At 63.1% G+C, this 57046-nt stretch carries 46 protein-coding genes (2 of these 46 only partly in view); 20 read left to right on the top strand and 26 right to left on the bottom strand.

Annotation, left to right across the window (positions count from 1 at the left end):
* Together PQT43_RS13330 and PQT43_RS13325 are read left to right on the top strand one after the other, a co-directional pair.
* Window positions 1–630: the 3' portion of a lactonase family protein gene (locus tag PQT43_RS13330; RefSeq protein ID WP_272754084.1), read on the top strand. The gene continues 546 nt to the left of window position 1, outside the view; 630 of the gene's 1176 nt are visible here — the last part of the coding sequence; the start codon falls outside the window, past its left edge; the stop codon is at window positions 628–630.
* A 155-nt stretch (window positions 631–785) separates the two neighbouring features.
* Window positions 786–965, top strand: coding sequence for a hypothetical protein (locus PQT43_RS13325; RefSeq protein WP_272754083.1), 180 nt, complete (start codon window positions 786–788; stop codon window positions 963–965).
* Between the two features lie 178 nt (window positions 966–1143).
* Here the strand turns inward: PQT43_RS13325 and PQT43_RS13320 are convergent, their stop codons facing one another.
* The 3 genes from PQT43_RS13320 to PQT43_RS13310 are packed head-to-tail and all read right to left on the bottom strand — an operon-like array spanning window position 1144 to window position 3605.
* On the bottom strand, window positions 1144–1623 hold the full coding sequence (locus PQT43_RS13320; RefSeq protein ID WP_080963096.1) for a YbaK/prolyl-tRNA synthetase associated domain-containing protein: 480 nt from the start codon (window positions 1621–1623) through the stop codon (window positions 1144–1146).
* A gap of 16 nt (window positions 1624–1639) precedes the next feature.
* Window positions 1640–2398 (bottom strand): sulfite exporter TauE/SafE family protein, encoded by a 759-nt coding sequence (locus tag PQT43_RS13315; protein ID WP_102865209.1) that lies wholly within the window; start codon window positions 2396–2398, stop codon window positions 1640–1642.
* 4 nt (window positions 2399–2402) lie between these two features.
* Window positions 2403–3605, bottom strand: coding sequence for a TauD/TfdA family dioxygenase (locus PQT43_RS13310; protein ID WP_249735879.1), 1203 nt, complete (start codon window positions 3603–3605; stop codon window positions 2403–2405).
* Here PQT43_RS13310 and PQT43_RS13305 point away from each other — a divergent pair.
* Together PQT43_RS13305 and PQT43_RS13300 are read left to right on the top strand one after the other, a co-directional pair.
* Entirely contained in the window at window positions 3599–4549 is a 951-nt protein-coding gene (locus tag PQT43_RS13305; RefSeq protein ID WP_102879613.1) for a LysR family transcriptional regulator, read from the top strand. The two genes, PQT43_RS13310 and PQT43_RS13305, sit on opposite strands and share 7 nt — an antisense overlap.
* 58 nt (window positions 4550–4607) lie before the next feature.
* A complete protein-coding gene (locus PQT43_RS13300) occupies window positions 4608–4733 on the top strand; it encodes a hypothetical protein (RefSeq protein ID WP_016965043.1) in 126 nt (41 codons plus the stop codon).
* 72 nt (window positions 4734–4805) lie between these two features.
* Here PQT43_RS13300 and PQT43_RS13295 read toward each other — a convergent pair whose 3' ends face one another.
* Complete coding sequence (locus tag PQT43_RS13295) at window positions 4806–7904, bottom strand: efflux RND transporter permease subunit (RefSeq protein WP_272754080.1); 3099 nt, start codon at window positions 7902–7904, stop codon at window positions 4806–4808.
* A 10-nt stretch (window positions 7905–7914) separates the two neighbouring features.
* The gene (locus PQT43_RS13290) at window positions 7915–9069 is read right to left on the bottom strand and encodes an efflux RND transporter periplasmic adaptor subunit (protein ID WP_272754079.1); all 1155 of its coding nucleotides are present in this window, start codon (window positions 9067–9069) and stop codon (window positions 7915–7917) included.
* Between the two features lie 202 nt (window positions 9070–9271).
* Between PQT43_RS13290 and PQT43_RS13285 the strand changes: the two genes are divergently transcribed.
* The 4 genes from PQT43_RS13285 to nudC all read left to right on the top strand — a co-directional run bounded on the left by PQT43_RS13285 (window position 9272) and on the right by nudC (window position 13197).
* The gene (locus PQT43_RS13285) at window positions 9272–9973 is read left to right on the top strand and encodes a response regulator transcription factor (protein ID WP_102879610.1); all 702 of its coding nucleotides are present in this window, start codon (window positions 9272–9274) and stop codon (window positions 9971–9973) included.
* Between the two features lie 4 nt (window positions 9974–9977).
* The gene (locus PQT43_RS13280) at window positions 9978–11282 is read left to right on the top strand and encodes an ATP-binding protein (protein ID WP_102879609.1); all 1305 of its coding nucleotides are present in this window, start codon (window positions 9978–9980) and stop codon (window positions 11280–11282) included.
* A gap of 265 nt (window positions 11283–11547) precedes the next feature.
* Entirely contained in the window at window positions 11548–12360 is an 813-nt protein-coding gene (locus PQT43_RS13275; RefSeq protein ID WP_272754078.1) for a crotonase/enoyl-CoA hydratase family protein, read from the top strand.
* A gap of 6 nt (window positions 12361–12366) precedes the next feature.
* On the top strand, window positions 12367–13197 hold the full coding sequence (gene nudC / locus PQT43_RS13270; protein WP_102865201.1) for an NAD(+) diphosphatase: 831 nt from the start codon (window positions 12367–12369) through the stop codon (window positions 13195–13197).
* Here nudC and PQT43_RS13265 read toward each other — a convergent pair.
* Entirely contained in the window at window positions 13165–13944 is a 780-nt protein-coding gene (locus PQT43_RS13265) for a TSUP family transporter (RefSeq protein ID WP_011061548.1), read from the bottom strand. The two genes, nudC and PQT43_RS13265, sit on opposite strands and share 33 nt — an antisense overlap.
* Before the next feature lie 320 nt (window positions 13945–14264).
* Window positions 14265–15500, bottom strand: a complete 1236-nt coding sequence (locus PQT43_RS13260) for an acyl-CoA dehydrogenase family protein (RefSeq protein WP_272754076.1) — start codon at window positions 15498–15500, stop codon at window positions 14265–14267.
* A gap of 376 nt (window positions 15501–15876) precedes the next feature.
* Between PQT43_RS13260 and sfnG the strand changes: the two genes are divergently transcribed.
* Window positions 15877–16971, top strand: a complete 1095-nt coding sequence (gene sfnG / locus PQT43_RS13255; protein ID WP_102865199.1) for a dimethylsulfone monooxygenase SfnG — start codon at window positions 15877–15879, stop codon at window positions 16969–16971.
* A 202-nt stretch (window positions 16972–17173) separates the two neighbouring features.
* On the opposite strand, the gene PQT43_RS13250 is transcribed toward sfnG, so the two are convergent.
* Both PQT43_RS13250 and PQT43_RS13245 read right to left on the bottom strand, forming a co-directional pair.
* On the bottom strand, window positions 17174–17653 hold the full coding sequence (locus PQT43_RS13250) for a nuclear transport factor 2 family protein (RefSeq protein WP_016965720.1): 480 nt from the start codon (window positions 17651–17653) through the stop codon (window positions 17174–17176).
* 58 nt (window positions 17654–17711) lie between these two features.
* Window positions 17712–18275, bottom strand: a complete 564-nt coding sequence (locus PQT43_RS13245) for a TetR/AcrR family transcriptional regulator (RefSeq protein WP_272754074.1) — start codon at window positions 18273–18275, stop codon at window positions 17712–17714.
* 235 nt (window positions 18276–18510) lie between these two features.
* On the opposite strand from PQT43_RS13245, the gene pssA reads away from it, so the two are divergent.
* Window positions 18511–19854 carry a CDP-diacylglycerol--serine O-phosphatidyltransferase gene (pssA, locus tag PQT43_RS13240; RefSeq protein WP_102865196.1) on the top strand — a complete coding sequence of 448 codons (1344 nt, stop codon included), beginning with the start codon at window positions 18511–18513 and terminating at the stop codon, window positions 19852–19854.
* Between the two features lie 106 nt (window positions 19855–19960).
* Here pssA and PQT43_RS13235 read toward each other — a convergent pair whose 3' ends face one another.
* The 8 genes from PQT43_RS13235 to PQT43_RS13200 all read right to left on the bottom strand — a co-directional run bounded on the left by PQT43_RS13235 (window position 19961) and on the right by PQT43_RS13200 (window position 28693).
* Window positions 19961–21160 (bottom strand): MFS transporter, encoded by a 1200-nt coding sequence (locus PQT43_RS13235; protein WP_110595577.1) that lies wholly within the window; start codon window positions 21158–21160, stop codon window positions 19961–19963.
* A 235-nt stretch (window positions 21161–21395) separates the two neighbouring features.
* Window positions 21396–22220, bottom strand: a complete 825-nt coding sequence (efeO, locus tag PQT43_RS13230) for an iron uptake system protein EfeO (RefSeq protein ID WP_110595578.1) — start codon at window positions 22218–22220, stop codon at window positions 21396–21398.
* Between the two features lie 35 nt (window positions 22221–22255).
* Window positions 22256–23569: an iron uptake transporter deferrochelatase/peroxidase subunit gene (gene efeB / locus PQT43_RS13225; RefSeq protein ID WP_272754073.1), complete on the bottom strand. Its 1314-nt coding sequence runs from the start codon at window positions 23567–23569 to the stop codon at window positions 22256–22258.
* 15 nt (window positions 23570–23584) lie between these two features.
* Window positions 23585–24784, bottom strand: a complete 1200-nt coding sequence (gene efeO / locus PQT43_RS13220; protein ID WP_272754072.1) for an iron uptake system protein EfeO — start codon at window positions 24782–24784, stop codon at window positions 23585–23587.
* A gap of 10 nt (window positions 24785–24794) precedes the next feature.
* Window positions 24795–25643, bottom strand: a complete 849-nt coding sequence (gene efeU, locus PQT43_RS13215) for an iron uptake transporter permease EfeU (RefSeq protein WP_272754071.1) — start codon at window positions 25641–25643, stop codon at window positions 24795–24797.
* 220 nt (window positions 25644–25863) lie between these two features.
* Window positions 25864–26769, bottom strand: a complete 906-nt coding sequence (locus PQT43_RS13210) for an AraC family transcriptional regulator (protein WP_102865190.1) — start codon at window positions 26767–26769, stop codon at window positions 25864–25866.
* 180 nt (window positions 26770–26949) lie between these two features.
* Entirely contained in the window at window positions 26950–28248 is a 1299-nt protein-coding gene (locus PQT43_RS13205; RefSeq protein WP_272754070.1) for a glycosyltransferase, read from the bottom strand.
* A gap of 85 nt (window positions 28249–28333) precedes the next feature.
* The gene (locus PQT43_RS13200; protein WP_272754069.1) at window positions 28334–28693 is read right to left on the bottom strand and encodes a response regulator; all 360 of its coding nucleotides are present in this window, start codon (window positions 28691–28693) and stop codon (window positions 28334–28336) included.
* Between the two features lie 253 nt (window positions 28694–28946).
* Between PQT43_RS13200 and PQT43_RS13195 the strand changes: the two genes are divergently transcribed.
* The 5 genes from PQT43_RS13195 (at window position 28947) to PQT43_RS13175 (ending at window position 35504) form a co-directional block, all read left to right on the top strand.
* On the top strand, window positions 28947–32441 hold the full coding sequence (locus PQT43_RS13195; protein WP_272754068.1) for a response regulator: 3495 nt from the start codon (window positions 28947–28949) through the stop codon (window positions 32439–32441).
* A complete protein-coding gene (locus tag PQT43_RS13190; protein WP_222933699.1) occupies window positions 32414–33256 on the top strand; it encodes a CheR family methyltransferase in 843 nt (280 codons plus the stop codon). Before PQT43_RS13195 ends, PQT43_RS13190 begins: the two co-directional genes overlap by 28 nt.
* Complete coding sequence (locus PQT43_RS13185; protein ID WP_102879597.1) at window positions 33253–33858, top strand: chemotaxis protein CheB; 606 nt, start codon at window positions 33253–33255, stop codon at window positions 33856–33858. The genes PQT43_RS13190 and PQT43_RS13185 overlap by 4 nt, the downstream gene beginning before the upstream one ends.
* Window positions 33852–35048: a hybrid sensor histidine kinase/response regulator gene (locus PQT43_RS13180; RefSeq protein WP_102879596.1), complete on the top strand. Its 1197-nt coding sequence runs from the start codon at window positions 33852–33854 to the stop codon at window positions 35046–35048. Before PQT43_RS13185 ends, PQT43_RS13180 begins: the two co-directional genes overlap by 7 nt.
* A 78-nt stretch (window positions 35049–35126) precedes the next feature.
* Complete coding sequence (locus tag PQT43_RS13175) at window positions 35127–35504, top strand: response regulator (protein ID WP_011061530.1); 378 nt, start codon at window positions 35127–35129, stop codon at window positions 35502–35504.
* Window positions 35505–35512: 8 nt separating this feature from the next.
* On the opposite strand, the gene PQT43_RS13170 is transcribed toward PQT43_RS13175, so the two are convergent.
* The 7 genes from PQT43_RS13170 to mexE form a co-directional block, all read right to left on the bottom strand.
* Window positions 35513–37183 carry a response regulator gene (locus PQT43_RS13170; protein ID WP_110595584.1) on the bottom strand — a complete coding sequence of 557 codons (1671 nt, stop codon included), beginning with the start codon at window positions 37181–37183 and terminating at the stop codon, window positions 35513–35515.
* On the bottom strand, window positions 37180–38682 hold the full coding sequence (locus tag PQT43_RS13165; RefSeq protein ID WP_102879594.1) for an ATPase domain-containing protein: 1503 nt from the start codon (window positions 38680–38682) through the stop codon (window positions 37180–37182). Before PQT43_RS13165 ends, PQT43_RS13170 begins: the two co-directional genes overlap by 4 nt.
* 256 nt (window positions 38683–38938) lie before the next feature.
* Entirely contained in the window at window positions 38939–39994 is a 1056-nt protein-coding gene (locus PQT43_RS13160; protein ID WP_102879593.1) for a HEAT repeat domain-containing protein, read from the bottom strand.
* Between the two features lie 74 nt (window positions 39995–40068).
* Window positions 40069–40968, bottom strand: coding sequence for a bestrophin family protein (locus PQT43_RS13155; RefSeq protein WP_102865180.1), 900 nt, complete (start codon window positions 40966–40968; stop codon window positions 40069–40071).
* A 361-nt stretch (window positions 40969–41329) separates the two neighbouring features.
* A complete protein-coding gene (locus PQT43_RS13150; RefSeq protein ID WP_272754062.1) occupies window positions 41330–42751 on the bottom strand; it encodes an efflux transporter outer membrane subunit in 1422 nt (473 codons plus the stop codon).
* Window positions 42748–45927, bottom strand: a complete 3180-nt coding sequence (locus PQT43_RS13145; protein WP_102879591.1) for an efflux RND transporter permease subunit — start codon at window positions 45925–45927, stop codon at window positions 42748–42750. Before PQT43_RS13145 ends, PQT43_RS13150 begins: the two co-directional genes overlap by 4 nt.
* Before the next feature lie 15 nt (window positions 45928–45942).
* On the bottom strand, window positions 45943–47190 hold the full coding sequence (mexE, locus tag PQT43_RS13140) for a multidrug efflux RND transporter periplasmic adaptor subunit MexE (protein WP_110595588.1): 1248 nt from the start codon (window positions 47188–47190) through the stop codon (window positions 45943–45945).
* Between the two features lie 428 nt (window positions 47191–47618).
* Here mexE and PQT43_RS13135 point away from each other — a divergent pair, with 428 nt between their 5' ends.
* The 4 genes from PQT43_RS13135 (at window position 47619) to PQT43_RS13120 (ending at window position 52079) form a co-directional block, all read left to right on the top strand.
* Window positions 47619–48908: an MFS transporter gene (locus tag PQT43_RS13135; protein ID WP_272754061.1), complete on the top strand. Its 1290-nt coding sequence runs from the start codon at window positions 47619–47621 to the stop codon at window positions 48906–48908.
* A gap of 13 nt (window positions 48909–48921) precedes the next feature.
* Complete coding sequence (locus PQT43_RS13130) at window positions 48922–50397, top strand: glycoside hydrolase family 32 protein (RefSeq protein ID WP_272754060.1); 1476 nt, start codon at window positions 48922–48924, stop codon at window positions 50395–50397.
* A gap of 101 nt (window positions 50398–50498) precedes the next feature.
* Window positions 50499–51497, top strand: coding sequence for a LacI family DNA-binding transcriptional regulator (locus PQT43_RS13125; protein WP_253084853.1), 999 nt, complete (start codon window positions 50499–50501; stop codon window positions 51495–51497).
* A gap of 210 nt (window positions 51498–51707) precedes the next feature.
* The gene (locus tag PQT43_RS13120) at window positions 51708–52079 is read left to right on the top strand and encodes a DUF4156 domain-containing protein (protein WP_102865173.1); all 372 of its coding nucleotides are present in this window, start codon (window positions 51708–51710) and stop codon (window positions 52077–52079) included.
* 210 nt (window positions 52080–52289) lie between these two features.
* On the opposite strand, the gene PQT43_RS13115 is transcribed toward PQT43_RS13120, so the two are convergent.
* Window positions 52290–53183, bottom strand: a complete 894-nt coding sequence (locus PQT43_RS13115; RefSeq protein WP_110651576.1) for a LysR substrate-binding domain-containing protein — start codon at window positions 53181–53183, stop codon at window positions 52290–52292.
* Window positions 53184–53342: 159 nt separating this feature from the next.
* On the opposite strand from PQT43_RS13115, the gene ydiJ reads away from it, so the two are divergent.
* Window positions 53343–56411 carry a D-2-hydroxyglutarate dehydrogenase YdiJ gene (ydiJ, locus tag PQT43_RS13110; protein WP_272754059.1) on the top strand — a complete coding sequence of 1023 codons (3069 nt, stop codon included), beginning with the start codon at window positions 53343–53345 and terminating at the stop codon, window positions 56409–56411.
* On the opposite strand, the gene PQT43_RS13105 is transcribed toward ydiJ, so the two are convergent.
* On the bottom strand, window positions 56399–57046 hold the 3' end of the coding sequence (locus tag PQT43_RS13105) for an amidohydrolase family protein (protein ID WP_213666296.1). 963 nt of this gene lie beyond the right edge of the window; the window shows 648 of its 1611 coding nt (coding positions 964–1611); the start codon falls outside the window, past its right edge; it ends in the stop codon at window positions 56399–56401. The genes ydiJ and PQT43_RS13105 overlap by 13 nt on opposite strands.

The following is a 57046-nucleotide window of genomic DNA, read 5'->3' as shown; positions in this document are numbered from 1 at the left end:
CACGTGCATTCGTCGGTGTCGTCCCCGGACGGCCAGTTCGTGTTCGCCAACGACCTGGGGGCAGACAAGATCTTTGTCTACCGCTACGACCCCAAGGCCAATCCGGAACACCCGCTGACGCCCGCCGAACCGGCCTTTGTCCAGCTGCCCCCAGGCAGCGGTCCGCGCCACTTGCTGTTCAGTGCCGATGGCAAGCGTGCCTACCTGACCCTGGAGATGAGCGCCCAGGTGGCGGTCTTTGACTATCAGGACGGCAAGCTGACCCAGCGTCAGTTGCTGGATCTGGCGGCCAATGGCTCCAAGGAGAAAAAGGCCGCGGCGGCCCTGCATGCCTCCAAGGACGGCCAGTACCTGTATGTCAGCAACCGTGGCACGGCCAACCAGTTGCTGGTGTTCGCCATCGACCCGAGCAACGGCCAGCTCAAGGAGATCCAGCGCCGTTCCGTGGAAGGCGATCACCCGCGGGAGTTCAGCCTCGATCCGAGCAACCGCTACGTGCTGATCGGCAACCAGAAAAGCAATGAAATCGTGGTGATCGAACGTGACGCCAAGACTGGTTTCCTCGGCAAGACGGTGCAGAAACTGCCCTTCGAAGCCCCCAGCGACATGAAGTTCCTGGTGCGTCAATAGACCGCAGGCCCCGGTATCCGGGGCCTGACTGCTTCTATCAATCACGCTGATAATAGCTACTGCCGCAAAGCATTTTTTCCCGCCAACCCTCGGGAGTAAGTTTGCTCAACAGCCCACACGGGCGAGCAAGCCAACTGAATCCGAGGGTTATACCGATGAGCTTCAATCTCTTCTCCGTGATCGCAGCCTCCGCCATTTCCGCCAGCGTGGCCCTGCCAGCCAGCGCCAACGTGGAAATCAGCCGCAAGACATCCTCCACCAACACCTACACCCAGAAGTACCTGCAACAAAGCGCCAACTTCTACGCCGCCCTGGATCACAAGAGCCACGGCTGATCGGCTAGCGTTACGCCTGTGCTGGCTAGCCACCTGGCATGTCCAGCGCGATATCCACGTTGCCCCGTAGCCACTGAGTTCCTCACACGATTTGCGCCCAAGCCGGCATGGCTTGCCGACCTTGCGATCGACAAGCTCTGCTTCATGTCATAGGGGAGGGCGCAAGGGGAAGGTTTGCTCAGGCCTGGCTGATGTCAAGCAATCGAGGCATGGCAATCGCCAGATAATCCTGCGTATCGAGCACCATCGACGCATCCAGCCGCCCCGCGTTGAAGGCTATTTCTGCGTAGCCTGTGGTCAAGGCCGGATCGACGATCAATTGAATGCGCTCATCGAAAACAAAAGGAGGGATGGCGCCGATCCGGCACCCGGTCAGTTCCATGGCGGTTTCGGCCTTCACCAGCTCGGCTTTTTTCCCGCCCAGGGCCGCTCCGACTTTCTTCATGTCCAGCTTCTGGTCGCCCGGCAGTATCACCAGGGCATAGGGTCCGGGCTGCCCCTTGAGGGAGCAAAGCATGGCCTTCGCGCCTTGGCCGGGCTCGGTGCCACGGATTTCGGCGACGCGCGCCGACTGGCCCTCGGCATCGTGCATCAACACCCGGTAGGAGGCTGAGCGGGCATCGAGCAGTGCCACGAGGCGATCGAACATCGGATGCATGTAGTTTTCCTCTGGTTTACAGGAGCATGTCGTAGGACAGTTTGCTGATCAGAATCACCAGCAACACCAGGAATAGAGCCCGGACAAAGGGCACGCCCTTATGAACGGCCAGCCAGGTGCCAGTGAGCGCGCCCAGGATGTTGAATGCCGCCATGGGAATTGCGATCAGGTAGAGCACGTTGCCCGTTGGGATGAAGAACATGAGTGCCGCTACGTTGGTCGCGATGTTCACCAGCTTGGCCGATGCCGAGGCATGCAGAAAGTCGAAGGCGAAGCAGCGGATGAACAGGAAGATCAGGAAGCTGCCAGTGCCGGGACCGAACAGGCCATCGTAGAAACCGATGGCGCCGCCGATGACAATCGCCAGCAGTTTTTCCTTGGTGCCGATGCGCATGGGTTTGTGCAGGGCGCCGAAATCTTTCTTCCAGAAGGTGTAGATCGCCATCAGTACAATCAACACCAGCACCGCCGGCCGGATCATCGACTGAGGTACGAACGACACCGTGGCGGCGCCGAAGAAGGCCATGACAAAGGCCGCGCAGGCGGCGGGGATCACAAGCCCCCAGTTGATCACCACCTTGCGTACGAAGGAGCGGGCCGCGAATGCGGTGCCGCAGGCGGCCGCGACCTTGTTGGTACCCAGCAGCGCCGCCGGCTGAGCGGTGGGGAGCACGTTGAATAGCGCAGGAATCTGGATCAGTCCGCCGCCGCCCACCGCCGCATCGATCAGGCCGGCGGCGAAGGCGAACACGCAAAGGATGACAATATCGACCATGAAATCAGGCTCTGCCTATGTAGGGTTGATGAGGGGCCAGCGGCACCACGCGTGCCGGATCATTGACCCCGAAGACCCGCAACATCCAGCGATCACGGCCGTCGTAGCGGGGTGTAAAACCATCCCGGGCATGCAGGGTTTGCTGGTTCTTGAAGATCAGCATGTCCCCTGGTTGCAGCAGTATGTGGTGCACGACATCGGGATGATCGGCGGCGGCGGCGAACAGTTGGAGGGCAAACTGCGCATTGGCGCAGGTCGCTTCGACACTCGCTTTGTTGTAGCGGCAATACAGGTCACCGGTTGCGCTTCTGTACAGCAAGGGGACGTTTTCCAGCACATTCCCCTGTTTGCCGAAGGAGGCCGGTCGGCGAACGGTGAAGTTCGGTCGTAACAATTCCTCTTCGACACAGGCCGGCAGAATGGCCAGCACCTCGTCAATGGCGACGATGCGCGTCGGCACATCGAGCTCGCAGCGCAGGCCGGTCAGGGACAGGTACTCCGGACAGGCCGACAACTGCGAGACGGGTTCGCAGGTCAAAGGCAGGTGAGGGTTGTCGACGTGCATGCCCAGGTCCGCGCGCGAGCCATAGGAGCTCTTTTCGGTCTCTCGCTTGTGCTTGGGCGATACGTGACGGAACACGGTGTCGTTGCTTTCACCCTCGTAGGCCAGTGGACGGGTTTGCAGAGTTTGCAGCACGGACAAGATAGCCCCGGCCAGCGTCGACACGTTCTCGATACCCGGCTCCAGGTCATAGGGCGTGGCCGGCAGTTGCGGGTCCAGCGGCAGCCCCCTGACGATCATCGCCACGTCACGGGCCTGTGGAAAATTGCGTAGCTGCTGGATTTTCTCCGGGCACAGGGCACTTTCCAGCAGCCGCCCCAGGGCCGGCATGTGGCGGATACCCGAGGCGCTATCGGTCACGTCCAGCGCTGCCAGACCGGCCTGAAGTGTGCGTTGTTCTTCGAGCGACAGATGAATTTGCGGTATCTCCCGTCGGGTCGAAGTCACTGATTTTTTTTCCAGCCATTCATGAGTGACTTCATCAACACAAGCTGCGGCTTTCCCGATTACTTCATCCAGCTTTGACACGTCCTTGCGCTCCTGTTTGCCCCATCCTTGTGGGTTGAGCGGGAAGGTTAACGGAAGGGCCTTTTTTTGTGTTGCAATGCCGCGTTGTGAAAAATGCAATGAGGTGGACAGTGGCATTGAATATGTTGGGGGAACTTGAAGCCTTCGCGACCGTGGCTCGCAAGCGCAGCTTCGTCGCCGCGGCACGGACGCTGGGGCGCTCCCCCAGCGCACTGACCCGTGCCGTTCAAGCCCTGGAGGAAAGTGTGGGGCTCAAGTTGTTCAATCGCTCCTCCAATGCCGTGAGCTTGACCGAAGCGGGTGAATGCTTATTGCCCCACGCGTACAAAATGCTCGACCTGCAACGTGAGGTCGATGAAGACCTGTCCGGTCTCAGCGGCCTGGCCTCCGGCTGGATCCGTTTTTCCGCCCCCGAGTTTCTCGGACAAGGGGTATTGCCCCGGTTGATCGCGCAGTACTGCGAGCGTTATCCAGACGTTAATGTCGATGTGATTTTCACCGATGAGATCATCGACCCGGCCAAGAGCAAGCTGGACTTCTCGATTCGCGGCGCGTTTCCACAATCCAGCGACTTGATCGGCTTTGCGCTCTGGAGTTACTCACGTTATCTGTACGCCAGCCCCGGCTACCTGGAGCGCAACGGCATGCCCGACTCCATCGAGGCACTGGAGTCGCATTCGCTGATCCTGCATACGGCGCCACGGATTCTCAAGGAGTGGAATTTTCGCAGTGAGGAGCAGGCCATCAGCTTTCGGGTTCACCCCAAATTTCGTTTCAGCTCCGGTCTGGCGGTATTCCAGGCGGCCCTGGCGGGCGTCGGGATCGCCCGCTTGGCGGATTGGATGGCGGAGCCCGAAGTGGCAGCGGGGCGCCTGCTCCGGGTTTGTCCTGAGTACAAGCTCACCTCCAGCAGCGGTGAGAGCCCACAGATGCACGCGGTGTACCCGGCCGGAAATTTGCCGCTGCGGGTGAAGGCATTGCTGGAGATGATCCGCGACTTAGGTGAAAGCCTCGAATGTAAACGCGGCTCAGCACAAATTATGCTTGGCAGTGGCACATAGCCATGTGTTTAAATTTGACGCTGAATTATTGACTCTTTCCCGAGCAAGGATCGAAAGCATGCTGACGCGTCTGGCTGTGGTTCTGCTGTTGCTCTATTCCACCCCCATCCTGTCTTCTGCCCAGCCTGTCGAAGGCGAGCCAGAGACCTCTCGCGAGCGTTTGACCAGCCTGTTGCAGGACTGACGTTCGAGGTTGGATTGAGCGTGGCAATCAAGGAAGGAACGGGTCCCGGAATCGGGACCCGTTTGTCTGGGTTCAGTCCTTGGACGAACCGCGTTTTACCAGTTTCATGACCACCACGAAGAACACCGGGACGAAGATCACCGCCAGGGTCGCGGTGATCATGCCGCCGATCACCCCGGTGCCGATGGCCTGCTGGCTGGCGGAACTGGCGCCGGTGGCAATGGCCAGGGGCACCACGCCGAGGATGAAGGCCAGGGACGTCATGACGATCGGCCGCAGACGCAGGCGTGCTGCCTGCACCGTGGCGTCGATCAGGTCGTGGCCTTCGTCGTACAGGCTCTTGGCGAACTCGATGATCAGGATTGCGTTCTTCGCCGACAGGCCGATGATGGTGATCAGGCCGACCTTGAAGAACACGTCGTTGGGCATCCCGCGCAAGCTCACCGCCAGCACCGCACCCAGCACCCCCAGGGGCACCACCAGCAGCACCGAGGTCGGAATCGACCAGCTCTCGTAGAGCGCCGCCAGGCACAGGAACACGATCAGCAGCGACAGGCCCAGCAACAGCGGCGCCTGACTGCCCGAGAGGCGTTCCTGCAGCGACAGACCGGTCCACTCCAGGCCCAGGCCGGCGGGCAACTGGTTCACCAGTCGCTCGACTTCCTGCATGGCTTCACCGGTGCTGTGGCCCGGAGCCGGTTCGCCGGAAATGGCAATCGCCGGGTAGCCGTTGTAGCGGGTCAGCTGGGCCGGCCCCAGGGTCCAGGTGGCGCGGACGAACGCAGACAGCGGCACCATCTTGCCGGCACTATTGCGCACGTTCATCCGCAGCAGGTCCTCGACCTGGCTGCGTTGATCGCCTTCGGCCTGGACCACCACCCGCTGCATGCGTCCCTGGTTGGGGAAGTCGTTGATATAGGCCGAGCCCAGGGCCGTGGACAGCAGGTTGCCGATATCGGCGAAGGACACGCCCAGGGCGTTGGCCTGCTTGCGGTCGACTTCCAGTTGCACCTGGGGCGCTTCGGCCAGGGCGCTCTCGCGGACGTTGGCCAGGATCGGGCTCTTTTCCGTGGCAGCCAGCAGCTCGGTCCGGGCCTGCATCAGCGCGGCGTGGCCGACGCCGCCACGGTCCTGCAGACGGAATTCGAAGCCACTGGAGGTGCCCAGGCCGTCGATCGGCGGCGGCAGTACGGCGTACACCACGGCGTCCTTGATCGCACTCAGGGCACCGTTGGCGCGGTCGGCAATGGCCATGGCCGAGTCGTCGCTGCCCCGTTGCGACCAGTCCTTGAGGGTGGTGAAGGCCAGGGCCGCGTTCTGTCCGCTCCCGGAGAAGCTGAAGCCGAGGATGATGGTGCTGTCGCCCACCCCCGGTTCGCCGGCGTTATGCGCCTCGATCTGTTCCACCACCTTGATCGTGCGGTTCTGGCTGGCCCCGGGCGGCAGCTGGATGTCGGTGATGGTGTAGCCCTGGTCTTCCACCGGGAGGAACGAGGAGGGCAGGCGGCTGAACAGCAGCGCCATGATCGCCAGCAGCGCGACGTAGATCAGCAAGTAGCGACCGGTGCGCTTGAGGGCATAGCTCACGCCGCCCTCGTAGCGGTTGCTCAGGCTTTCGAAACGCCGGTTGAACCAGCCGAAGAAACCGCTGCGTTCATGGTGTTCGCCCTTGGCAATGGGCTTGAGCAGGGTGGCGCACAGGGCCGGGGTCAGGGTCAGGGCGAGGAAGGCCGAGAACAGGATCGAGGTGGCCATGGACAGGGAGAACTGCTGGTAGATCACCCCCACCGAACCCGGCATGAAGGCCATGGGAATGAACACGGCGACCAGCACCAGGGTGATGCCGATGATGGCCCCGGTGATCTGCTTCATGGCCTTGCGCGTGGCCTCCTTGGGCGACAGGCCCTCGGTGGCCATGATCCGCTCGACGTTCTCCACCACCACGATGGCATCGTCCACTAGGATGCCGATGGCCAGCACCATGCCGAACATGGTCAGCACGTTGATGGAGAACCCCAGGGCCAGCATGGTGGCGAAGGTGCCCATCAGCGCCACCGGCACCACCAGGGTCGGGATCAGGGTGTAGCGGATGTTCTGCAGGAACAGGAACATCACCAGGAACACCAGGGCCATGGCTTCCATCAGGGTGTAGATCACTTTGGTGATCGAGACCTTGACGAAGGGTGAGGTGTCATAGGGGATCTTGTATTCCACGCCGGTGGGGAAGTAGCGCGACAGTTCGTCCATCTTGGCGCGGATCAGGGTCGCGGTATTCAGCGCGTTGGCCCCGGGGGACAGCTGCACGCCAACAGCGGTGGAGGGCTTGCCGTTCAGGCGTGTGCCGAACTGGTATTCCTGGCTGCCGACTTCCACCCGCGCCACATCGCCGATGCGCACCGTGGAGCCGTCGGGATTGGCCCGCAGGACAATGTCGGCGAACTCTTCCGGCGTGCTCAGCTGGCCCTTGACCAGGATGGTGGCGGTGATTTCCTGGCTCGACGGGTTGGGCAGATCGCCGATGCTGCCTGCCGGCACCTGGGCGTTTTGCGCGCTGATGGCGGCATTGACGTCCGCCGGGGTCAGGTTGAAACCGATCAGCTTCTGCGGGTCGAGCCAGATGCGCATGGCTCGCTCGGCGCCGTACAGCTGGGCCTTGCCAACCCCGTCCACGCGGCGGATCTCGTTCATCACGTTGCGCGCCAGGTAGTCGCTGAGGGCCACATCGTTGAGGCGCCCGTCATTGGAGGTCAGGGTGATCAGCAACAGGAAGCCGGCGGAGACTTTCTCCACCTGCAGGCCTTGCTGGGTCACGGCCTGGGGCAGGCGCGGCTCCACCGCCTTGAGGCGGTTCTGCACGTCCACCTGGGCCAGCTCCGGGTTGGTGCCGGGCTGGAAGGTGGCAGTGATGGTGGCGCTGCCCAGGCTGCTCTGGGAGGAGAAGTACAGCAGGTGGTCGGCACCGTTGAGCTCCTGCTCGATCAGGCTGACCACCGACTCGTCCAGGGTCTGCGCCGAGGCACCCGGATAGGCCGCGTAGATCTCGATCTGCGGCGGTGCCACGGTGGGGTACTGCGCCACCGGCAGTTGGGGAATCGCCAGGGCGCCACCCAACAGGATGAAGAAGGCGACCACCCAGGCGAATACCGGGCGGTCAATAAAGAATTGCGGCATGTCGTACTACCTACTGGCCAGGATTCTGAGCGAGCGGAAGGGGCGTGTCGTCGATCTGCACCAGCTCGCCGGGACGGGCGTGCTGCAAGCCTTCGACAATGATGCGGTCACCGGGCTTGAGCCCTTCGGTGACGATCCAGCGGTCTTTCTGTACCCCGCCCAGTTGCACCGGGTGTTGCACCACACGGTTTTCGGCATTCACCAGCAACACCTGGGCGACGCCGGCGCTGTCACGCTGGATGGCCCGTTGCGGCACGCTGATGCCCTGCTGGTTGACGGCCTGCTCCAGGCGCACGCGCACGAAGCTGCCGGGCAACAGATCGAGGTCCGGGTTGGGGAACTCGCTACGCAGGATGATCTGCCCGGTGCTCGGGTCGACGCTGATGTCGGCGAACAGCAGTTTGCCCGGCAACGGATAGAGGCTGCCGTCGTCCTGGATCAGGGTGGCCTTGGCCTGGTCCTTGCCCACCTGTTGCAACTGCCCGGCCCGCAAGGCCCGGCGCAGTTCATTGAGCTCACGGGTGGATTGGGTCAGGTCGGCGTGGATCGGGTCCAGTTGCTGGATCAGCGCCAGAGGCGTGGTTTCGTTCTGGCCCACCAGGGCGCCTTCGGTCACCAGGGCGCGGCCGACGCGACCGGAAATCGGCGCGGTAACAGTGGCGAAGTCCAGATTGAGCCTGGCACGTTTGACTGCGGCCTGATTGGCCGCGACTTCGGCATCGGCCTGGCGCCGGGTCGCCCGGGCGTTGTCGTATTCCTGGCCGCTGATGGCCTGGTCGGCGATCAGCTTGGCAAAGCGTTGTTCCTGCAGGCGCGCCTGGAAGGCACTGGCCTCGGCCTTGCGCAGGTTGGCCCGGGCGCTGTCCAGGTCGGCCTGGAAGGGCGCCGGGTCAATGCGGAACAGCACGTCACCCTGCTTGACGTCGGAACCCTCGCGGAAGGTCCGTTGCAGCACCACCCCGGCCACTCGGGCACGGACTTCGGCGATTCGCGGTGCGGCGATGCGCCCGCTCAGTTCGCTGGTGATGGACAGGGCCTGGCTCTGGATCGTCTCGATCCGCACCGTGGCGGTCGGTGGTGTCTGTTCGCTCTCGGTTTGGCCGCAGGCGCTCAGCGCCCCTGCCAGAACCAACAGGCAGAGTGGCGCGAAGAGTTTATTCGACATGCTGATACCCCAATAATGACCTCGGCATGCTAAGGGCATGAGTCAAGGCCCGCTGTGAAGCTGTGTAGGTGCTGTGTGAAAAAGTGTGAAGCAGGCGCGCCCGGGCTGCCGCTGTTGTATATCCTTGGCGCCTCGCTGGTTGTAGCCGGTGCTCTATAAGAAACGCCGGTACTCTGTATTTCTTCAATAAAGACCTCAGCTCATGCCCAATATTCTTCTCGTCGAAGACGACTCCGCCCTCTCGGAACTGATTGCCAGTTATCTGGAGCGCAACGGCTATCAGGTCAGTGTGATCAGTCGTGGCGATCAGGTGCGGGAGCGGGCCAAGAGCAATCCGCCGGACCTGGTGATCCTCGACCTGATGTTGCCGGGGCTGGACGGTTTGCAGGTCTGCCGTTTGTTGCGCGCCGACTCGGCGACTTTGCCGATCCTGATGCTGACCGCGCGCGATGATAGCCATGATCAGGTCCTGGGGCTGGAAATGGGCGCCGACGACTATGTGACAAAACCTTGCGAACCGCGAGTGCTGTTGGCACGGGTGCGTACCTTGTTGCGCCGCAGCAGCCTGAGTGAGCCGCAGACCGCCAGCGACCAGATCCTCATGGGCAACCTGTGCATCGACCTCTCCGAGCGCACCGTGACCTGGCGCGAGCAGTTGGTGGAACTGTCCAGCGGTGAGTACAACCTGCTGGTGGTGCTGGCCCGGCACGCCGGTGAAGTGCTCAGTCGCGACCAGATCCTCCAGCGCCTGCGGGGCATCGAGTTCAACGGCACCGATCGCTCGGTGGACGTGGCCATCTCCAAGTTGCGACGCAAGTTCGACGACCATGCCGGCGAGGCGCGCAAGATCAAGACCGTCTGGGGCAAGGGCTATCTGTTCAGCCGTTCCGAGTGGGAATGCTGAGTCCATGCTGCGCATCCTGATCCGGCTGTACCTGATCACCATCGTCGCCTTCAGCGCAGCGATCTACCTGATCCCCGACCTGGTGATCAAGGTCTTCCACGAGCGTTTCCTGGACTACAACCTGGATCAGTCCCGCGGGCTGCAGAGCTTGATCGTCAAGCAGTTTCGCGCCATGCCTGCGTCCCAGTGGCCGACCCTGGCCGAGGAAATGGACGAGGAGTTCCACCCGCTGCAGGTGGCTCTTGTGCGTATCGACGATGCGGACTTCAGCCTTTACGAACGTGAGCGCCTGGAACGCGGCGAGAAGGTCGTGCGCCTGGGAGACTGGGGCTGGCGCACACTGGCAGTGTCGCCGCTGGATGACCAGCTGGCGGTGAAGCTGGTGGTGCCGCCGGACCCTCTGGACGTCAACCTGCTGTACTGGAGCATCAACGTGCTGATCGTCGCGGTGCTGCTGGCCTGCCTGCTGCTTTGGGTCAGGCCCCACTGGCGCGATCTGGAGCGCTTGAAGCGCACCGCCGAGCGCTTCGGCAAGGGCCACTTGAGTGAACGCACGCAACTGCCCGGCAGCTCCAACATCGGCAGCCTGGCCCATGTCTTCGACACCATGGCCGGGGACATCGAGCAACTCCTGAACCAGCAGCGGGACTTGCTCAATGCGGTGTCCCACGAGTTGCGCACGCCTTTGACCCGGCTGGATTTCGGCCTGGCCCTGGTGCTCTCCGACGATCTGCCTGCCGCCAGCCGCGAGCGTCTGCAAGGGCTGGTGGCGCATATTCGTGAACTGGATGAACTGGTGCTGGAGCTGCTGTCCTACAGCCGCCTGCAGAATCCGGCCTGCCTGCCGGAGCAGGTCGAGGTGTCGCTGGACGAGTTCATCGACAGCATCCTCGGCAGCGTTGACGATGAACTGGAATCGGACATCGTCATCGATGTCCTGCTGCACGGCACCCTGGAGCGTTTCACCCTGGACCCGCGGCTGACTGCCCGGGCCCTGCAGAACCTGCTGCGCAATGCCACCCGTTACTGTGAGAAACGCATCCAGGTGGGCGTGCTGGTCAGCGACGAGGGGTGTGAAATCTGGGTCGACGACGACGGCATCGGCATTCCTGACGACGAGCGCGAGCGGGTATTCGAACCCTTCTACCGCCTGGACCGTAGCCGCGACCGCGCCACCGGCGGATTCGGCCTGGGCCTGGCCATCAGCCGCCGGGCCCTGGAAGCCCAGGACGGCACCCTGACCGTGGAGGCCTCGCCCCTGGGGGGCGCGCGTTTTCGCCTGAGCCTGCCGCCCCCGACCACCCGCTGAACGGCTCCCACGGCCTTGTCGCCGCTGCCGAGCCTGCGATCGCCGACGCAGTCGGCGCAAAGCTGGAACAACGCGGCGTCTGCTCCAGCGTGCCCTCAGGGCCCGTTCGCAGCCTGCGGCAGCGGCTACACAAACCGGCGTGCCTTCAAGGGCGCGCGCCAGCCTGCGGCCAGTCCCGTTTTTGGCCAATGCGCTGCCTTACGGGGCGGCGCCACCACTTGCTATAGTTCGGCCCTCATTTTCCGCCCAGTAAAGGATCACTGCCATGTCCGAATACCAAGCCTTTCGCGTCGAACTCGCTGACAACATCGCCCATGTGCAGATCAATCGGCCGGAAAAGATCAATGCCATGAACGCCGCGTTCTGGAGCGAGATCGTCGAGATCTTCCGCTGGATCGATGACACCGATGCGGTGCGGGTGGTGGTGCTCAGTGGCGCCGGCAAGCATTTTTCCTCAGGTATAGACCTGATGCTGCTGGCTGGCGTGGCCAACGAACTGGGCAAGGACGTGGGCCGCAACGCCCGTCTGCTAAGGCGCAAGATTCTCCAGTTGCAATCCTCCTTCACCGCCGTGGACAACTGCCGCAAGCCCGTGCTGGCGGCGATCCAGGGCTATTGCCTGGGGGGCGCCATCGACCTGATCAGCGCTTGCGACATGCGCTATGCCGCTGACGATGCCCAGTTCTCCATCAAGGAAATCGATATCGGCATGGCGGCGGATGTCGGCACATTGCAACGTTTGCCACGTATCATCGGCGACGGCATGCTGCGCGAGCTGGCCTACACTGGGCGCACCTTCGGTGCCGAGGATGCGCGCAGCATCGGCCTGGTCAACCGCACCTACAGCGATGCCGCCAGCCTGCTGGACGGGGTCATGGAGATTGCCCGGGAGATTGCCGCCAAATCGCCGATCGCGGTCAGCGGCACCAAGGAAATGCTCAGCTACATGCGTGACCACCGGATCGATGACGGCCTGGAATATGTCGCCACCTGGAACGCCGCCATGTTGCAGTCCAACGACTTGCGTGTGGCCATTGCCGCCCACATGAGCAAACAGAAACCCGAATTTCTGGATTGATTGACGATGATTGCACGCTGGACCACCGCAGTACTCGACACCGACCTTCCTGGCGGCTGGGCCGTGGCCCGCGGCCCGGAAGGCTTTCTCCATGACGACAACGGCGCGCTGTTCCCGCGGCACTGGCTCAAGGGCCAGGACCTGCCGCTGCTGGCGGAACACGGCATCGGCCACCTCGATGGCGAGCCGGTGTACCTGCTGGAACTCAGTGGCCGCGCCGAGGTGCCGGGCTGTCGCTGGAAAAGCCTGCGAGCCTTCATGCTGGAGGGCGATCACACCCTGTACAAGGTCCTGGGCTATGCCGCGCAGATTGGCACCTGGGCCCGGGAGCATCGCTTTTGCGGCAGTTGCGGCCGGGCCACGCGGCAAGTGCCGGGGGAGCGGGCAATGTATTGCGAGCCCTGCGATCTGCGGGCCTATCCGCGCATTTCACCGAGCATGATCGTGCTGATCACCCGGGGCGACGAGATTCTTCTGGCCCGTTCTCCGCGTTTCGTTACGGGTGTCTACAGCACCCTGGCCGGCTTTGCCGAGCCCGGTGAGTCGGCGGAGGATTGCCTGATCCGCGAGGTGCGGGAGGAGGTGAGCATCGAGGTCAGGAACATCCAGTACGTGGGCAGTCAGTGCTGGCCGTTCCCGCATTCGATGATGCTGGGCTTCCATGCCGAATACGCCGCTGGCGAGATCATCCCCCAGGAAGACGAGATCGAGGATGCCCAGTGGTTCAACGTGCACGCGCTGCCGCCGTTGCCGGCCTCGCGCTCGATTGCCCGCTACCTGATCGACCTCTATGTGGCGCGCCGTCTAGGCCACGCTGAACCAGTGCTGCCAGGCTAGGCGCACGGTCAACCCCAGGACCACGGTGATGAACACCGGGCGAATGAACTTGGCACCACCGCTGATGGCGGTGCGTGCGCCGAAGAACGCACCGACCATCACCGACAGGCCCATGCACAGGCCGATGATCCAGTCCACCTGCCCGGAGAACACGAACACCGACAGCGCTGCGATGTTGCTGACGAAGTTCATGCTGCGGGCCACGCCGCTGGCCTTGACCAGGTCGATGGGGTAGAGCAGCAGGCTGCTCACGGTCCAGAACGCCCCGGTGCCGGGCCCGGCCACGCCGTCATAGAAGCCCAGGCTGAAGCCCTGGCTCGATTGCCACTTCTTCTTGATCGGTGCGTCGCTGTCCAGCGGCGCCTTGGGGGTGCCGCCGAACAGCAGGTACAGGCCACAGGCGAAGACGATCACCGGCAGCATCTTGTTCAGCCACTCGGCCGGCAGGTAATGGGCGACGATGGCCCCGGTCAGCGCCCCCACCAGGGTGCCGACAATGGCGTGGGTCCATTGGCGGGGGTGGAACAGCTTGCGGCGATAGAAGGTGAAGCTGGCGGTGGCGGAACCGAAGGTCGAACTGAGCTTGTTGGTACCCAGGACCAAGTGCGGCGGCAGCCCGGCCGTCAGCAGGGCCGGCGTGGTGAGCAGCCCGCCGCCGCCAGCGATGGCGTCGATGAAACCGGCGATGAATGCTACGAGGGCGAGAATGGCGAGGGTGGTCAGGTCTACGCTGAGTTCGAAGGGCATGGATTCGGCTTATTGTTCGGCGGGAAGCGCAAAGGGGGCTGCGCGAAAGATCGCCATCTTACCTGCAACCCCGCCCGCTGCGCGACCGCCTCGACCTTGGTCTGATACCCCTATCCCAGGCGCCGGCTTACCGGCGAGTGAGCCCCTGAGTCTTGCGCACGATCAGAGGACGCCCTCACTGGCAAGCCAGCTCCTACGGACGGCGCATGGCCCGGAAAGCGTAGGAGCCGGCTTGCCGGCGAATGGGCCCTTGAGCCTTGTGCACGACCGGAGGGGGCCTTCGCTGGCAAGCCAGCTCCTACGGACGGTGCAGGGAAGGGTCAGCGTTGCGGGCCGTTGCCGATCTGCCAGACAAAAGGCGGTTCGCTGCCGTTGATACGCCAGTCACCGACAATCCGTGCCTTGTAGATCACCGGGTTATGGGACGACACGGTCCGCGCATTGCGCCAATGCCGATCCAGGGCCTTGCCCTGTCGAATGTCCGAAGCCCCCAGGGCATTGAACAGTTCGCTGGTGGCGCGCTGGATCAGTTCGCTCACCACCACCTGGGCCGTGGCCGATTCGATTTCCGCGGCCACATTGGCTTCACGTTCCTTCACCTGATCCCCGGCAAAGCGCGCCAGGTACGCTCGTTGCGCCGGCGCTGCTGCCCGTACTGTCGCCGCCTCGGCGGCATACACCAGGGCTGCAATCTCGCCCACCACCTGCTGCACCTGGGCGTCGGCGCTGACCTGGGGTGCGTTGCCATGGCTGTAGATGCGCTTGCGCACCCGCACTTCGTGAGCCACATCGCGCAGTGCAGCACGGCCGATCCCGGTCAGGGTCGCCAGCAGCACCAGTTGATAGAAGGCGGTCTGGTATTTGAGGCGGGTGGCGAAGTCGATGATGTTCTCGGCCTCCACTTCGGCGTCGGTAAAGCGCGAGGTGCCACTGCCGGTGGTGCGCTGGCCGAAACCGTCCCAGTCATCGCTCTGCTGGATGCCGCTCTGGCGAGTCCTTACGGCGGCAATCACATCGCCGCCGGTATCGCTGCGCTGGGCGTAGACATCGATCCAGTCGGAGAAAATGCTGCCGGTGCTGTAGAACTTTTCGCCATTGAGGCGCCATTTTTCGCCGTCCGGCGTCACCTTGGTGATCACCTGGCCAATCTCCACCGCGCCGATTTCAGTCCAGGCGCAGCCGACGATATCGCCCTCGACAAAACGCTTGAACCACAGGTCCCGGGCCGGGCCAGGGGGCGCATTGAGGCGATCCTCGGCAAAGGCGAAGTGCCCGCGCAGGGCCTGGGGCACATTGGCATCGGCCTCGGCCAGCTCGATCAGCAGTTGAAACAGCTGGGGCAGGGAGGCGCCGCCACCACCGTATTCCACCGGCACCCGCAGCGCGCCGAAGCCGGCCTCCTTGAGCCATTGGATAGGTTCATAAGGCAAGGTGCGGCTGTGCTCGCGCTCCACGGCACCGGCGGCGATCTTCTGGAAGATTGGCCGGAAGCGCTCGGCCAGGGCTTCGTAGTCGACGCCTACGGACAGCGGATTGATTACCTGATGTTCGGTCATGGTGTGGCTCCTGGGGCAGGCAGTAAAAAACAGTAGGTGTCGAAGCTGATTGCACACAGCATGCCGGAATCCCCAGTGCCGGTTTGCCTGGGCGCGGGCGGGGACGGGCATCCGGCAACTGTTGTCCGGGCAACAGTTGATCAACAAATCGGTTGATTGCAGGTTTTTTGGATGGCCTGTCGCAGCTGTTGCAAGTGGCGCTTGCAGGGGCAACGAAGTCGCCCCTGCAACCCTGGCAAGCCGCTGCGGGCCTGGTCCTGCGCCGCGTGGCTGTGCCTTGCCCGGGCTCCGGAACAAGGCTTGCGCCGGCGCTGTCGGGCGCTGGCACGCTTGCTGCTCTGGTCCTTGCACCTTAATCAGTCCCGAGGACCGAACCATGAGTCAGCAAGCCGTCAAATTTGCGTATTGGGTGCCTAACGTCAGTGGCGGGCTGGTGGTGAGCAAGATCGAACAGCGCACCCACTGGGGCATCGACTACAACCGCAAGCTGGCGCAGATCGCCGAAGCGGCGGGCTTTGAATACGCCCTGACGCAGATCCGCTTCACCGCCGGTTACGGCGCCGAATACCAGCATGAGTCGGTGGCCTTCAGCCATGCGCTGTTGGCGGCAACCGACAAGCTCAAGGTGATCGCGGCGATCCTGCCCGGGCCCTGGCAACCGGCCCTGGCGGCCAAGCAACTGGCGACCATCGATCAACTGACCAACGGCCGCATCGCGGTGAACATAGTCAGCGGCTGGTTCAAGGGCGAGTTCCAGGCCATCGGCGAGCACTGGCTCGAACACGATGAGCGTTATCGCCGTTCCGAGGAGTTCATCCGTTCCCTGCGCGGGATCTGGAGCCAGGACCACTTCACCTTCAAGGGGGACTTCTATCGCTTCGACAATTACAGCCTCAAACCCAAGCCCCTGGGGCAACCGGAAATCTTCCAGGGCGGCAGTTCGCGGGCGGCCCGGGACATGGCCGCGAGGGTGTCGGACTGGTACTTCACCAATGGCAACAGCGTGGAGGGGATCAAGGCCCAGGTTGACGATATTCGTGCCAAGGCCGCCGCCAACCAGCATTCGGTGAAAGTCGGGGTGAATGCCTTTGTGATCGCCCGGGACACCGAGGAAGAAGCCCGGGCGGTGCTGGCGGAGATTATCGACAAGGCCGATCCGGAGGCGGTGAATGCCTTTGGCGATGCGGCGAAGCAGGCCGGCAAGGCCTCACCGGAGGGTGAGGGCAACTGGGCCAAGTCCAGTTTCGAGGACCTGGTGCAATACAACGACGGCTTCAAGACCAACCTGATCGGCACCCCGCAGCAGATTGCCCAACGGATTGTCGCCTTGAAGGCGGTGGGGGTGGATCTGGTCCTGGCGGGCTTCCTGCATTTTCAGGAGGAGGTTGAGTATTTCGGCCAGCGCGTACTGCCGTTGGTGCGGGAGCTGGAAGCCCAGGCCCTGCTCAAGGAGCAAGAAGCCGCAGCTTGAATGGCGTGTTGCTTGCCGGCGAAGAGGCCCGCAAGCCTTGCATCGCCCTCGAAGACGCGTTCGCTGGCAAGCCAGCTCCTACGGGAAGGTGTTGTGCGAGGTTGCTTGTAGGAGCCGGCTTGCCGGCGAAAGGGCCCCTGGGTCTTGTGCAAGGCTTGAGGACGCTTTCGCTGGCAAGCCAGCTCCTACGGGGGCGGGTGGGTTACAGGCCCAGGTCGCTGAGGCCTGGATGGTCATCCGGGCGCCGGCCCAGGGGCCAGTGGAATTTGCGCTCGGTTGCCTTGATCGGCATGTCGTTGACGCAGGCAAAACGCCGGGCCATCAGCCCTTGTTCGTCGAACTCCCAGTTCTCGTTGCCGTAGGAGCGGAACCAGTTGCCCGAGTCGTCATGCCATTCATAGGCGTAGCGCACGGCGATGCGGTTGTCGGTAAAGGCCCAGAGTTCCTTGATCAGGCGGTAATCCAGTTCCTTGGCCCATTTGCGGGCAAGGAAGGCCTTGGCCTCTTCGCGGTTGTGGGCGAACTCGGCGCGGTTGCGCCATTGGGTGTCCAGGGTATACGCCAGGGATACCCGTTCCGGGTCCCGGGAGTTCCAGCCATCTTCGGCCAGACGGATCTTTTCAATCGCCGACTCGCGAGTGAAAGGTGGAAGGGGCGGGCGCACTTGAGCGTTAGACGACATGACTTGTCTCCAATAAAAGTTGCTGTTCAAACAAAGCAGTTGCTCTTGTTTAAAACAATCAGAGGTCCAATAACTTTCGCGCCATGCATTGCGCATTATCAGCAGCACTGTGATCGCCCATGACAAGGGCAACGGTAATGGCGCCATCGATCAGGATCAGCAGTTGCGCTGCCAGTTCCTTTGGATGTTGCACGCCATGTTCCTGGCAAAGCTCGGTCACGTAATCGAGCAGTTTCTGTTTATGTTGTTTGGCCACCTGGCGCACCGGGTCCTGGGGATCGCCGGTCTCGCCGCTGGTGTTGATAAAGGCGCAGCCGCGGAAACCTTCGGACTCGAACCAGTCCCTGAGTACGCTGAACAGCGCCAGCAGCCGCTGTGCAGAGCCTTCGGCCTTGCCCACTTCAGTCCTGTACCAGTGCATCCAGCGCTGGTCGCGACGTTCCAGGGCGGCCACCACCAGTTCGTCCTTGTTGCTGAAATAGCGATAGACGCTCTTTCTCGAGACCCCGGCGGTCTTCACCAACAGATCCATGCCAGTGGCGGCAATGCCGCTCTTGTAGATCAGCTTCTCGGTGACGTCGAGGATGATGTCGCGTGTTTCAGAGGGAGTGATTTCGTTCATGGCGCAAAGAGTAGAACGATCGTTCTCCTTGGTCAATCCTGTAATTCAAACTTTTATATTCAGCGGTCTTTCTCACAGGTGCTGGCTTGCCGGCCAAGGTAATTTCCAGGGCAGTGCAAGACTCAAGATGCTTTGCGCCAGCAAGCCGGTTACTTCAGAACGGGCTGACAGGGGACTCAGCCTGTTCCATGGTGTAAGCTCTTGCGCTCTTTGGATTTGAGCCACTGCGAGCCCTATGCCGTCGCTTTTCAAACGTTCCTTGCTGCCCAAACTGCGCAGCTTCCCCCTGGCTGCCGAAGCCTTCACCACTCTGACTGGCGCTGCGCAATTTCGTCGCACTCTGCTGGAGCAAATTGCCCAGGCCCGGCGGCGCATCTATATCGTCGCGCTGTACCTGCAGCAGGATGAGGCCGGTCAGGAAATCCTCGATGCCCTGCATGCCGCCAAGGCCGCGCGCCCGGAACTCGAGGTGCTTGTGGTGGTGGACTGGCTGCGGGCCCAGCGCGGCCTGATCGGCGCCGGCAAGCAGCCGGGCAACTCGGCCTGGTATCAGGAAATGACCCGTACCCATGCCACCGAAGTGCCGATCTACGGCGTGCCGGTGCAGACCCGGGAGCTGTTCGGGGTCCTGCACCTCAAGGGCTTCGTGATCGACGATTGCGTGCTCTACAGCGGCGCCAGCCTGAACAACGTGTACCTGCACAAGTTCGACAAGTACCGCTTCGACCGTTACCACCTGCTGCACAACCGCGCCCTGGCCGACTCCATGCACCATCTGGTGCAGCACGGCCTGGTGGCGTCGCGGGCGGTACATCGCCTGGACCTGCCGAACCTGCCGACCACCCGCAGTCTGCGTAACGACATCGGCGACCTGCGCAGTCGCCTCAAGCACGCCACCTACGACACCACCGCTGGTGGCCTGGACAAGAGCGGGCTGTCGGTCAGTCCGTTGCTCGGCGTCGGCAAGGGCAACCCGCTGAACCGGATCATCTGCGAACTGATCGCCGGGGCCCGCCAGCAACTGACCATCTGCACCCCGTATTTCAACCTGCCCTTGGTGGTGACCCGGGAAATCAATCGGGCCCTGGAGCGCGGGGTAAAGATCGACATCATTGTCGGCGACAAGACCGCCAACGACTTCTATATCCCGCCCAGCGAGCCGTTCAAGGTCATCGCGGCCCTGCCTTACCTGTACGAGATCAGCCTGCGACGCTTTGCCAAGCGCCACCAGAAAGTCATCGACAGCGGCCTGCTCAACCTGCACCTGTGGCGTGACGGCGACAACACCTACCACCTCAAGGGCCTGTGGGTGGATGAGCGCTACACCTTGCTTACCGGCAACAACCTCAATCCCCGGGCCTTCCGCCTGGACCTGGAGAACGCCCTGTTGCTGGACGATCCCAAGGGCGAGTTGCTGGAGGCGCGTCGTGCCGAACAGGCCGAGATCTACCGCCATACCCGGCGCATCGAGCACTTCCAGTACCTGGACAGCCTGGTGGACTACCCCGAGGCGGTGGGCAAGTTCCTGCGTCGAGTCAGCCGAGTGCGCATCGAACGCCTGCTCTACCGCATGCTGTAGCCTGTAGCCGCTGCCGAGCCTGCGAGGCTGCGCAAAGGTCCGTAGGACCTTCAGCGCTCCGAAGAACGACGCTTCCTGCAGAGCCGTTCGCAGCCTGCGGCAGCGGCTACAGGGATCGGGGGGTTGGCCAGATGGCGATCAGTACCAGCAACACCGCCGCGAGCAGGTAGGGCAGGCGCGGTTCGATGGCGTAGATCAGGCTGCCGGCCATGGGGCCGATGACCACGCCCAGGCCCTGGGCCGCGCCGATGCTGCCAGCCGTCGCGCCCTGTTCCGAGGCCTCTACGGCATTGGCCGCCAGGGCCGAGAACGATGGAAACACCCCACCCATGCCTGCCGCCGAGACAAAGAACGCCAGCCACAGGCCCCAGGCACTGTCCACCAGCATGCTGCCGGCATAGCCCAGCGCCGACAGCAGGGCGCCGTAGCGGATCATCCGCAGCGGCGGCCATTCCAGCTTGCGCACCACCAACTGCGCGCAGATCAGTGCCACGCCGACCATGGCCAGGGCCACCCCGGCCGTCTGGGCGGCATCGGCAGGGCTCATGTGCAAACGGTCCAGGGCGTAGAAGCTGACGGTGATCTGGGCAATCGACACACAGAGCATGGCGACAAAGGCCACCACCATGGGCCGGCGCAGCCGTGGGTCGCCCAGGCGCACCCGCGTCGGGGCATGGGCCAGGTGCAGTTCCTGGCGCGGCAACTGGTAGCGCAGCACCACAAATGCCAGCAGCGGCAGCACCGCCATGGCGTAGAACGGCAGGCTGAGGCTGTAGCGGGCCAGCAAGGCGGCCACCGCAGGCCCCACCACCAAGCCCACGGCGTTGGCGGCGCCCAGGGTGGCCATGGCGCGGGCGCGGTGCTGGGGTTCGACGTTATCGGCGATCAGGGCGAAGCCGCCCACCGGGATCGCCGCATAAAAGGCGCCGATCAGCCCGCGGCCAAGCATCAGGCCGAGAAAGGCCATGGCGACGCTGGGCAGCGACTGCAGCGACAGGTCGATGAACAGGCACAGGGCCCAGTAGGCGAGGGTGAAGCCGGCCGTGCCCAGCAGCAGTACCCGACGCCGGCCGAAGCGGTCACTGGCCTGGCCCCAGGGGCGCGCCAGGAGCATCCAGATCACCCCGGAAACGGTCACGGCGGCGCCCGCATGCCAGGTTTCCAGATGCAGGGCCCGGGAGATCGGGCCGATCAGCGAGACGAAGGCCATCATCGACATGGTGCAGGCCATGTAGGCGGCCATCAGCGGCAGCAGCGAGAAGGGTTTGGCAGCCAGCGGCGTGGCCGCTGCTGTGGAGCGAGACATAGTGGGTCTTCCATGAAAGCCGTTGGGCCGTGAACGTTATCGGGATAACGGGCAACCGCCCAGCCTTATCTGCGTCGGTGATGGCAGCACCCTTCAGGCGCCGGCTTGTCGGCGAAGCGGGCGACCAGGACGAAGAGGCAATTGGGGCCTGTGTTGTTCTGGGCGTCGCTTTGGCTGGCCAGCCAATTCCTGCACCAGCCAACTCCTGCATGAGCTGGCTTTGGTGAGGGCGGGCTCAGTTCAGGCCCAGTTTGCCGCGCAGGGTGGAGAGGTCTTCGGCCAGGGTGTTGACCGGACCGATCAGGGCCTTGCGGTCGTTTTCCTTGACCTTGTCGTAGGTCATGAAGCCGCCGTCCGGGGTTTTGTACTTGGCGAGGATCTTGTTCACCGTGGCGAAGTTCTTGTCCACCTTGGCGACAAAGGCCGGGTCCTGTTTCGCGATCTGCCCACGGAACAGGTCGACGATTTTCTTTGCGCCGTCGATGTTGCCCTGGAAGTCGTAGAGGTCGGTGTGGCTGTAGCGGTCTTCTTCTCCGGAGATCTTGGTCGCGGCCACTTCCTCCAGCAGCGCGGCGGCACCCCCCACGACCTTTTCCGGTGGGAAGGTCAGGCCGGCGACGCGGGTCTGCAGGTCCTTGACGTCCTTGTTCAGGCCGTCGGCGAGCTCGCCCAAGCCTTCGGTGCTGTTTTCCGAGAACAGCGAATATTCCAGGCGGTGGAAGCCGGTGAAGTCTTCGGCCTTGACGCCTTGCTCGTGGTCGTCGACCCGGGAGTCGATGGCGGCATCGAGATCGCTGAAGAGTTCGGCGATAGGTTCGATCGACTCGTAGTAGACCCGAGTCGGTGCGTAGAGCTTCCTGGCGCTGGCCAGGTCGCCCTGTTTCACCGCATCGGTGAATTGCTGGGTGTGGCTGGCCAGTTCATCGAGCTGCTCGGTGACGTAGATCTTGTAATCGGAGATCGGCCCCACCAGCTCCAGGGGCGCAGCGGCGGCGAACGCCGACAGCGGAGCGTGGAGCAAGCCAAGGGTCAGCAACACAGCGAGGGGCGACTTTTTCATGGGACTTTTCCGTGGGGGTTGAAGTGTCATGGGGGTCAGGCGGTGGTGTTCGGTCGGGTGGCTTCGAGCAACGAGCGACCGATGAAATCGCCGGCGCCGGTGACCCCCGGCAAGCTGAAGAAGTAGCCGCCACCGGTAGGCTTGAGGTACTCCTCCAGAGGCTCGCCGTTGAGGCGGGTCTGGACCGCGATAAAGCCTTTTTCCAGGTCCGCCTGGTAGCAGATGAACAGCAGGCCCATGTCCAGTTGACCGTTCTTGTTGACCCCATTGGAGTAGTTGAACGGCCGGCGCAGGATCAGGTTCTGCTGGCTCTGTGGGGTGCGCGGGTTGGCCAGGCGGATGTGGGCATCGAGCTTGGTCAGCTTGCCGTGGGGGTCCCGGGCGTAGTCGGGGACCTGGCTTTCTTTCTGGCCATCCATGGGCGCGCCCGTGGTCTTGATCCGGCCGATGATGCTTTCCTGTTCCTGCAGCGGGGTGCGGTCCCAGCGTTCGACAAAATTGCGAATGATCCGTACCGCCTGGTAGCTGCCGTGGGTTGCCCAGGCCGGTTCGTCGCTGCCGGGTTGGACCCAGACGATCTGCTGCATGGCTTGCTGGTCGTTGGAGTCAGGGTTGGCCGAGCCGTCGCGAAAGCCCAGGAAGTTGCGCGCGCTCTGCGCCGGCTCCCCGGGCTTGGCCGGCGCCTGGGGCGGCACGCTGCCTTCCTGCTTCCAGCGCACGAGCAAGAGGTCGGGGAGGTTTTTCACGATGTCGCGCAGGGCGTGGATATTGGTGTCGGCGGTGTTGGAGCAGAACTGCAGGCTCAGGTCGCCATGGCAGCAGGTCGGCTCCAGGGCATCGTTGGGAAAACCCACCATGCGGATCAGGCGCTTGGGTTTGGCGGCGGCCAGGCCAAAACGTTCGTCGAACAACGATTCGCCCACCGACACGGTGATGGTCAGGTTGTCCGGGGTCACTACCGGGCCGAGGATGCCGGAATCCAGGGGCGGCAGTTTCGGGTCGACCTGGGCCACCGGCCCGCCGCTCATGAGAAAGGCGATGCGTTCGTCGAGGGTACGGAACAGTCGCTCCAGGTCGTCGCGGTCGCTGGCCAGCACATCGAAGGACACCAGCATGCCCGAGGTCGGGCGCGGGGTGACGATGCCGCTCTGGTGCTGGCCGTGGTAGTCGTGGCGGTCCTGGGTCCTGTCGCTGCTGGGGGCCTGGGTGACCTGGGCTGCGGCGCCGGCGGCCCTGGCCGGGCCACTCAGGCTGCTGCCGGCCAGGGCCATGCCGGCGGCACCCATGCCCAGCAGCACGCGCCGGCGCTGGGCGGAAAAGCATGGGTTGGATGGATCGGAATCGTTCATTGAAAACTCGTCTGGTTACAGGCCGGAGAGGCCGAGTGCGGGATCGATGGCGTCGAGAGCGTCGGCCAGGGCCTTGGCCTTGTCGGCGATCTCTTTGCGTTGTGCGGCGCTGACCTTGTCGTAGTCCAGGTAACCGGCGCCGTCGCGCAGGCTGGCGAGCCGGGTGTCCAGTGCATTGGCGGCGTTGTCGACCTGGGGCAACAACCGGGCAGCGGACTTGGCCAGCAAGGGGCGCAGCAGGTCGATGACCTTGCGGGTGGTTGCCAGGTTGGCGGCAAAGCCGTTGAGGTCGCTGTGGCTGTAGCGTTCTTCCTCGCCGCTGCTGGCCCGCAGGTCGGCAAGGCTGCGCAGGTTGCGTGCGACGATGCTCACCAGTTGTTCAGGCGGCAGGGTTTGGGCCAGCAGTTGCTCCTTGAGGCGCGAGACGTCGCTGGACAGCTGCTTCGCGACCGGAGCCAGGCCGGCCAGGTCGCGTTTCTGGAACAGGCCGTATTCCAGGCGGTGGAAGCCACTGAAGCCCGGGTCCTGTTCCCGCTGTTCGAAATAGTCGGCGCGGGCGTTGATGGCGTTGTCCAGCTCGGCCAGGCGCTGGGCGGCCGGGGCCAGTTGCTGGTAGGCGGCGCGGGCCGGCAGGTACAGGGCTTGGGCCTGCTTCAGGTCACCGGCATCGATGGCCTGTTGCAGAGCGTTCACCGCCTTGATCAGGGCATTGCCCTGGGTGCTCAGGTAAACCCGGAATTCCGCCAGCGGGCCGATAAAGGCCACCATCGAAGGCCGGGCCTTGGCCTGGGCCTCGGACTGCGCGGTCGGGGTCACGTGCAGGGTGCCGCGCGGATTGCTCAGCAACCCGCACGTGATGGCGTAATCACCCGGTTGCAGGGTGGCGTTGATCACCTGGCTCAGGCCCGGAGCGATGTTCTCCCGCTCCTCGACCACCAGCACGCCATCGAGGATTTCCCATTCCACGGCTCGGTCCGAGCGGTTGACGATGCGAAAGCTGGCGTGGCCTGCCGGCACCGTCAGCGCGTTGGGCTCACAGCTGTGGGGATGGAGGGTCACGGTGATTTCGCCCTGGTGGGCCTGGCGCTTGCTGGCGGCCCATTGCGAGGCGTAATAGAACAGCCCGCCGGCGGCGATCATGACGATCACCGAGCCGGCAACCGCCCAGCGCAAGGCGCGGGGCGGCGAGGCCTGGGGAGAGGCTTGCTGGGTCATTGAGGGAGCCTTACTGACTGGAAACGGAAGATGCTGAGCCGGGCGCCTTGGCCGGGGCGCCACCGGGCAGGAAGAACAGCACCAGGGTCACGCCCAGGTACAGCACATAGGCGCCTAAGGTGCTGAGGGTGGGGGCGTCCTGGTAGCCGAACATGCCGGCCAGCACCGAGCCCAAAGGGCCATCCATGGGCAGGCTGGCGCTGACATCGAAGAGCACGCTCTGCAGGTGGTTCCAGACCCCGGCTTCATGCAGGGCCTGCACCGAGTTGGCGAGGATGCCGGCGGCCACCACCAGGATGAACAGCCCGGTCCAGCGGAAGAAGGCGGCGAGGTTCAGGCGCATGCTGCCGGTATAGATCAGGAAACCGACGATGATCGCCACGATCAGCCCCAGCAGGGCGCCGAGCGGCGCGCCCGGGCCTTCGCTCTGCTGGAACACCGCCAGCAGGAAGAACACGGTTTCCAGGCCTTCCCGGGCGACGGCGAAGAACACCATGGCAATCAGTGCGGCGACCTGATGCCGGGAGCCGGCCAGGGCCTGGTCCAGGGAGGCGTGCAGGGAGTGCTTGATGGAGCGCGCCACCTTGCGCATCCAGAACACCATGGAACTGAGGATGCCTACGGCCACTAGGCCGACGATACCCTCGAAGAGTTCCTGCTGCTTTTGCGGGAATTCGGCGCTCATCAGTTCCAGGCCGCCGCCCACCAGCAGGGCCAGGGCCGCGGCGAGAAACACTCCGATCCACACCGCGGGCATCCACTGGCCACGGCCGGTCTGCTTCAGGTAACTGGCGATGATGCCAACGATAAGCGCGGCTTCAATCCCTTCGCGCAGCATGATCAGAAATGGAACAAGCATTCAGCACCGGCGGGGCAATGGGTAGGGAGCTAACTTGTAACATAATGATACTCATTGCCAAATGAAGATCATTGACATCTGCTGAACCTAGGCTGAACGAGATTTATTTACCAGTGTTCGCGCTCTGCAGGAGCCGGCTTGCCGGCGAAGGGGCCCCTGAGTCTTGTGCAGGACGTTGGAGCGCCTTCGCTGGCAAGCCAACTGCTACGGGGCGGGGCGATCAGCCCAGGTTCTGCTCGGTCAGGCGTTGCACCGCCAGGCGGCGGTAATGGGAAGGGGTCATGCCCTTGAGTTGCTGGAAGCGGCGATTGAAGTTGGAGATGTTGTTGAATCCCGACTCGAAGCACACGTCGGTCACCGGCTTGTCGCCATCGGCCAGCAGTTCGCAGGATTTGCTGATCCGCAGGCGATTGACGAACTCGATGAAGCAGCGCCCCGTGGCCTGTTTGAACACCCGGGAGAAGTAGGTGGGCTTCATCCCCAGGTACTGGGCCACTTCCTCCAGGGGCAGCTCTCGGGCGTAGTGGGCAAAGATGTAGTCCACGGCACGGTTGGTGCGGTCGACACTGTGTTCATCCGCCAGCTGCACGCGGGTGGCGCCGGACAGCAGTTGATAGTCGTCGCAGGCCGCCAGCAGTTCCATGAGGATGAAAAAGTGGCCGAGGCGGGTGATGCCGCTGGAATCGGCAATGCGCTGCATCAGGGGCAGGGCCTGGGCGATGGTGTGCTTGCAGCGGAACTCGATACCGTATTGCGCCCGCTCCAGCAGTGGGCTGAGGTTCTTCAGTTCGGTGAACACCTGGCTGCCGCTGTCGAACAGTTCGTCGGTGAAGTTCACCAGCATGTCGCGCTTGGCCACGACCTCGTCCTCGGCCACCTGGCTGATCCAGTTGTGGGGCAGGTTGGGGCCGGTCAGGAACAGCGTCTGCGGATAGAAGTTGCCAATGTAGTCGCCGATGAACACCTTGCCGGAGCTGGCGACGATCAGGTGCAGTTCGTATTCCTTGTGGAAGTGCCAGCGCACCAGGGGGCAGGGGAAGCCGTGCTGGCGATAGATGATCGACAGGCCGTTATGGTCGTCCATCAACTCGTAGGAGGGGTCGCTGATCTTGCCGGTTCGACTCATGGCGCGGGACTGTTCTTGTTGTTGGCCGCGCTGATAATGCCTTGTGCCCCGCCCGCGCACCAGTAGGAGCTGGCTTGCCAGCGAAGAGGTCCTTGAGGGCGATGCAGGGCTTGCGGGCCTCTTCGCCGGCAAGCCGACTCCTACAGGGAGTTTGCGTGTCTCGCCCGTAGGAGCAGGGGGTCATGGGGCAGGGCGGTTCTTGGCTTCGATCCATTGCGCCATGTATTGGGTGCTCTTGTGATGGTGGTGTCGCAGCATGGCGCCGGTGAAGTTGTCCCGGCGCAACTGCTCCAGGTGCTGGCGGCAGTCTTGCAGGCGCTGGATCAGCGCCGGGCCGTGGACTTGCTGGCGGTAGCGCGCCTCAAGCAACCGCCGGCCATCGGTCTGGGCCTGTTCCCACAACTGTTGGTCCTGGTACAGGCGCACGGCCGCGGTCGCCAGGGCGCTGGCCGATTCGGCCACCGCGCCCGGCCAGGGCAGGCCATCCTGGGACATGGATTCGCTGCCCACCGGCGTGGTGACGCTGGGCGTGCCGCAGAGCATGGCGTCCAGCAGCTTGCCCTTGATCCCGGCGCCAAAACGCAGGGGCGCCAGGCAGATCCGCGCGGCGCTCATCACCTGCAGCGCGTCTTGTGCCCAGTTCATGATGTAAAAACCCTGGGCCGGGTTGTGCAGGGCTGCCGCCTTGGGCGGGGTGTAGGCGCCATACAGGTGCAACTGGGCGCCGGGCAGTTGCTGGCGGATCAGTGGCCACACGCGGTTTTTCATCCAGAGCACGGCGTCCCAGTTCGGCGCGTGGCGGAAATTGCCGATGCTGAGGAAGTGCGCCCGCTGTTCGAAGGGCGGGAAGTCCTGCGGCAGTTGTTCCAGCATCAAGGGGCACCAGTGCAGCAGCGCCGGAGGCAGGCGGAACTGCTGCACCAGCAGCTCGATCTCCACCTCGGAGATCATCAGGCTCAGGTCGCAGCGGTAGATGGCGGCGATCTCGCGCTTGGCCAGGTCGGTCTCGGCCATGTGCTGGAATTCTTCTGTCGCTGCCTGGGTGAACAGGGCACTGAAGTCATCTTCATCGGCGCAGGCCTTGAGGTGGTCCTTGAGGCGCTGATGCCGGGCATGGCGCAGGCATTGCAAATCCGAGGTTTCCAGGACCCGCAGGGCATTCGGGCAGTGTTGCTCGACCCGCCAGCCGAACTGTTCCTCCATCATGAACTGGTCGAACAGCACGATGTCCGGGGCCAGTTCGGCGACAAAGCGGTCAAAACTGCTGTTGTTGAGTTCGATCGGGCATTCGCGGATACCCAGGGCCGTCAGGTCCTCCTTGTGTTCGCCCTCTTTGGCCGGGCTGCTGAAGGTCAGCTCCCAGCCCTGGTCGAGGAAACTCTGGAGGATCTGCATCATGTGCCCGCCGGCGGCGGAGGAGCGGGGTTCGGGCCAGACGTAACCAATGATCAGGACTTTGGTTGCGGCGGTGGGACTCATGAGGGGCGATTCCTGGCAGGCAAGGGCAAAAAAAGGCCGCCATTAAACCACAGCGCGCCAGCGGCGGATCAGGCCGCTGCCGGGCTCAACCGAGGATGCTGCGCACCTTGTCCCGCAACTGGTCGATAGAGAAGGGCTTGCCGATCACCGACATGCCGGCGGGCACGTCGATGGACTCGGCATAGCCGCTGGCAAACAGCACCGGCAGGTGCGGACGCAGTTGCCGGGCGCGTTCGGCCAGTTCACGGCCGTTCATGCCGGGCAGGCCGACATCGGTCATCAGCAGGTCGATGGTCTGTTGCGGGTCTTCCAGCAGGCTCAGCGCGGCGTAACTGCCATCAGCCTCCAGGACGCTGAATTCGAGCTCTTCGAGAACATCGACAATCAGCATGCGCACGATGGCATCGTCTTCGACGACTAGGATGGTGGAGACGCTGGCGGGCATAGGGACTCTCTCAAGAAATGGGTGGTACGGGGCGCTGCGACAGGCGGCCCTGTGCATCAGTAAGTGGCGACTGGCCACAAGTTCCCGAAGCTGTACAGAAAAAGGCTGTTGTACAAGCGCCGGCAAGAATAACCGCTTCCCTTGTCCCAGGGCAGGTCCAATCGCAGTTGTGAACCCATGGGTTATAAAAAATAGCTGCGATGGCCGAATGTGGGGCAAACTTCGTTTTTTTTCCTGCGCCAAGGTCCATCAAATGATCCGTCCGTCATCGGTTGATGAACAGAGTTTTCGCAAGCTGCTGACCCGCAACATCAGCCTGCCCCTCGGTGTAGGCGTGCTCAGCGCGGTTTTTTTCGTGTCCCTGATCACCTACCTGCTCTCGGTCATCCAGTGGGTGCAGCACACTGACCGGGTGATCAACAATCTCAATGAGGCGGCGCGCCTGACCATCGACCTGGAAACCGGCATGCGCGGTTTCCTGATCACCGGCGATGAGCATTTCCTCGACCCTTATGAAGTGGCCAAGCCACGCATCCTCAGCGAGCTCAATGGGCTGCGTGATCTGGTCGCCGACAACCCGCAGCAGGTCGACCGCCTCAAGCGCCTGGAAGCCCTGCAGCTGGAGTGGAACAACTTCTCCCTGAGCATGATCGAGCTGCGTCGGCAGAACGGCGACTACCGTGGCGCGGTGCAGGCCGGGCGGGGCAAGCGCCTGACCGACGAGATCCGCAAGGAATACGAGGATGGGGTGGGCATGGAGCAGCAGTTGCGCCTGGAGCGTAATGAGAGCGTCAGCCGCACCACCATTTTCAGCGTGATCCTGTACCTGTTGTTCGTGGTGGGCATCAGCGGCTTGCTGGCCTATGTCGGGCGTCGGGATCTGCTGGCGCTGTCCAAAAGCTACAGCGACAACCTCGAGGCCCAGGAAAACAGCGCCCAGCGCCTGGAACAGCAGGCCTGGCTGCGCAACGGCCAGACCGAACTGGCCGAACAGATGCTCGGCCAACTGACCCTGAACCTGCTGGGGCGCAATATCCTCCAGTTCTGCGCCCACTACCTGGGGACGCCGGTGGCGGCGTTGTATGTCCGCGAAGAGCACGGCGGCCTCAAGCGTGTGGCTTCTTATGGATTTTCCCGTGAGCAGGAGCAACAAGAGCAGTCGCTGTATGGCGATGAGGGCCTGGTGGGCCAGGCCGCGCAGCACAAGCGCCTGATCCGCCTGGACGATGTGCCGGCGGATTACTTCAAGGTCAGCTCCGGCCTGGGCGAGGGCGCGCCGCGCAGCGTGCTGGTGGTGCCGACCCGTGATGACGACCGGGTCAATGGCGTGATCGAGCTGGGCTTCCTGCGGGCGCTGAGCGATCGCGATGTGGAGTTGCTGGAGCTGATTGCCGGCAATATCGGCACCTCCATCGAAGCCGCGCGCTACCGCCAGCGCCTTCAGGAAGTGCTGGCCGAAACCCAGCAGCTCAACGAAGAGTTGCAGGTGCAGCAGGAAGAATTGAAGACCGCCAACGAGGAGTTGGAGGAGCAGTCGCGGATTCTCAAGGAGTCCCAGGTGCACCTGGAGACGCAGCAGGTGGAACTGGAACAGACCAACGAGCAGTTGGCCGAGCAGGCGCAGATCCTGGCCGAGCAGCGCGACGCCATGGACCGCAAGAACAGCGAGCTGAACGAGGCGCAGACCCAGCTTGAAGAGCGCGCCGAAGAACTGCAGCGCTCCAGCAAGTACAAGTCCGAATTCCTCGCCAACATGTCCCACGAACTGCGCACACCGCTCAACAGTTCGTTGATCCTGGCCAAGTTGCTGGCGGAAAACCCCCAGGAGAACCTCACTGCCGAGCAAGTCAAGTTCGCCGAGTCGATCTATTCCGCCGGCAACGACCTGCTGAACCTGATCAATGACATCCTGGATATCTCCAAGGTCGAGGCGGGCAAGCTCGAAGTGCGTCCGGAAAATGCCAGCGTGCCGCGCCTGGTGGACGGTCTGCGCAGCCTGTTCCAGCCGTTGACCGCGGACAAGGGCCTGGCCTTCAAGGTGGAGCTGCAACCGGGGGCGCCACAGAGGCTGTTCACGGATCGCCAGCGGGTCGAACAGATACTCAAGAACCTGCTGTCCAACGCGGTCAAGTTCACCGAAAGGGGCCAGGTCAGCCTGAGCGTTGGTGCTCAGCCGGGGGGCGGTATCGCCTTTGTCGTGCAGGATTCGGGGATCGGCATCGCCCAGGACCAGCAGGAAAGCATTTTCGAAGCCTTCCGCCAGGCCGACGGCACCACCAACCGGCGTTATGGCGGCACTGGCCTGGGGCTGTCGATCTCCCGGGATCTGGCGACCTTGCTGGGGGGCTCCATCAGCGTCAGCAGTGAACCGGGGCAGGGCAGCATTTTCACGCTGGTGCTGCCAGAGCAGTACAGCGAGGCGGCCGAGCCGGTGCTGGCGCCAGCGCCTGCAATGATGCCGGTGGCGGCGCCTGTTGCACCCAGTGCGCCGTTGCCGGTGACTGAAGTGCCTGGCAGTGAGATCCCGCGCTTTGCCGATGACCGGGACAAGGCCCCATTCAGCAGCCGCTGCATCCTGGTGGTGGAAGATGAGCCGAATTTTGCGCATATCCTCTTCGATCTGGCCCACGAACTGGGTTACCACTGCCTGGTGGCCCATGGCGCCGACGAGGGCTACAGCCTGGCCGAGCAGTACATCCCGGACGCCATCCTGCTGGACATGCGCCTGCCCGACCATTCCGGCCTGACCGTGCTCCAACGCCTCAAGGAACATGCCCAGACCCGGCACATCCCGGTGCACGTGATCTCGGTGGAAGACCGGGTGGAAGCGGCCATGCACATGGGCGCCGTGGGCTACGCGGTGAAACCCACCACCCGCGAGGAGCTCAAGGACGTCTTCGCCCGCCTGGAAGCCAAGCTGACGCAGAAGGTCAAGCGCGTGCTGCTGGTGGAGGACGACGACCTGCAACGCGACAGCATTGCCCGGCTGATCGGCGACGACGATATCGAGATCACCGCCGTGGGCCTGGCCCAGGATGCCCTGGACCTGCTGCGCGAGAATGTCTACGACTGCATGGTCATCGACCTCAAGCTGCCGGACATGCTCGGCAACGACCTGCTCAAGCGCATGTCCACCGAGGACATCTGCTCCTTCCCGCCGGTGATCGTCTATACCGGGCGCAACCTGACCCGGGATGAAGAGACCGAGCTGCGCAAGTATTCCCGTTCGATCATCATCAAGGGCGCCCGCTCGCCGGAGCGCCTGCTGGATGAAGTGACGTTGTTTCTGCACAAAGTCGAATCCCAGTTGTCCCATGAGCGGCAGAAGATGCTCAAGACCGCCCGCAGCCGCGACAAGGTCTTCGAGGGGCGCAAGATCCTCCTGGTGGATGATGACGTGCGCAACATCTTTGCCTTGACCAGCGCCCTGGAACACAAGGGCGCGGTGGTGGTGATCGGCCGTAACGGCCATGAAGCCATCGCCAGACTCAATGAAGTCGAAGATATCGACCTGGTGCTGATGGACGTGATGATGCCGGAGATGGACGGTTTCGAAGCCACGGTGCAGATCCGCAAGGACCCGCGCTGGCGCAAGCTGCCCATCATCGCCGTGACCGCCAAGGCCATGAAGGATGACCAGGAGCGCTGCCTGCAGGCCGGCTCCAACGACTACCTGGCCAAGCCCATTGACCTTGACCGGCTGTTTTCCCTTATCCGCGTATGGCTGCCGAAGATGGAAAGAATTTAGTGGAGCGTAATACCGAGATCGAACTGCGTTTGCTGATCGAAGCTATTTATCTCAAATACAGCTACGACTTCCGCGACTATTCCGGTGCTTCGATCAAGCGCCGGGTCAACCACGCTTTGCGTCAGTTCGAGTGCAAGACCATTTCCGCGCTGCAGGAGCGGGTGCTGCACGACCCGACGGCGTTCATGCAATTGCTGCAGTTCCTGACCATTCCGGTGAGCGAGATGTTTCGCGACCCGTCGCACTTCCTGGCGATCCGCCAGGAGGTGGTGCCGCTGCTCAAGACCTACCCGTCGATCAAGATCTGGATCGCCGGCTGCAGCACCGGGGAAGAGGTCTATTCCATGGCCATCCTGCTGCGCGAAGAAGGGCTGCTGGAGCGCACCATCATCTATGCCACGGACATCAATCCCAGCTCCCTGGAGAAGGCCAAGCAAGGCATCTTCTCCCTGGAGAACGTGCGGGCCTACACCCACAACTACCAGCAGGCCGGCGGCCAGCGTTCCTTTGCCGACTACTACACCGCAGCCTACGACTACGCGATCTTCGACAAGAGCCTGCGGGAGAACGTGACCTTCGCCGACCACAGCCTGGCGACCGACAGCGTATTCTCGGAAACTCAATTGATTTCATGTCGTAACGTATTGATTTACTTCAATAAAAAATTGCAGGATCGGGCCTTCGGACTGTTCCATGAGTCGCTCTGCCATCGGGGTTTCCTGGTGCTGGGCAGCAAGGAGACCCTGGACTTTTCTGCCTACGGCAAGCACTTCGAACCCTTGGTCAAACAAGAACGGATCTACCGCAAGACATGAACCAGCAGACTGCCGGACACAACCTCTGGCCACGGGTCGAGGCCGTTGTGGTGGGCGCATCCGCCGGTGGCGTGGAGGCGTTGTTGAATCTGTTCAGTGACTTCCCCCAGGACTTTCGCCTGCCGGTGATCGTGGTCCTGCATCTGCCGGACGAGCGTCGCAGCCAGTTGGCGGACATCTTCGACCGGCGCCTGGCGCTGTCGGTGAAGGAGGCTGAGGACAAGGAGCAGATAGTCCCCGGTACCTTGTACTTCGCTGCCCCCGGTTATCACTTGTCGGTGGAGCAGGACCGCAGCCTGTCCCTGAGCCAGGAGGAGCGGCTGCACCATTCCCGTCCCGCCATCGACTACCTGTTCGAATCCGCGGCGGATGCCTACGGCAATAGCCTGGCCGCCGTGCTGCTGACCGGGGCCAACCAGGACGGCGCCTGGGGGTTGGCGCAGATCAAGCGCCAGGGCGGCCTGACCATTGTCCAGGACCCCCGCGAAGCCCAGGTTGCGACCATGCCGGAAGCGGCCCTGGCCCTGCAGCAACCGGATTACATTCTCCCTTTGCGCGGCATCAGCCGTCTGCTTGCCGAGCTGGAACGAACCTCATGTTAAGTACTATTCAAGCCAAGCTGCTGATCGTCGACGATCTGCCGGAGAACCTGCTGGCCCTGGAAGCGCTGATCAAGCGCGAGGACCGCCTGGTGTACAAGGCGCTGTCGGCCGACGAGGCCTTGTCGCTGCTGCTCCAGCATGAGTTCGCCATGGCCATCCTCGATGTACAGATGCCGGGCATGAATGGCTTCGAGCTGGCCGAGTTGATGCGCGGCACCGAGAAGACCAAGCACATCCCCATCGTTTTCGTCAGTGCCGCCGGACGCGAGCTCAACTACGCCTTCAAGGGCTACGAGAGCGGGGCGGTGGACTTCCTGCACAAGCCCCTGGACATCCACGCGGTGAAGAGCAAGGTCAATGTGTTCGTCGACCTGTACCGCCAGAGCAAGGCCATGAAGCAGCAGGTCGAGGCCCTGGAGCAGAGCCGGCGTGAGCAGGAGGCGTTGCTCAACAAGCTTCAGGCCACCCAGAACGAGCTGGAGCAGGCGGTGCGCATGCGCGATGACTTCATGTCCATCGTCGCCCATGAAGTGCGCACGCCCCTCAATGGCCTGATCCTGGAAACCCAGCTGCGCAAGATGCACCTGGCCCGGGAGAACGCTGCCGCCTTCAGCCTGGACAAGATGCACGCCATGGTGGATCGCGACGAGCGCCAGATCAAAAGCCTGATCCGCCTGATCGAAGACATGCTGGACATCTCGCGGATTCGCACTGGCAAGCTGTCGATCCGCCCGTCCCGGTTTGACCTGGCGCAGTTGGTACGCGGGTTGGTGGAAAACTTCGCGCCCCAGGTGGAAGCTGCGCAATCGTCCCTGAGCCTGGAAGCCGAGCAGCCGTTGCAAGGCCACTGGGACGAATTCCGCATCGAACAGGTGATTTCCAATCTGCTGACCAATGCCTTGCGCTACGGCGCCAAGAGCCCCATCCAAGTCCGGGTCTATGCCCAGGACGGCGAGGCCCGGGTCGAGGTGCGCGATCATGGGATTGGCATCAGCGAAGAGAACCAGAAGCGAATTTTCCAGCAGTTCGAGCGGGTCAGCGCCAGCCACGTGGCGGCGGGCCTTGGGCTTGGGCTGTTTATTTCCGAGCAGATCGTCACTGCCCATGGCGGCACCATCAGTGTTGAAAGCCGGATTGGCGAGGGCGCGCTGTTTCGCGTGAGCCTGCCCTTGTCGACGACCGACGAATGACTAAAAGCGTAATGCTCACGCAACCTCTGCGTGACCCAATGGTCGTAACAGCAGCAATTGATCGAGCAAAGGTTTTCCATGAGTGAAGATGCACAAGACGTCGTACTGATCGTCGAAGATGAACCCGTCATCCTGATGCTGCTGGCCGACTATCTGTCGGGCCTGGGCTACCGGGTACTCCAGGCGGAAAATGGCGAGCAGGCGTTCGAGATCCTGGCCAGCAAGCCGCACCTGGATGTGATGATCACCGACTACCGGCTGCCCGGCGGCATTACCGGGGTGATGATCGCTGAGCCGGCAGTGAAGCTGCGCCCGGACCTCAAGGTGATTTTCATCAGCGGCTATCCCAACGAAATCCTCGAATGCGGCAGCCCCATCACCCGCAAGGCACCGATCCTGGCCAAGCCCTTCGACCTCAACAGCCTGCAGGAGCAGATCCAGCAACTGCTGGCTTGAGCCGGTCCTCAGTCGCGGATCATCTCCTGCACCTTGGCGGTCAGCAGGTCGAAGGTGAAGGGCTTGGTGATCAGTTGCATGCCGGGGTCGAGGAAGCCGCCCCGGGCGGCAGCGTGCTCGGCGTAGCCGGTGATGAACAGGACTTTCAGTTGCGGGCGGATCTGCCGCCCGATCTCTGCCAGTTGCCGGCCGTTCATGCCCGGCAAGCCCACATCGCTGATCAATAGATCGATGCGTTGCCCCGAATCGAGGATCGGCATGGCGCTGCGGGCGTCGCCGGCTTCGACAAAGGCGTAGCCCAGCTCGCCGAGTACCGCGCTGACCAGCACCCGGACCGCCGGATCATCCTCGACGATCAGCACCGTCTCGCCGTTCTGTGCGGTGCCCGACTGGTGCTCCAGCGGCTGTTCATCCAGCTCCGCACTGCCCCGATAGCGCGGCAGGTACAGGCTGACCTCGGTGCCCCGGCCCAGGGTGCTGTTGAGGGACACGTGGCCGTGGGACTGCTTGCTGAAGCCATAGATCATCGACAGCCCGAGCCCGGTGCCCTGGCCGATGGGCTTGGTGGTGAAGAAGGGGTCGAACACCCGATGGATGATGGCGTCGGGCATGCCGCAGCCGTTGTCGCTGACTCGCAGCAGCACGTAGTCGCCGGGTTCGAGGTTGTCGTGGGCCTGGGTGAAGTCCGGGCCCAGGTGCTGATTGAGGGTTTCCACCAGCAGCCGGCCGCCATTGGGCATGGCATCCCGGGCGTTGAGGACCAGATTGAGCAGGGCGCTTTCCAGCTGGTTGGGGTCGGCCTCGGCGACCCACAGTTGCGGGCACAGCTGCATGTCCAGCTGGATGCTTTCGCTGAGGCTGCGTTGCAGCAGTTCGCCCATGGACGTCACCAGGGCATTCATTTCCACTGGCTTGGAGTCCAGCGACTGGCGCCGGGAGAAGGCCAGCAGGCGATGAGTCAGGCCGGCGGCGCGATTGGCCGAGGTGACCCCCAGGTCGATCAGTCGGTCCAGGTCTTCGGTGCGGCCCCGGGCCAGGCGCCGGCGCAGCAGCTCCAGGCTGCCGATGATGCCGGTGAGCATGTTGTTGAAGTCATGGGCGATGCCGCCAGTGAGCTGGCCCACGGCTTCCATCTTTTGCGACTGGCGCAGGGCTTCCTCGTTGTGCCGCAGTTGCGCCGTGCGCTCTTGCACCTGCTGTTCCAGGGTTTCCAGGGTGCATTGCAGGCGCAGTTCGCTCTGGCTCAGGTCGATCAGCCGGTCCCGGGCTTCGTATTGGCGACGGCGTCCGCGCAGGGCGGCGCTGACCAGGCTGATCAGGGTGGCCGGATGGAAGGGCCGTTCGAGGAAGCTGACGTTGCCCAGGGGCACGCTGAAGCCTGAGGCCGGGTTCTGCTCCGGACCGCCGTGCTGGGTCAGCAGCACGATGGGCAGGTCGGACCAGGCCGGTTGTTGTTGCAGATGGCGCAGCAGGGGGGCCAGGTCGACCCCGCGCAAAGCCTCGGCGGCGATGATCACCAGCCCGGCACCGTGCTCCAGCTCTGCGCACAGGGCCGGCAGGTCCGGGCAGATCAGGCTGCGAAATCCCGCCTCGTTGAGCATCATCTGCGCCAGCTGGCTGTCACGGCCGTGGGGCGTAAGCACCAGGGCGCGTTCGGAAAATGCCAGGTCCTGGGTCATCGCCCCTCGTCCCGAAGCAGCGGTTTGCTTTCGCCCAGGTAGGTGGGCACGCCGCGCAGTACGCCCTGGAAGGCTTCCAGGGGTTCGCCGATGGTCAAGCCGCGAGCGCCGATGCGGTATTCACGGATGGTGGATTCGTGGCTGCCGGTGCGTTTCTTGATGATGGAGATGGCCCGACGCACCTTGCCCAGGGCCTCGAAGTAGCGCAGCAGGACCACGGTGTCCGCCAGGTAGGTGATGTCCACCGGGGCCTGCATGTCGCCCACCAGGCCATGCTGGGCCACGGTCATGAAGGTCGCGGCGCCCTGGCGGTTGAGGTACAGCAGCAGTTCGTGCATGTGCAGCACCAGGGCGTTTTCCTCGGGCATGGCCGCCTGGTAGCCGTTGATGCTGTCGATCACCACGGTCTTGATCCGTTGCTGGTCGACACAGCGTCGGACCCGGTAGGACAGTTCCCCCGGGGACAGTTCTGCGGCGTCCACTTGCTCGATCACCAGATTGCCGGTGGCTTGCAGGGCCTCCAGGTCGATGCCCATGTTGCGCATGCGTTCCAACAGCAGCCCCAGCTCTTCGTCGAAGATGAACAGCGCGGCTTTCTCGCCCCGGGCCACGGCGGCCGCGGCGAAGATCATCGAAATAAGCGATTTGCCGGTACCGGCGGGGCCGAGGATCAGGGTGCTGGAGCCGCTTTCGATGCCGCCTCCCAGGAGCGCGTCCATTTCCGCAATGCCGCTTGTCAGGGTCAGGCGCTCGTTGCGTCCCCGGTGTTCGGCAGCCACCAGCCTTGGGAAGACATGGACCCCGTCGCCCATGATGGTGAAATCATGGAAGCCGCCGCGGTACTTCTGGCCACGGTATTTCACCACCCGGACGCGCCGGCGCTCGGCGCCGTAGCTGGGGGTCAGCTCTTCCAGGCGGATCACCCCGTGGGCCACGCTGTGCACGGTCTTGTCCAGGGATTCGGTGGTCAGGTCGTCCAGGAGCAGCACGGTGGCGTCATAGCGCACGAAGTAGTGCTTGATCGCCAGGATCTGTCGCCGGTAGCGCAGGGAACTCTGGGCCAGCAGGCGGATTTCCGAGAGGCTGTCGAGCACCACCCGCGTCGGCTTGACCCGTTCCACCACGTCGAAGATCTGCCGGGTGGCTTCCCCCAGCTCCAGGTCCGAGGAATACAGCAGGCTTTGCTGGTGCTCGGCGTTGAGCAGGCTTTCCGGTGGGGTCAGCTCGAAGATGTGGATGTTGTGGTCCAGCTGCCAGCCGTGGGACTGGGCGCCCTGGCGCAGTTCGCGCTCGGTTTCCGAGAGGGTGATGTACAGGCAGCGCTCACCGGCCAGGGCGCCGGCACGCAGAAAATGCAAGGCCACGGTGGTCTTGCCGGTGCCGGGTTCGCCTTCCAGCAGGAATACATGGCTGCGTGATAATCCTCCAGAGAGAATATCGTCCAGGCCTTCGACGCCAGTGGCGGCTTTTTCGCTGAGCAACGCAGATGAGGTCGACAAACAATGCCCTCGCACATATAGGTCCAGGTGATCGGCGATGGCGACGAACGCCTTGATATCGCTGATAAATCACTTGACCGTCTACCGTTGCCACGGTTCAACCTTTTGTTGTGTAGCCGCTGCCGCAGGCTGCGAACGGCTTGGGCGGCATGCCGACGCAGCAGGCGCGGGGATCTTGAGGGCGGCAAAGGTTTGGCTGGGGATCGCCAGGCAAGGCCCTGCGGGCCTTTTCGCAGCCTCGCAGGCTCGGCAGCGGCTACAGGCCCTGCTGCAGGGCCGGGTCGTCGGGGTTCTGCTGTTCCAGCTGGGCCAGCAACACCTGGACGTTCTGCAACTGGCCGCTCTCTTTCCAATAGTTGATCAGCAGCACCCGCGCCTTGCGGTTGTAAGGCTGGCGCTGGACGATTTCCTCCAGTTGCTTCTGCGCCGCTTCCAGCTCCTGCTGGCTGTGCAGGGTGGTGGCCAGGTCGTAGCGGTAGGCGGCGTTGTTGGGTTCCAGTTCCACCGCCCGTGACAGGCCCAGCAGGGCGAATTCGCCCTGGCCGTGGTGCAGCAGCCAGAGCCCCAGGGCATGTTGCAGGTAGGCGGAGTCTTGCTGGGCCTGCAGTTGCTTGGCCAGCAACTGGCGGGCGGCGTCGCTCTGGCCTTGCTTGTCCAGCACTTCGATCTGCAGCACCACCGCTTGCAGGTTGTCCGGCGCCAGGCGCAGGGCCTGTTCCAGGGTCTGCTGGGCCTTACTCAGGTTGGCGTTGTGCAGGTACAGGCGGGCCAGTTGGTATTGGGCCTCGACGTCGTCACCCCGGGTCTTGAGCACCTGGGTGTATTCGTCGATCACCTGCTGCAGCGGGCCGAAGTACAGGCCCTGGTCATCCGGGCTCAGGCCGAGCAGGGCGTCTACCGCGGCAAAGCGCACGCTTTGCTCGTGATCGTCGAGCAAGGGGCCGAGCAGCAGGCTGCGCTGGCCACTGGGAACCAGGCCCAGCACGCTCTTGATCGCGGCTTTGCGTACCTCGGGCGAGGGGTGATAGAGGTCGGCGTCCGCCAGCTTCAGGGCCTGGGGGCTGGGGTAGTTGGGCAATACCGCCAGCAGGCGGGTGCGCTGCTGGTCATTGAGGTCGGGGCGCGCCAGTTGCTGGTACAGCACCCGTGCTGCGCCCGGCTGGCCGTTGCGGGCTTTCTCCAGGGCCGGGCCGTAGCCATGCTTGATCGCCTCGGGAACCGCTGGCGGGCTGCTGCGCAGAAAGGTCCAGGCCAGGGCCAGGGCGATAACGAGCAACAGGCTGATCAGCAGGTAGCGACGGGGCAGGGGCATGCAGGAATCCGGAAGCTGGCGACTTTTGGAAGGCGCAAGCTTCGGTCAGGAATGGGCCTGAGTCAAACCCGGGTTCAGGTCAGTACGTATTCCTGGGGTTGCAGTGGTGGCGGCAGGTCCCGGTGCCCCAGTGCGGCCAGGACTTCACGCTCCAGGCCGCGCAATAGAGCGTTGCACGGCAGATCATTGTCGTCGTAGCCAAAGGGGTCTTCGAGGTCGTTGCCGATTTCGTCGAGGCCCAGGAAGGTGTAGCTGACGATGGCGGTGAAGATCGGTGTCAGCCAGCCCAGGGGCTCGGCCATGGCAAAGGGCAGGAGGATGCAGAACAGGTAGATGGTGCGGTGCAGCAGCAAGGTGTAGGGGAAGGGCAGCGGGGTGTTCTGGATGCGTTCGCAGGCGGCCTGGACCTGGCTCAGGCTGACCAGGCGGGTTTCCATCTGGGTGTAGCGCCATTCACTGATCAGCCCCTGTTGCGCCCACTGCGAGCAGCGCTGGCCGATGCGTTGCAACTGGGCATCGGTGAGGTTGGGGTGCTGCGGGTCGATGTCGGCCTGGGCCCAGGGTTGCAAGGCGCGGGCTTCGTCTTCATGGCGCAGACGGGCAATCAGGCTGTGGGCGAAGCCGCAGAGGTCGCGCAGCAGGCCCTCGCGCTGGGGATGAGCGTCGATGATCAGGCTTTCGCGGATCAGCGAACGGACCTCGATGATCAACTGCCCCAACTGCTTGCGGCCTTCCCACCAGCGGTCGTAGCAAGCGTTGTTGCGAAAACTCATGAAAATCGACAGCGACAGGCCCAGCAGGGTGAAGGGCGTGGCATTGACCTTGGAGAAATAGGTGGGCTGCAGGGTTTCCACCAGGACGATGACCGACGCCAGCAGGGTGATCAGCACGCAGCGCAAGGCAATGCGCTTGGCGATCGAGCCCTTGAGGGCAAAGAGGATGCTGATCAGGTTGGGCTTGGGGCGGACGATCATGAGGGCTGAGGCCAGGGCGATTACGCGGCGAGTGAAGAGTAGGAGCGCGCTGTAGGGCTGTCCAATCGTAACGATCGACCGAATGATCGATTGCCTCTATCGGCCGCCGGCCCTTGCCTGACGATTGCCCGCGGAGCCTTGAGCGGCCTTGCGATCCTGGCGTCCCTTCGGGCCGTTCGCAGCCTGCGGCAGCGGCTACAGGGCGTTGTGTAGCCGCTGTCGAGCCTGCGGCGAGGCTGCGAAAAGGTCCGAAGGACCTTGCTTGGCGATGTCGTGGCAAAAAAAAAGCCCCGCGACCGAATGATCCACGGGGCAAAACATTGGTTGGTTGCGGCCAACCAAAGGAGCTCGTTGCAAATCCTTACTGGCTGGCCACCGTCTCCGGCTGCCAGCCACCGCCCAGGGCCTTGTAGATGGCGACAATGCCGCGGTACAGGTCGACTTCGGCCTGGGCCTGGGCATCTTCGGCCGCCAGCCTTTCACGCTGGGCGTCCAGCAGCACCAGGAAGTCCACGGTGCCTTCGCGGTAGCGGATCTCGGCCAGGTCCGCGGCGGCACGGCTGGACTCGCTCTGGCGGATCAAGGAGATCAGCCGTTGCTGGCGCTTGCCGTAATCGCTGAAGGCGTTTTCCGATTCTTCCAGGGCCAGCAGCACTTGCTGCTCGTAGCTGGCCAGGGCGCCATCGGCATTGGCGTCGGCACCCCGCAGGCGGGCCCGCACGCTGCCCAGGTCAAAGGCCGCCCAGGAGATGCTTGGGCCCAGGGCCCAGGCACTGGCCGCCGAGGAGCCGATCTGTGAACCGCGTCCGGCGGTGAAGCCGAGGAAGCCGCTGAGGCTGACCCGTGGAAACAGGTCGGCCTTGGCCACGCCAATCCGTGCGGTGGCCGCCGCCAGCTGGCGTTCGGCGCTGAGAATGTCCGGCCGGCGTTGCAGCAGCTCGCCCGGATCGCCAATCGGCAGGGCCTTGGCAATCGCCGGCAGCTGCGCCGGCGACAGGTCGACGCTGAGCTGGTCCGGACGCTCGCCCAGCAGGGTGGCGATGCGGTTGCGCTGGCGGGTCTGCTCGGCCTGCAGCTGCGGCACGCTGGCTTCCACCGAAGCCAGGCGGGCATCGGCGCGGACCACGTCGAGCTGGTCGCCGACCCCGGCGTCGCGCAGGCTTTCGGTGATCTTGCGCGAGGCCTGCTGGTTGTCCAGGTTGGCCAGGGCGATCTTTTCCCGCAGCTGTGCGCCGCGCAACTGGCCGTAGGCGTCAACCAGCTCGGCGATCATGGTCACTTGCAGCTGATACAGGTCGGCCTCGGCGGCTTGCTGGTCGGCGTCGGTGGCTTCCAGGTTGCGCTGGATGCGGCCAAACAGGTCCAGCTCCCAGGCCATGTCCAGGCCCAGGTCGTAGCGCTCGCTCTTGACCCGCTTGGTGGTCTGCCCCGGAATCTGCCCCTTGGCTTGGTCGCTGCTGGCGCGGCTGGTGATGGTGGGCATGGCGTCATTGCTGGCGTCATCGCGAATTGCCCGGGCGGCCCGCAGGCGGGCGAAGGCCACCCGCAGTTCACGGTTGCCCTGCAACGATTTGCTCACCAGCTGGTTCAGGGTCGGGTCATCGAACTGTTGCCACCAGATGCCTTCGAAGCGTGCGCGGTCGAAGTTCTTCTGGCCCGCAGCGCCATCGGTGACGGCGCTGATGTGCGCCGCCTCGGTGGTTGGGCTTTGGTAGTCCGGACCGACGGCGCAGGCACCGAGGGCCAGCACCAGCAGGCTCGGCAGGAAGACTTTGGCACTCATTGTTGCGTCTCCAGTTGCAGGGCGCGGGCGGCTTTGCGGGCCTCGCTGCGCTCCACATAATTGCGGATCAGGACATAGAACACTGGGGTCAGCAGCAGGCCGAAGAAGGTCACCCCGAGCATCCCGGAGAACACTGCGACGCCCATGGCGTGACGCATTTCCGCACCGGCGCCGCTGGAGATCACCAGGGGCACCACGCCCATGATGAAGGCGAAGGAGGTCATCAGGATCGGCCGCAGACGCAGGCGGCAGGCTTCCAGTACCGCCGCCAGCGGATCGAGGCCTTCCTCTTGCTTGTCCTTGGCGAACTCGACGATCAGGATCGCGTTCTTGCAGGCCAGGCCCACCAGTACGATCAGGCCGATCTGGGTGAAGATGTTGTTGTCGCCACCGGAGATGATCACCCCGGTAATCGCCGACAGCAGGGTCATCGGCACGATCAGGATCACCGCCAGCGGCAGGCTCCAGCTCTCGTATTGCGCGGCCAGTACCAGGAAGGCCAGCAGCACGCAGAGCGGGAAGACGAACAGGGCGGTGTTACCGGCCAGGATCTGCTGGTAGGTCAGCTCGGTCCATTCGTAGGTCATGCCATTGGGCAGTTCTTCCTTGAGCAGTTTCTCGATCGCCGCTTCTGCCTGCCCGGAGCTGTAGCCCGGGGCGGCCGCACCGTTGATTTCCGCGGTGACGAAGCCGTTGTAGTGCATCACGCGGTCGGGACCGGCGGTGTCGCTGACCTTGATGAAGGTCGCCAGGGGAATCATCTCGCCCTTGTTGTTGCGCACTTTCAGTTGGCCGATCTGCTCGGGCTCGAGACGGAACTGCTGCTCGGCCTGGACGTTGACCTGGTAGGTGCGGCCAAAGCGGTTGAAGTCGTTGGCATACAGCGAACCCAGGTAGATCTGCAGGGTGTCGAAGATGTCGGAAATCGCCACGCCGTGGGTCTTTGCCTTTTCCCGGTCGATGGCCGCGTCCACCTGAGGCACGTTGACCTGGTAGCTGGTGAACAGCCCAGCCAGTTCCGGCACGCTGCGGCTCTTGGTGATGACGTTCTGCACTTCTTTATACAGCTCGTCGTAACCCAGCCCGCTGCGATCCTCCACCTGCAAGCGGAAGCCACCAATGGTCCCCAGGCCCTGTACCGGCGGCGGTGGGAAGATCGCCATGTAGGCGTCCTGGATATCGGCGTACTTGCCGTTCAGGGCACCGGCGATGGCACCGGCGGACATGCTTGGGTCCTTGCGCTCATCGAAGGGCTTCAAGGTGACGAAGACGATGCCGTTGTTCGGGCTGTTGGTGAAGCCGTTGATCGACAGGCCGGGGAAGGCCACCGCGCTTTCCACGCCGGGTTGCTTGAGGGCGATGTCGGACATGCGCTTGATCACGTCTTCGGTGCGGTCCAGGCTCGCCGCGTCCGGCAGTTGGGCGAAGGCCACCAGGTACTGCTTGTCCTGGGCCGGCACGAAACCGGTCGGGGTGTGGGCGAAGCCGAACCAGGTCAGCACCATCAGGCCGGCATAGAGGAACAGGGCGATGCCGCTGCCGCGGATGACCCGGCGCACCGTGCCGACGTAACCATGGCTGGCACGATCGAAGAAGCGGTTGAAGGGTTTGAACAGCCAGCCCCCCAGCAGCTTGTCGAGGATCTTCGAGAAGCGGTCCTTGGGTGCATGGTGTTCCTTGAGCAGTACTGCGGCCAGGGCCGGCGACAGGGTCAGGGAGTTGAAGGCCGAGATCACCGTGGAAATCGCGATGGTCAGGGCGAACTGCTTGTAGAACTGCCCGGTCAGGCCACTGATGAAGGCCGCCGGTACGAACACCGCGCACAGCACCAGGGCGGTGGCGATGATCGGGCCGGTCACTTCGCGCATGGCGCGCTGGGTGGCCTCCACCGGGTTCAGCCCCAGGCCGATGTTCCGTTCGACGTTCTCCACCACCACGATGGCGTCGTCCACCACGATACCGATGGCCAGCACCAGGCCGAACAGCGACAGGGCATTGAGGGAGAAACCGAACAGGTGCATCACCGCGAAGGTGCCGATCAGCGACACCGGTACGGCCACCAGCGGGATGATCGAGGCGCGCCAGGTCTGCAGGAACAGGATCACCACCAGCACCACCAGGATCAGCGCTTCGAACAGGGTGTGCACCACTGCCTCGATGGAGCCGCGGACGAAGATGGTCGGGTCGTAGACGATGCTGAAGTCCATGCCCTGCGGGAAGCTCTGCTTGAGTTCGGCCATCTTGGCCCGCACTTCATTGGAGATCTCGATGGCGTTGGAGCCCGGGCGCTGGAAGATCGGGATCGCCACCGCCGGCTGGTTGTTGAGCAGCGAACGCAAGGCGTACTGGCTCGACCCCAGTTCGATGCGGGCGATGTCTTTCAGGCGAGTGATCTCACCGTCTTCGCCTGAGCGAATGATGATGTTTTCGAACTCTTCCTCGGTGACCAGTCGGCCCTGGGTGTTGACCGACAGCTGGAAGCTGGTGGCGCTGGGCGCAGGCGGTGCGCCCAGGGCACCGGCGGCGACCTGACGGTTCTGTTCACGGATCGCAGTGACCACGTCGGTGGCGGTCAGGTTGCGCGAAGCGGTCTTGTTCGGATCCAGCCAGACCCGCAGCGAGTAGTCGCCCATGCCGAACAGCTGCACATCCCCCACGCCGCCCAGGCGCGCCAGCTCATCCTTGATGTTGAGCAGGGCGTAGTTGGACAGGTAGAGCATGTCGTAGCGTTTGTCCGGCGAGGTCAGGTGGACCACCATGGTCAGGTCCGGAGAGGCCTTGTCCACGGTGATACCGATGCGCGTCACTTCTTCCGGCAGCTTGGGCTGGGTGCGGGTCACACGGTTCTGCACCTGCACCTGGGCGTTGTCCAGGTCGGTGCCCAGGGCGAAGGTGATGGTCAGGGTGATCTTGCCGTCGGCGGTGGATTGCGAGGACATGTAGAGCATGTTCTCGACCCCGGTGATGGCTTGTTCCAGTGGCGCGGCCACGGTTTCACCGATGACTTTCGGGTTGGCCCCCGGGAAGTTGGCGCGCACCACCACGGTGGGCGGCACCACTTCCGGGTATTCGCTGATGGGCAGCTGGAACAGCGAGATGGCGCCGGCGATCAGGATCAGCAGCGACAGCACCGCGGCGAAGATCGGCCTTGAAATGAAGAACTGGGAAAAATTCATCTTGAGAGTCGTCCCTTAACCGCGCGGTGTCGCAGCGGCGAGTTTCACAGCCGGAGCCGCCTTGGCAGGGGTGACCTGCGGCAGGTTGCTGGCTTCCAGTGCTTGGCGTTGTTGGGCCAGGGCGGCGAGGGTTTCCTGGCTGGCCATGGGGATCACTTCAGGTGTGACCGGGGCACCGGGACGTGCCCGCTGCAAGCCCTTGACGATGATGGTGTCGTCCTTGCTCAGCCCGTTGCGCACGATGCGCAGGCCTTCGATCTTCGGCCCCAGCTCCACGGCGCGGTAGGCCGGCTTGTTGTCGGCGTCCATCACCAGCACGAACTTCTTGCCCAGGTCGGTGCCCACGGCTTCGTCGTTGATCAGCATCGCCGAGTAGGTGCCGCTGCCCACCAGTTTCAGGCGCGCATACAGGCCCGGGGTGTAGCTGCCGTCACGGTTGTCGAACACGGCGCGGCCGCGGATGGTGCCGGTCTTGGGGTTGACCTGGTTGTCGACGAAGTTCATCTGGCCCAGGTGCGGGTGGCCTTCTTCATTGGACAGGCCCAGGTACACCGGGGTGGTCTGGCCGCGCTGACCCTGGCGGGCGAGTTGGGTGTACTTGAGGTACACACGTTCGTCAGCGTCGAAGTAGGCGTAGACCTTGTCGGTGGACACCAGGCTGGTGAGCGGGGTGACATCGGCGGTCACCAGGTTGCCGGCGGTGATCTGTGCGCGGCTGACGCGACCGCTGATGGGGGCCACCACCCGGGTAAAGCTCAGGTTGAGCTTGGCCAGGTCCAGTTGAGCCTGGATCGCATCGACTCCGGCCCGGGCTTCCTGGGCGGCGCTGCTGCGGGTGTCGGCCAGCTCGGCGGAAATCGCGTTGCTGGTCAGCAGGCGCTGGCCGCGCTGGGCTTCGTTGGCACTGCGGGTGGCGGTGGCCCGGGCTTGTTGCAGCTGGGCTTCGAGGCGGCGGACTTCAGCCTGGAAGGGGCGCGGGTCGATCTGGAACAGCAGGTCGCCTTTCTTCACCAGGGCGCCTTCGGTGAACGCCACCTGATCGATCTGGCCCGAGACCCGTGGCCGGATTTCCACGGTTTCCGGGGCTTCCAGGCGTCCGGTGAACTCATCCCATTCGTTGACCGGCTGCTCCAGCACCTTGGCCACACTGACCTTGGCAGCGGGCGGGGCGGAGGCGGTTTCCGGGGCTTTGCCGCAGGCACTCATGACCAGAACGGCGAGGGCGGCTAAGGGGTAACGCAAGAGTTTGACTGACTGGTCCATGGTTCATCCGCCAAGGTAATTTGAGATGGGCGGATGATGCTCGGCAGGGTGGTATCTCACGAATCGAATGAAGCGAAGGTAACTATCATTCGGAATGATATAAGCCCCAAGCGAGCCCTCTAGCCTGCACCTTTCGTTAGGGTGCTATCAATCCCCTGGTATGCAATTGATTGTTGCCGCATACGCAACATTGCCCGCCGGAGCAGGGGGCAGCTGTCGGCGAACAGGCCCTCCTGTCTTTGTATTCGGGCATTGCAGAGATTGTTTGAACGGCTCGCAGGTGCCTGTCGCGCAGGGACCTTCTGCGGCTCATGCGGGGCGTGTTGAGCGCTTTTTGCAGATGACTCCACTTGACAGCGAAGGGTTTGAAGACGCGTAATATGTCGCAATGTTAACGTTAACCTAGATAAGAACAAGAGGGTCGTCACATGCAGCTTGCCGCCAAACGCGAGTACTGGCTTATCAGTGGTTTATTGTTTTTCTTCTTCTTTTCGTGGTCATCCAGCTATTCGCTGTTCTCTATCTGGCTGCATCGAGTCATTGGCTTGAATGGCACGGAAACCGGGTTCATTTTCGCCGCCAACGCCATTGCGGCGTTGCTGGTTCAGCCCTTCTACGGCGCTCTTCAAGACCGCCTCGGGCTGTCCAAAAAGCTGTTGGTATGGATTGGCATCTTGCTCTGCGCTGCGGCCCCGTTTGCCATTTATGTCTACGCCGGCCTGTTGGCGCAGAACGTGGTGCTCGGCGCCTTGGTCGGTGCGGCGTTTCTGGCGCTGGCGATGCTGGCAGGCGTGGGGGTAATCGAGTCCTACACCGAGCGTTTGTCACGTCATGCGGGGTTCGAGTTTGGAACCACCCGAATGTGGGGATCGTTGGGCTGGGCCAGCGCGACCGGTGTGGTCGGCGTGGTGTTCAACATTGATCCTGACATTGCTTTTTACATGAGCAGCGCCGCCGGCGTCGTGTTCCTGCTGATCCTGTCCCGCCTGGACCTTGACCGTTTGAACCAGCCGGCTGCGCAGGCGGGCAGCGTTGCCCACCCCGTGCGCCTGAACGATCTCTGGAAGTTGCTGACACTCCCGCGATTCTGGGCTTTCAGCCTGTACCTGACGGGGGTGTGCGGGATCTACATGATCTACGAGCAACAGTTTCCGGTGTATTTCTCCTCGTTTTTCCCGACCCCGGAGGAGGGCACCCGCGCCTATGGCTACCTGAACTCGTCTCAGGTGCTGGTCGAGGCGGTCTTGATGCTGTTTGCACCCTGGGTGGTCAGCCGTACAGGCGCCAAATACGGGCTGATCCTGGCCGGCAGCATCATGTTTGTGCGCATCCTCGGCTCCGGAATGGCAACGCAGGCCTGGGCTATCGCCGCCTGCAAGATGTTGCACGCCTTGGAAGTGCCCATCTTGCTGGTCTCGATATTCAAATACATTTCGCTGAACTTCGACTCTCGGCTGTCCGCCTCGATCTACCTGGTGGGATTCCAGTTCGCCCAGCAATTGACCGCCATGTTGCTATCGCCGCTGGTGGGCTACGGCTACGACCATTTCGGTTTCTCCAGCGTCTACGTGCTGATGGCAGGCCTGGTCGGCGTTTGCCTGTTGCTGTCATGGACCTTGTTGCGCAAGGACCCCGTGCGCGGCGCCGCTCAAGACCGGTCTGGCGATTCGCCGGAGCTGCCTGCCATCGCTCAATCTGCCCTTCGTTATGAACCCTAGACAGGAACCGGCCATGCACGCTGCACTGTTAGAGCAAGCGCATCGCGCTATCGAAAAAAAACTGCCCGAGCGGGAGGATGACTATCGCCTGGCCTATCACCTTGCGCCGCCGGCAGGATGGATGAATGACCCGAACGGCCTGGTGTTTTTTCGCGGTGAGTACCATGTGTTCTACCAACATCATCCCTATTCGGCTAAGTGGGGGCCGATGCACTGGGGGCATGCCAAGAGCCGCGACCTGGTGCACTGGGAGCATCTGCCCATCGCGCTGGCGCCTGGCGACGCCGATGACCGCGATGGCTGCTTTTCAGGATCTGCGGTGGTCGCGGACGACAGGCTGTACCTGATCTACACCGGGCATACCTGGCTGGGTGCGCCGGGTGATGAGCGGCACATTCGTCAGGTCCAGTGCCTGGCCAGCAGCATCGATGGCGTTTCGTTCAGCAAGCACGGGGCGGTGATCGATACGGCGCCTGAGCCGAGCATCATGCATTTTCGCGATCCCAAGGTGTGGCGGCGAGCAGGGCAGTGGTGGATGGCCCTGGGCGCTCGCCAAGGCGACGACCCGCTGCTCCTGCTCTATCGCTCCGACGATCTGCATCACTGGAAGTACCTCAGGTGCGCGCTGCAGGGGCGACGCGAGTCGGACGGCTACATGTGGGAGTGTCCGGACCTGTTCGAACTCGATGGCAACGATGTGTTTCTCTATTCGCCTCAAGGCCTGAAGCCCAGCGGTTATGACAACTGGAACAAGTTCCAGAACAGCTATCGGATGGGCCTGCTGGACGACCGTGGATACTTCAGCGAGTGCGGTGAGCCGCGTGAACTGGATCATGGTCACGATTTTTATGCGGCGCAGACCCTGCTGGCGCCGGACGGGCGCCGCCTGTTGTGGGCCTGGATGGACATGTGGGAGAGCCCGATGCCGAGTCAGGCGCAGCACTGGTGTGGTGCGCTGTCGCTGCCTCGTGAACTGAGCCGTAATGGCGAGCGCCTGCGCATGCGGCCGGCCCGCGAGCTGAAGGCGCTACGCCAGTCGCAACGGACACTGGCGATCGGCGTGGTCGAATCCGGCAATTGCCTGCTCGATGAGCGAGGGACGTTACTGGAGTTCGAACTGTCCCTGGACCTGGCTGGCAGCACTGCTGAGCGCTTTGGGCTGGCGCTGCGTTGCAGTGAGGATCAGCAAGAGCGGACCCTGGTGTATTTCGATGCGATGGCGCGCCGCCTGGTGCTGGACAGGCAACACTCGGGAGTGGGGGTGAGCGGTGCGCGCAGCGTGCCGATAGCCAAGGGACAAACGCGGATAGACTTGCGGATTTTCCTTGATCGTTCGTCTATCGAGGTGTTTGTCGATGACGGCGCTTATAGCTTGAGCAGCCGGATCTATCCTGGTCCGGACAGCCAGGCGGTCATGGCGTTTGCGGTCAATGGCAGCGCTGGGTTTGGCGATGCGTCGGTCTGGCACCTGGCCGATCTGCGCCTCTGACCCTGGTGATCGGCCATGGGCGCGCGACGTCTGGCGATGTGTTGTCATGCTTTTGCCAAGCATGACATGATGCCCGGCCATACAAGCATTGGCACCTGCGAATGGCCTCAGTTAAAGATGTCGCGCACCTCGCAGGGGTTTCCTTGATGACGGTGTCCAGGGCGCTCAATACCCCGGAAAAAGTCAATCAGGAAACCCTGGCGAAAGTCCTGCAAGCGGTTGAGACCCTGGGTTATGTCCCCAGTCTTTCTGCCCGACAGATCCGCGGCGGCGCTTCCCGTAGCAAAACCATTGGCGTCTTCGCGCTGGATACCGCCACCACGCCCTTCGCCGTGGAAATGCTCCTGTCCATGGAGCGCACCGCCCGGGAACACGGCTGGAATGTCTTCATCCTCAACGTGTTCGAAGTGCCGCCGAGCCAGCAGACCATCGACCTGATGCTGTCCCACCAGCCTGACGGAATCATCTTCAGCGCCATGCAGCTGCGGACCATCGAGATCCCCCCGGCGTTGCGCAGCCTGCCGCTGGTGCTGAGCAATTGCATGAGCCTTGAGTCCGGGGTGGCCTGTTATGTGCCTGACGATGCCGACGGCCAGTATCAGGCTGTGCGGCATGCGCTCAAGCGTGGCTACCGCAGTCCGTTGTGCATCAACCTGCCACAAGCCAGCCTGGCCTGGGAGCAGCGCCAGCTTGGATTGTGTCGAGCCCTCACTGAGGCTGGAATATCCGTGGCCGATGTTCCTCAATACAGCCTGTCCCAGGATGACGCCTATCAGGAAACGATCGCCGCGCTGGAGACGCAATTGCAAGCGTCGCAAGGAGCGCCAGCGTTCGATCTTCTTATCTGTGGTAACGACCGCATCGCTTTGCTGGCTTACCAGTACTTGCTAAGTCGCGGTCTGCGTATTCCGCAGGACGTGGCGGTTCTGGGGTACGACAACATGATCGGTGTTGCCGAGCTGTTCTATCCGCCGCTCAGTACCGTGCAGTTGCCGTATTACGAAATGGGGCGGCGTTCTGCTCAATACCTCATTGAGCGCTGGGAACAGCCGACGATTCACAGGGTTGCGTGCCCGCTGGTAGAACGCGAATCCTGCTGAACGGCATGGCTGACAGGACAATGCGCGCACCCGGCGGGTGCTCATGATCCTGGTGCTGGCGAATCGTCGGCCAGCCTTTACATTTTTTGACTGCAGATTCACTGATTAATACAACTCCGGCTTCAGCAAAGTTTGATACTGCGTGCTCTACCGCCCCGAAGGATTCTCCGCTCGGGGTATCGCTCCAAATGCACGAAAGGAATCATCCGGATGTATCTCTCTCATAGGCTCACGGGGATCGGTCTGTGCGCCGCGTTGTTTGTCCTGGCAGGTTGCGCGCCCACTTCAATAGCCGGACCCGGGGCCAACAATGTGCGCATCACCCACAACGAACCAGGACGTGAATGCCAGTTTCTTGGTGATGTCACCGGCAGTCAGGGCGACTTTTTATTGGGCAGTATCACGGGTAACGCCAATCTCGAAACCGGCGCCCGCAACGACCTGAAAAACAAGGCCGCGGCGCTGGGGGGCAACCGGGTTTACCTGCTCACTCAGCGCGCAGGGCAGACCGGTTCGGACAATCGCCTGGAGCAAACCAACGTGACGCTTTCGGGCAATGTCTATCGCTGTCCCGAGTCCTGAGCCGGCGGCCTGCCGCTGAGCGCTGAACAGCTTTGCCCCGTCAATGGCCGAGCTGTCAGCGCTATGGATGTCGGCATCGGTTCGGGAGCGGTCAGCGCCGGGATTTGCGTCCGCTGCTGCCGATGAACATGCGCTGGTGATGTGTTGAACGGAGCGCTCGGCCATTTCTGCTGCCGAGCCCGCAGCAGGATGATGCTTGCAGCGGGTGCCTCAGGAGGGGAGGGACAGCAACCAGGCGCTGAAGGTCTTGAACGCCGGAAAGTGCTGGTAGCGCGCGGCGCAGGTCAGGTAATAGTTGCGGCCGCTTTCCATGGGGTCGAACAGCTTGACCACGGCTCCAGACTCGATTTCCTCCTGCACCAGGATATCGGGAACCAGCCCGATACCTATGCCTGCGGCCACCGCCTGGATCAGGTGGGCGGTGAGCTCGAAGCTGGGGCCCGTGCGCATTTTCTGGTGATCCAGGTTGTTGAAGTCGAACCAATCAGACCAGCCGTTGGGGCGAGACACCACATTGAGCAGCAAATGATGGGGGAGCTCGTCCAGCGATAGCTCGGGGTTGCCTGCCAGGGCCTTGGGGCTGGCGATGACGATCAGTTTTTCTCGCAGCAGCAGGTGCGACACGTAGCCCGGCCAGTCCCCTTTCCCCGCGCAGATGATGGCCTGCATGTCGCCCACGCTGGAGGGGTTGTCGGCGTGAATGATCCTTGAATGGATATGCACCAGGTTCCTGGGATGACGGGCATAAAACTCATGCATTTTTGGCAGCAGCCATTTTGAGCCGAACGTCGGAAGCACCGCCAGGTTCAACGGGCCATCTTCTTCCTTGAAGGCAATGGTCTGCAGGGTGGCGCTGCGAATGCGCCCCAATGCGGCGCTGAGCTCATGCTGGTACAGGGCGCCGGCGGCGGTGAGTTCGATTTTTCTGCCCTCGCGCTTGAACAGCGAGATCTCCAGCTGCGATTCCAGGGCCTGCACTTGCCGGCTGACCGCGCTTTGGGTCAGGGCCAGTTCGTCCGCGGCTTTGGTGAAGCTGCAATGGCGGGCGGCGGCCTCGAAGGCGACCAGCAGGGACATTGAAGGGGTCAGTCGGCGTGGGTTCATTCATAAAGCTCATGCAAAAGCTGCAGGTTTTACGTTTGTGTGAAACGTCTTGGCCCCACAAAATCGTGGGTGCGCCCCTTGCCATGCAGCAGCTGTCGGGGGGAAAGCATACATAACGAGAATGCTCAGATTAGCGGTATCGCCAGTAGGAATTCCAGCATGATTGCCCGGTTGTCTCCCCATGAAGTCAAAAACCCAGCCTGCGAGTTGTTCCTGGCTCGCCTGGAAAAGGAAGGTTTCCAGGGAGAAATCGCTCGCGATCATGGGCTCAGGACCGTGCTGGCGACCGACAACTCGATCTATCAGCGCCTGCCGCAAGCCGCGGTGTTTCCGCGCAATGTGCAGGATGTTCAGCTGTTGGCCCGCCTCGTGGCCCTGGCGCCATTCAGCTCGGTGGTACTCACGCCGCGGGGCGGAGGAACCGGCACCAATGGTCAATCGTTGACCAGCGGGATCGTGGTCGACTTGTCGCGCCACATGAACGGCATCCTTGAGATCAACGTCGAGGAGCGCTGGGTGCGGGTGCAAAGCGGCGTGGTCAAAGACCAGCTCAACGCGGCGTTGAAACCCCATGGACTGTTTTTTGCGCCCGAGCTGTCGACGTCGAACCGGGCCACCATCGGCGGCATGATCAACACCGACGCAAGCGGCCAGGGCAGCTGCACCTATGGCAAGACCCGTGATCATGTCCTGGCGCTGTCGACCATTCTCATCGGTGGCGAGCGGCTCGACAGTGTGCCCCTGGAGCCTGATCAGTGGCAGGCACAGGCCCGTCGCGAAGACAAGGTTGGCGCGATCCATCGCTGTGCATCGCAGATCGTGGAGCAATATGCCGAGCTGATCGAACACACCTTTCCCAAGCTGAACCGTTGCCTGACGGGGTACGACCTGGCGCATCTGCAGGAGCCCAACGAGCGACTCAATCTCAACAGTGTCCTGTGCGGCTCAGAAGGCTCGCTGGGTTTCATTGTGGAAGCCACGCTCAATGTGCTGCCTGTCCCCCAGTACTCGATCCTGGTCAATGTGCGGTATGCGGGCTTCATGGATGCGTTGCGCGACGCCAAGGCGTTGATGCAGCTCAAGCCGCTGTCCATCGAGACGGTGGACTCCAAGGTCCTCGGGCTGGCGATGAACGACATCGTCTGGCACGGCGTCGCCGAGTACTTTCCCCAAGACCCCGAGGTGCCGACCCTGGGCATCAACCTGGTTGAATTCAGCGGCGACGACGAGGCGGCCTTGCTGCAACGCGTGGATGAATTTGTCCTGCACCTGCAGCGTGACACCCGCGTGGTGCGATTGGGGCACACCCTGGCCGTCGGCGCCCAGGCCGTGCAGCGGGTCTACGCGATGCGCAAGCGGGCCGTGGGGTTGCTGGGCAATGTCAAAGGCTCCGCCCGGCCCCAGCCGTTCGTCGAAGATACCGCCGTTCCTCCCGAGCACCTGGCTGATTTCATTGCGCAGTTCCGCGAGCTGCTCGATAGCCATGGCCTGGAATATGGCATGTTCGGTCACGTGGACGCCGGGGTCCTGCATGTGCGGCCGATCCTGGACATGAAAGACCCCGCTCAGGCGGCCCTGATCCGGCCCATTTCCGACGCCGTCGCCGAGCTCACGCACAAGCACGGCGGCTTGCTCTGGGGCGAGCATGGCAAAGGCTTGCGGTCGCAATACGTGCCCGACTACTTCGGCGAACTCTATCCGGCTCTACAGGAACTCAAGGCGGCTTTTGATCCGAACAACCAACTCAATCCGGGCAAGATCGCCACGCCCAAGACGCTGCCCGACGCCCGGTTGACCCGGGTGGACGAGGTCCGGTTGCGGGGCGAGCTTGATCGCACCATCGATGAGCGGGTCTGGTCGCACTACGACGCCGCGGTGCATTGCAACGGCAACGGCGCCTGCTACAACTTCGACCCCGATGACGCCATGTGTCCGTCCTGGAAAGGCACCCGCAATAGACTGCACTCGCCCAAGGGGCGCGCGTCGCTGGTGCGTGAGTGGCTGCGCTTGCAGGGCCAGCAAGGTGTCGATGTGCTGGAAGCGGCTCTCTCGTCCAGGTCCGCGCTGCTCGGCCTGCCCAGGCGTGCGCTCAATACGCTTGCACGGAAGCTGGGCCAGAAAGACTTTTCCCACGAGGTCTACGAGGCGATGGCCGGGTGCCTCGCCTGCAAGTCCTGTGCGGGGCAGTGCCCGGTGAAAGTCAATGTGCCGGACTTTCGCTCGCGTTTTTTGCAGCTGTACCACAGTCGCTATCTGCGCCCGTTGAAGGATTACCTCATCGGTTCCCTTGAGTACACCATTCCTCACTTCGCCCGCGTGCCGCGCTTGTACAACGGGATCATCGGCTCGCGGATGGTGGGGGCGTTTCTGCGGCGGGTGGCCGGAATGATCGACAGTCCGCTGCTGAGCCTGCTGGATTTTGATGAGGTTTGCCGGCGGTGGAACGTGCGCGTGGCGTCGCCTGCGCTGCTTGAGCGGCTGGACGCGGCGCAACGGGCGCGCAGCGTGATTCTCGTGCAGGACGCCTTTACCCGTTACTTCGAAACACCGCTGCTGGCCGATTGGATCGAACTGATTTCCAGGCTGGGGTTTGAGGTGTACATCGCGCCGTTCGCGGCCAATGGCAAGCCGCTGCAGGTCCAGGGTTTTTTGAGAGCCTTCGAAAAGGCTGCGCATTGCAACGGCCGATCGCTGCGCCAGCTGCACCGATATCAGATTCCATTGGTGGGTCTTGATCCGGCGATGACCCTGGTTTATCGGCAGGAGTACGCCAAGACCCTGGGTCAGGATCAGGCCCCGAGCGTGCTGCTGCCGCAGGAATGGCTGGCCCAGGTACTGGCGCCGTCAGCGCTGGGCGCGGGCCAGGAGACTTACCACTTTGTGCCGCACTGCACCGAGAAAACCAACGAGCCGGGCAGCGTGGCGCTGTGGCAGACGATTTTTGCGCGAGTCGGTCTGAAGTTGCAGGTGCAAGCCAGCGGCTGCTGTGGGATGTCCGGAACCTACGGCCACGAAACCCAGAACGCCGGGACCTCGGAGGTCATTTACCGCCAGTCCTGGGGCCCCTTGGTGGCCCGTCTCAATGGGGCCGGGCGCCTGCTGGCGGATGGCTACTCGTGCCGCAGCCAGGTCAAGCGCAAGGACGGGCAGACCGTCCAGCACCCGCTCCAGGCCTTGCTGAAGTTGCTGCGCGGCGCCGACCAAGCTGGGCGTCTTCAGAAGCCGTAGAGCTGTGCCGGGTTGTCCACCAGGATCTGCTTGATCAGCGCGTCATCGTTTTCAACCCAGTCGAACAGCATCTCCAGCAGGCTGGCGTCGTTGGGCATCGGCACCGGTATGCACGGATGTGGCCAATCGCTTGCCCACAGCAGCCGGTTCGGATTGGCTTCGATCAACGCTCGGGCGTAGGGCGTTACGTCGTCGTAAGGAAAGTCCTTCGACGCGGTAAAGCGATAGGCGCCGGAAAGCTTGACCCACACCCGGCCTTCTTGCAGCAGGCGCAGCAGGTCGGTGAATCCCGGGTGGTTCAGCCCGCAACTGGTGGGCATGTGCCCCATGTGGTCGATGACGACTGGCACGGGCAGGCTGGCCACGGTTTCGTACAAGTCGGCGAATTCGGTGATATCGATCAGCAACTGAAGGTGCCAGCCAAGGGGTGCGACTTTTTCCGCCAGGGCCGCAACATCCGATACCTCGACGCCACTTTTAAAGATCAGGTTGACGCGCACGCCACGAACCCCGAGGCGATGCATCGCCTGCAGGGTTTGGCTATCGGTGTCGGTATCGATCACCACAACCCCGCGCAATGCGCTGCCCCCTTGCTTCAGCGCCGCCAGGGTGGTGCTGTTGTCCGCCCCGTAGAC

Source organism: Pseudomonas sp. BLCC-B112 (genome assembly GCF_028550695.1).
Classification (GTDB): Bacteria; Pseudomonadota; Gammaproteobacteria; order Pseudomonadales; family Pseudomonadaceae; genus Aquipseudomonas; species Aquipseudomonas danubii.
Note: the sequence above shows the minus strand (reverse complement) of the source record. Positions and strands in the feature narration are given on the sequence as shown.

Excerpts from the sequence above, each read along its gene's own strand:
- PQT43_RS13325 (WP_272754083.1), top strand. The coding sequence starts at position 786 with ATGAGCTTCAATCTCTTCTCCGTGATCGCAGCCTCCGCCATTTCCGCC.
- PQT43_RS13320 (WP_080963096.1), bottom strand. The coding sequence starts at position 1,623 with ATGCATCCGATGTTCGATCGCCTCGTGGCACTGCTCGATGCCCGCTCA.
- PQT43_RS13315 (WP_102865209.1), bottom strand. The coding sequence starts at position 2,398 with ATGGTCGATATTGTCATCCTTTGCGTGTTCGCCTTCGCCGCCGGCCTG.
- PQT43_RS13310 (WP_249735879.1), bottom strand. The coding sequence starts at position 3,605 with ATGCCACTGTCCACCTCATTGCATTTTTCACAACGCGGCATTGCAACA.
- PQT43_RS13300 (WP_016965043.1), top strand. The coding sequence starts at position 4,608 with ATGCTGACGCGTCTGGCTGTGGTTCTGCTGTTGCTCTATTCCACCCCC.
- PQT43_RS13295 (WP_272754080.1), bottom strand. The coding sequence starts at position 7,904 with ATGCCGCAATTCTTTATTGACCGCCCGGTATTCGCCTGGGTGGTCGCC.
- PQT43_RS13290 (WP_272754079.1), bottom strand. The coding sequence starts at position 9,069 with ATGTCGAATAAACTCTTCGCGCCACTCTGCCTGTTGGTTCTGGCAGGG.
- PQT43_RS13285 (WP_102879610.1), top strand. The coding sequence starts at position 9,272 with ATGCCCAATATTCTTCTCGTCGAAGACGACTCCGCCCTCTCGGAACTG.
- PQT43_RS13280 (WP_102879609.1), top strand. The coding sequence starts at position 9,978 with ATGCTGCGCATCCTGATCCGGCTGTACCTGATCACCATCGTCGCCTTC.
- PQT43_RS13275 (WP_272754078.1), top strand. The coding sequence starts at position 11,548 with ATGTCCGAATACCAAGCCTTTCGCGTCGAACTCGCTGACAACATCGCC.
- nudC (WP_102865201.1), top strand. The coding sequence starts at position 12,367 with ATGATTGCACGCTGGACCACCGCAGTACTCGACACCGACCTTCCTGGC.
- PQT43_RS13265 (WP_011061548.1), bottom strand. The coding sequence starts at position 13,944 with ATGCCCTTCGAACTCAGCGTAGACCTGACCACCCTCGCCATTCTCGCC.
- PQT43_RS13260 (WP_272754076.1), bottom strand. The coding sequence starts at position 15,500 with ATGACCGAACATCAGGTAATCAATCCGCTGTCCGTAGGCGTCGACTAC.
- sfnG (WP_102865199.1), top strand. The coding sequence starts at position 15,877 with ATGAGTCAGCAAGCCGTCAAATTTGCGTATTGGGTGCCTAACGTCAGT.
- PQT43_RS13250 (WP_016965720.1), bottom strand. The coding sequence starts at position 17,653 with ATGTCGTCTAACGCTCAAGTGCGCCCGCCCCTTCCACCTTTCACTCGC.
- PQT43_RS13245 (WP_272754074.1), bottom strand. The coding sequence starts at position 18,275 with ATGAACGAAATCACTCCCTCTGAAACACGCGACATCATCCTCGACGTC.
- pssA (WP_102865196.1), top strand. The coding sequence starts at position 18,511 with ATGCCGTCGCTTTTCAAACGTTCCTTGCTGCCCAAACTGCGCAGCTTC.
- PQT43_RS13235 (WP_110595577.1), bottom strand. The coding sequence starts at position 21,160 with ATGTCTCGCTCCACAGCAGCGGCCACGCCGCTGGCTGCCAAACCCTTC.
- efeO (WP_110595578.1), bottom strand. The coding sequence starts at position 22,220 with ATGAAAAAGTCGCCCCTCGCTGTGTTGCTGACCCTTGGCTTGCTCCAC.
- efeB (WP_272754073.1), bottom strand. The coding sequence starts at position 23,569 with ATGAACGATTCCGATCCATCCAACCCATGCTTTTCCGCCCAGCGCCGG.
- efeO (WP_272754072.1), bottom strand. The coding sequence starts at position 24,784 with ATGACCCAGCAAGCCTCTCCCCAGGCCTCGCCGCCCCGCGCCTTGCGC.
- efeU (WP_272754071.1), bottom strand. The coding sequence starts at position 25,643 with ATGCTTGTTCCATTTCTGATCATGCTGCGCGAAGGGATTGAAGCCGCG.
- PQT43_RS13210 (WP_102865190.1), bottom strand. The coding sequence starts at position 26,769 with ATGAGTCGAACCGGCAAGATCAGCGACCCCTCCTACGAGTTGATGGAC.
- PQT43_RS13205 (WP_272754070.1), bottom strand. The coding sequence starts at position 28,248 with ATGAGTCCCACCGCCGCAACCAAAGTCCTGATCATTGGTTACGTCTGG.
- PQT43_RS13200 (WP_272754069.1), bottom strand. The coding sequence starts at position 28,693 with ATGCCCGCCAGCGTCTCCACCATCCTAGTCGTCGAAGACGATGCCATC.
- PQT43_RS13195 (WP_272754068.1), top strand. The coding sequence starts at position 28,947 with ATGATCCGTCCGTCATCGGTTGATGAACAGAGTTTTCGCAAGCTGCTG.
- PQT43_RS13190 (WP_222933699.1), top strand. The coding sequence starts at position 32,414 with ATGGCTGCCGAAGATGGAAAGAATTTAGTGGAGCGTAATACCGAGATC.
- PQT43_RS13185 (WP_102879597.1), top strand. The coding sequence starts at position 33,253 with ATGAACCAGCAGACTGCCGGACACAACCTCTGGCCACGGGTCGAGGCC.
- PQT43_RS13180 (WP_102879596.1), top strand. The coding sequence starts at position 33,852 with ATGTTAAGTACTATTCAAGCCAAGCTGCTGATCGTCGACGATCTGCCG.
- PQT43_RS13175 (WP_011061530.1), top strand. The coding sequence starts at position 35,127 with ATGAGTGAAGATGCACAAGACGTCGTACTGATCGTCGAAGATGAACCC.
- PQT43_RS13170 (WP_110595584.1), bottom strand. The coding sequence starts at position 37,183 with ATGACCCAGGACCTGGCATTTTCCGAACGCGCCCTGGTGCTTACGCCC.
- PQT43_RS13160 (WP_102879593.1), bottom strand. The coding sequence starts at position 39,994 with ATGCCCCTGCCCCGTCGCTACCTGCTGATCAGCCTGTTGCTCGTTATC.
- PQT43_RS13155 (WP_102865180.1), bottom strand. The coding sequence starts at position 40,968 with ATGATCGTCCGCCCCAAGCCCAACCTGATCAGCATCCTCTTTGCCCTC.
- PQT43_RS13150 (WP_272754062.1), bottom strand. The coding sequence starts at position 42,751 with ATGAGTGCCAAAGTCTTCCTGCCGAGCCTGCTGGTGCTGGCCCTCGGT.
- PQT43_RS13145 (WP_102879591.1), bottom strand. The coding sequence starts at position 45,927 with ATGAATTTTTCCCAGTTCTTCATTTCAAGGCCGATCTTCGCCGCGGTG.
- mexE (WP_110595588.1), bottom strand. The coding sequence starts at position 47,190 with ATGGACCAGTCAGTCAAACTCTTGCGTTACCCCTTAGCCGCCCTCGCC.
- PQT43_RS13135 (WP_272754061.1), top strand. The coding sequence starts at position 47,619 with ATGCAGCTTGCCGCCAAACGCGAGTACTGGCTTATCAGTGGTTTATTG.
- PQT43_RS13130 (WP_272754060.1), top strand. The coding sequence starts at position 48,922 with ATGCACGCTGCACTGTTAGAGCAAGCGCATCGCGCTATCGAAAAAAAA.
- PQT43_RS13125 (WP_253084853.1), top strand. The coding sequence starts at position 50,499 with ATGGCCTCAGTTAAAGATGTCGCGCACCTCGCAGGGGTTTCCTTGATG.
- PQT43_RS13120 (WP_102865173.1), top strand. The coding sequence starts at position 51,708 with ATGTATCTCTCTCATAGGCTCACGGGGATCGGTCTGTGCGCCGCGTTG.
- PQT43_RS13115 (WP_110651576.1), bottom strand. The coding sequence starts at position 53,183 with ATGAACCCACGCCGACTGACCCCTTCAATGTCCCTGCTGGTCGCCTTC.
- ydiJ (WP_272754059.1), top strand. The coding sequence starts at position 53,343 with ATGATTGCCCGGTTGTCTCCCCATGAAGTCAAAAACCCAGCCTGCGAG.